Source organism: Pseudomonas sp. EL_65y_Pfl2_R96 (assembly GCF_963970905.1).
In the GTDB taxonomy this organism is placed as follows: Bacteria; Pseudomonadota; Gammaproteobacteria; order Pseudomonadales; family Pseudomonadaceae; genus Aquipseudomonas.
Genome location: NZ_CAXAQH010000018.1, coordinates 56,655 through 113,590, shown reverse-complemented (window position 1 = coordinate 113,590; position 56,936 = coordinate 56,655). Strand labels below are relative to the sequence as shown.

Below are 56,936 nucleotides of genomic sequence, written 5' to 3'. Positions count from 1 at the left end.
GACCGCCGTTCTTGAAGCTGCGGAAGTTGGCGTCGTTCATCAAGCGGATGTTGCACATTTGGGAGCACTGGATGACGACGATGTCGTCTTCGTTGAGGTGCTCGCGCTGGTGGATAAATTTCATGAGGCGCCTCCAGAAGGGCTTTTTCTACAAAATCAAAACGATAGCATGGGCGATTGGCGCAGTTTATCAGCCCGAACAGGTTATTATCTGGCTGTCGGGGTTCGCTTTGACAATTAAAAACAGTTATTCGGAATTCTATGAGCGATAAAAGCAATGAGCCTCGGAGAAAAACAGCAGTTGTGCTGTCGGAGGGTCTTTATCGGAGGTTTTGTATGAAGTGGGGTGTTCTGGTCGTGCCGTTGGCATTGGCAGTGGGTGGATGTGCGACGGTCTCGGACATCAATGAGTCGCTGCCTACCATGAGCGTGATTTCAGGCAAGAAGCCCCATGAGTACGCGAAGTGCCTGGAGGAGAAACTGGCCGATAGCCGTGGAGCCCTGCAAGTCGAGCCGCAGAAGGACGGCGTGCGGGTTATCGTGCCGCAGAAGTTTTCCTCGGGGCCGGCAGCGGTGTTTGACATCGAAGACCGCTCCGGCGGCAGCAGCATCAAGCTGCATGAACGCATCTCCAACGTGCCCTTGCGCCCATGGGATGTGCGCAATGCCGCCACCGCGTGCATATCCGGCTGATAAACTACCCCCGGTCAGCATCGATGCCGTCAAAGTCGCGCTTTGACGGCATTGTCATTTCTGGAGTCGAGCATGAAGCGAGAACAGGTGCGGGAGCGCCATGCAGAGGGTCATATCTCTGCCACCCATGTGATTCAGAACCCGGCGAATCCGGGAGAATGGATCGTGTTTTTCAAGAAAAGCGCCGGGCGCAGTTATTTCCTGGTGGATGACAACGATGAAGTCGAGTCCTTTAGCCGCCTCGACGAATTGATCGAGACCGTGCGCGGGCTCGGGATCAAGTTCGCTGAAATCCATATATAGGGCAGGGGGAAGCCCTAATGCCGGTAAGTCAAGATACGGAACCTGTGGGAACGAGCGCGAAGAATGTACCGCGGTTTTTCAGGTATTACGCGTCATCGTTCTTCGCGGGCAAGCCACGCTCCCACAGGATTTGCGTAGCTCAAGTTTCTTGATTTATCGGTATTGGGAACCCTACTTGCAGACCACCACCACGCTGCGGTTTTTGTAATTGCCGACGTCGACGCCCAGGGTCTTGTCGCTTTCCTTGGTCGACGGTGTGCCGTCGGTACCGACAATCCGATAGCCGGTGCCGGCGCAAGAGGCATCGGCTTTTTCGTAGCAGCTTGCCCAGTCGTTGGCCTCCCCGGAACAGTCGATGCTCAGGCCTTGTTCGCCATTTTTCAGGTAAGTCGTTTCGGACGTGGCGCAGCCGCTCAGGGCCAGTACCGCAATCAGTGGCAAAAATCTATTCATGTCGTGGTCGTCGTCAAGTGATGGGGGCTAAACGCTGTGACAGCGGCGGCCGCGAAAGATTATAGCTAATGGCCACTTCGCTGGCGGCAATCACAAAAAAGCCCTGCACAAAGGCAGGGCTGGGGTCATGTCCGGTTCAGCTCAAGACTTGTCCTTGCCGCGACGCTTCGGGGCTGGGTGTTCGAGCTCCAATACGGATGCTACTTCAATCGCCAACGCCTCGGTCGGGAAAGGCCCGGCAATATTCTCGCCGCTTGCACTGTCTACCCACCACTGGCCGTCTTTCGCCTGATTGATCAGGAACCCGTTGACACTTTTTGCTACCGACATCTATCTGCCTCGTTGGCTGGTTCAATCGGGCAATGATAGCGCCAAATGCCCGCAACGGGTGCCGAAGGGCGTAGGGTGGGGCAGATTGTGTTTCGGCTGATGGTCGTGCAAATCTGCCGATCTCTGCTATCTATAAGAGGTTATGCAGATTATCTGCGGAACTATCCATCAGAATATTTCTCTATGATGGCATCGGTTAGCCAGTGCGGGGCATTGTAAGGTGCACGCCGCCTGATTAGACTGCGCCGAAACTCGTACACACAGCCCTTTCAAGGACTTATATGATCAAGAAATGCTTGTTCCCAGCAGCCGGTTACGGTACTCGCTTCCTGCCAGCGACTAAAGCCATGCCCAAAGAAATGCTGCCGGTGGTAAACAAGCCACTGATCCAGTACGGCGTCGAAGAAGCACTGGACGCTGGGTTGACCGAAATCTCCATCGTTACCGGTCGCGGCAAGCGCGCCCTGGAAGACCACTTCGACATCAGCTACGAGCTGGAAAACCAGATCAAGGGCACCGACAAGGAAAAATACCTGGTCGGCATCCGTAAACTGCTCGACGAGTGCTCGTTCTCCTACACTCGCCAGACCGAAATGAAAGGCCTGGGCCACGCGATCCTGACCGGTCGTCCACTGATCGGCGACGAACCCTTCGCCGTGGTGCTGGCGGACGACTTGTGCGTCAACCTGGAAGGCGACGGCGTACTGACCCAGATGGTCAAGCTGTACAAGCAGTACCGCTGCACCATCGTGGCGATTCAGGAAGTTGACCCATCAGAAACCAACAAGTACGGCGTGATCGCCGGCGACCTGATTGGTGATGACCTGTACCGCGTACGCAACATGGTTGAGAAGCCTGCCCCTGAAGATGCGCCGTCGAACCTGGCAATCATTGGCCGTTACATCCTGACACCGGATATCTTCAAGCTGATCGAAGAAACCGAGCCAGGCAAAGGCGGCGAGATCCAGATTACTGACGCCCTGATGAAGCAAGCCAAAGACGGTTGCGTGATTGCCTACAAGTTCAAAGGCAAGCGTTTTGACTGCGGTGGCGCTGAAGGCTACATCGAGGCAACCAACTTCTGCTTCGAGAACTTCTACAAGACGGGTAAGGCTTACTGATAGCGCCTGAGCTGCTTGTACTGAAAAGCCACCTTCGGGTGGCTTTTTCATTTTCCGGTCCCATGTCGTTTGCGATACTTGCCCAAAGGACACCCGCAGGTATGCTGGTGACCTGCCGAGGAGATATAAATGGCCTACGATTTTGACTTGTATGTGATTGGCGCCGGTTCCGGCGGTGTTCGGGCTGCGCGGTTTGCGGCCGGTTTTGGCGCGAAAGTCGCTGTGGCCGAGAGCCGCTACCTGGGCGGTACGTGTGTAAACGTCGGCTGCGTGCCGAAAAAATTGCTGGTCTATGGCGCGCACTTCGCCGAAGACTTCGAGCAATCGCAAGGTTTTGGTTGGACCCCGGGTGAGGCGAAGTTCGACTGGGCGACGCTGATCGCCAACAAGGATCGCGAGATCAATCGCCTGAACGGAATCTATCGCAATTTGCTGGTTAACAGCGGCGTGACCTTGCATGAAGGCCACGCGAAAATCGTCGATCCGCATACCGTCGAGATCGATGGCGAACGCTACACCTCCAAAAACATTCTGATTGCTACCGGCGGCTGGCCGCAGATCCCGGAGATTCCGGGACACGAGCATGCGATCAGTTCCAATCAGGCGTTCTTCCTTAAAGAGCTGCCCAAGCGCGTTCTGGTGGTCGGTGGCGGTTACATTGCGGTGGAGTTTGCCGGGATTTTCCACGGGCTGGGGGCCAAAACCACACTGCTGTATCGCGGTGATCTGTTCCTGCGTGGCTTCGACGGTGCGGTGCGCAAACATTTGCAGGAAGAGTTGACCAAGCGCGGCATGGACCTGCAATTCAATGCTGATATCGAGCGCATCGACAAACAAGCCGATGGCAGCCTGAAGGCCACCCTCAAGGATGGTCGCGAGCTGGAAGCAGATTGTGTGTTCTACGCCACCGGTCGGCGTCCGATGCTCGACAATCTGGGGTTGGAAAACACCGGCGTCAAACTCGACAAGAAAGGTTTTGTCGAGGTCGATGAGCAGTATCAAACCGCAGAGCCATCGATCCTGGCCCTGGGCGATGTGATCGGTCGAGTGCAGCTGACGCCGGTCGCGCTAGCGGAGGGCATGGCTGTAGCCCGGCGCTTGTTCAAGCCCGAGCAATATCGCCTGGTGGATTACAAGATGATCCCGACCGCCGTGTTCAGCTTGCCGAACATCGGCACGGTCGGCCTGACTGAAGAGGAGGCGCGAGAAGCCGGACACGATGTGGTGATCTTCGAAAGCCGATTCCGGCCGATGAAGCTGACCCTGACCGAGTGCCAGGAACGTACCCTGATGAAGCTGGTGGTGGACGCCAAGACCGACAAGGTCTTGGGTTGCCACATGGTCGGCCCGGATGCCGGTGAGATCGTTCAGGGGCTGGCGATTGCCCTGAAGGCGGGCGCGACCAAGCGCGACTTCGACGAAACCATCGGCGTGCATCCGACGGCCGCTGAAGAGTTCGTCACCATGCGCACGCCAGTCGGGGGTTAATCGTCTTTTTGCGGCGTTGATGTGTCTGGCCCTGTCGCAACGACAGCGGCCAGGCGCACGCTTTCATCCAGGCTCGCCTGCAACTTGATCAGTTCAACTTCCAGCGCTTTGTTGATGTGCGACTGTTCGTCGATGTCCTGCTTGAGTGACTGGCTTTCCAGCAAGGCAATGCGCAAGCGTTCCTGGAGGAGGGTGCGTTCACTGTCGATACGGTTGACCTGTTCCAGCAGCTGATCCTGTCGGCTGTTGGTGTGCTTGAGTTGCTCTTGCGACAGGCTCAACTCCCGCAGCGTTCCGCGGTTTTCCGTCAGTAAGCGCTCGTTATCGCGATGCAGCTGGGTGATTTCATCCTGGCGAACCAGTGCGCTTTGCTGCGCTTGGCGCAACTCCATCTGAATCTGCTGTACCTGACCTTCGTGGCGGCGCTGCTCCTGCTCGCGCTGATCTTTGACGGCGTTGCGATAGTGTTCCAGCGCTTCGCGGGCGTGCAGATGCTTTTCTTCCAGCGAGCGGATCTGCTCGTCCTTGTCCTGCAAGCGTAATTCGAAATCCGCCAACGCCTGGTTCAGGCTGGCGTTGCGGGTTTGCTCGGTTTGCAGCATGGAGCGGGTGTCTTGCAACTCCGTCGATTCCTGGGTCAGCGCCAGGCTTTGAATTTCGTATTGCTGCTGCAATTGGGTGTTGGCCTCGCGAGCCTCGTGCAGCTGGGTTTCCAGTTCTTTTCGTTGTTGCTCGAACTGTGCGCGCGCCTGGTCGATGGGCTCTTGCGCCTGCTCTTTCAGGCGTTGCGCCAGCCGCGACACCAGGCCTGCCAGCTCATCGTCAATAGGCTCGGAAGGCGCTTGCGCGGGTTCGGCACCGTCATCGAGCTCCTTCATATAGCGATGGATCGTGGTTTTTGAGCCGGTATTGCCCATCTCGATCCGTACCGCGTCGATGCTCGGGTGTTCGCCCCGGGCAAGGATCGCCGAGCGTGCCGCCTGCACCAGTGCCTTGTTTACGCCGCCACGTGCCATGTGTTCTCCTACGATTTGATACTGTGGTACGTACCACTAATATGCGCAATGTACCACGGAACGAATAAACTTAAAATATCGTGATCCATCATGCGGGATATACTGGTATTACCCCGCGTGATAAACCTGACAGCGGGTTTTCAAACACTCACGCGGTACGTTTTCGAGAACTGAGGCCATGACCGAGCTGGATCGCTACCTGCAAGCCGCCACTCGCGACAACACCCGTCGCAGCTATCGCGCGGCCATCGAACACTTCGAAGTCAGTTGGGGCGGGTTCCTGCCGGCGACCGGCGATAGCGTGGCACGCTATCTCGTGGCTCACGCGGGCGTGCTGTCGATCAATACCTTGAAGTTGCGCTTGTCCGCGCTGGCGCAGTGGCACAACAGCCAGGGATTTGCCGACCCCACCAAGGCGCCTGTGGTGCGCAAAGTGTTCAAGGGTATTCGCGCACTGCACCCGGCCCAGGAAAAACAGGCCGAGCCGTTGCAGCTTCAGCATCTGGAGCAAGTGGTTGCCTGGCTGGAGCAGGAAGCGCAAACCGCCAAGGCGCAGGGCGATCAACCGGGTTTATTGAGGGCCAGGCGCGACACGGCGCTGATCTTGCTGGGCTTTTGGCGCGGTTTCCGTAGCGATGAGTTGTGCCGTGTGCAGATTGAACATGTGCAGGCCAGCACCGGTTCGGGCATCACCCTCTACCTGCCACGCAGCAAGAGCGACCGCGAGAACCTCGGCCAGACATACCAGACGCCGGCCTTGCAGCGCTTGTGTCCGGTGCAGGCCTATATCCAATGGATTACTGAAGCAGCGTTGGTCCGCGGGCCCGTGTTCCGGGCTATCGACCGCTGGGGCCATTTGAGCGAGGAGGGCTTGCACGCCAATAGCGTGATCCCGTTGTTGCGTCAGGCACTGGAGCGCGCCGGCATTGCGGCCGAACACTACACCAGTCACTCCTTGCGTCGTGGCTTTGCCACTTGGGCCCATCAGAGCGGTTGGGATTTGAAGTCGTTGATGAGTTACGTGGGCTGGAAGGATATGAAGTCCGCCATGCGCTATGTTGAAGCCAGCCCGTTTCTCGGGATGACCCGCATCGCTGAAAAGCCGTTGATGCCGTAGATCACATTTTCTTCTATTTATACGCTCTGCTAATAGTGAAAACCAATCAGTAGCATCATGTTTGCCAATGAGCCATCCGTCCGTCGAGTAGGTAAAGTTCACTCCATCAACTTCTTAACCCCTGACGGAGAGTCAACGATGCCTATCATCAACAGCCAAGTTAAACCGTTCAAAGCTACCGCCTACAAAAATGGCGACTTCGTACAAGTGTCGGACGCTGACCTGAAAGGCAAGTGGTCTGTCGTTTTCTTCTACCCGGCTGACTTCACCTTCGTTTGCCCGACCGAACTGGAAGACCTGGCTGACAACTACGCCGAGTTCCAAAAACTGGGCGTCGAAATCTACAGCGTTTCCACCGATACCCACTTTGCCCACGCTGCCTGGCACAACACTTCGCCAGCCATCGGCAAAATCCAGTACACCATGATCGGCGACCCGACTCATGTCATCTCCCGCAACTTCGACGTGCTGATCGAAGAAGCTGGTCTGGCTGACCGTGGCACCTTCGTGATCAACCCGGAAGGCCAGATCAAAATCGTTGAACTCAACGACGGCGGTGTAGGCCGCGACGCTTCCGAGCTGCTGCGCAAAATCAAGGCTGCCCAGTACGTTGCTGCTCACCCAGGCCAGGTTTGCCCAGCCAAGTGGAAAGAAGGCGAGGCCACTCTGGCTCCGTCCCTGGACCTGGTCGGCAAGATCTAAGTCTGTGACGCGCTTTACCAGGGCGGAACTCCGCACCTCTTAAGTAAGCTGCACCGCCCTCAAAAACGCCCGGGCGAGATTCGCTCGGGCGTTTTTTTATGTCTGATCAAAAGAATAGGAAATCGCCCGTATGTTGGACGCCAATCTTAAAGCCCAGTTGAAATCGTACCTGGAACGGGTCACCCAGCCGATCGAGATCGTCGCATCCCTCGACGACGGTGCGAAATCCCAGGAAATGCTCGCGTTACTCAAAGACGTTGCCAGTCTTTCCACCCAGATTACTTTGCTCGACAACGGCGACGATGCGCGTAAACCATCGTTCTCGATCAACCGCCCGGGTGCCGATATCAGCCTGCGTTTCGCCGGCATCCCGATGGGTCACGAATTCACGTCCTTGGTGCTGGCCCTGCTGCAAGTCGGCGGCCATCCATCGAAGGCCAGTATCGAAGTGATCGAACAGATCCGCTCGCTCAAAGGTGAGTTCAACTTCGAGACTTATTTCTCGCTGTCCTGCCAGAACTGCCCGGACGTGGTCCAGGCGTTGAACCTGATGGCCGTGCTGAATCCGAACATCCGTCACGTCGCCATCGACGGCGCGCTGTTCCAGGCTGAAGTCGACGAACGTCAGATCATGGCCGTGCCAAGCGTTTACCTGAACGGTGTGAACTTCGGTCAGGGTCGCATGGGCCTGGAAGAAATCCTCGCCAAGATCGACACCAGCGGCATCGAGCGTCAGGCCGAGAAAATCAGCGCCAAGGAAGCCTTTGACGTGCTGGTCGTCGGCGGTGGCCCGGCCGGTGCTTCGGCGGCGATCTACGCTGCTCGTAAAGGCATTCGCACCGGTGTGGCGGCGGAACGTTTTGGTGGTCAGGTGCTCGACACCATGGCCATCGAGAACTTCATCTCCGTGCAGGAAACCGAAGGGCCGAAACTGGCCGTGGCGCTGGAAGAGCACGTCAAGCAGTACGACGTGGACATCATGAACCTGCAACGCGCCGACAAGCTGGTGCCGGGCAAAAATGGCGAACTGCACGAAATCCATTTCGCCAGCGGCGCCTCCTTGAAAGCCAAGACCGTGATTTTGGCGACCGGTGCCCGGTGGCGTGAAATGAACGTTCCGGGTGAGCAGCAATACCGCAACAAGGGCGTGGCGTACTGCCCGCACTGTGACGGTCCGCTGTTCAAAGGCAAGCGTGTGGCGGTGATTGGTGGCGGTAACTCCGGCGTCGAAGCGGCCATCGACCTGGCCGGGATCGTGTCCCACGTGACCCTGTTGGAGTTCGACGTACAACTGCGCGCCGACGCGGTGTTGCAGCGCAAGTTGCACAGCCTGCCGAACGTTACGGTGATCACCAGTGCGCAAACCACTGAAGTGACAGGCGACGGCCAGAAGGTCAACGGCCTGCGTTACAAGGATCGTCAGTCGGACGAGTTGCGCACGGTCGAGCTGGAAGGGATCTTCGTGCAGATCGGTCTGTTGCCTAACACCGATTGGCTCAAAGGCACTATCGAGCTGTCGCCGCGCGGCGAGATCATCGTCGATGCCCGTGGTGAAACGTCGATGCCCGGCGTGTTCGCGGCGGGTGACGTGACCACCGTGCCATACAAGCAGATCGTGATTGCGGTGGGCGAGGGCGCCAAGGCCTCCCTGAGCGCATTCGATCACTTGATCCGCACTTCGGCACCGGCATGATCCGACGCTGAGAACACAAAACCCCATGAGCGATCATGGGGTTTTTTGTGCTTCACGCATTCCCAACGTGGGAGCGAGCCTGCTCGCGAATGCGGCGTGCCTGACGACTCAGATGTTTAATGTGAGTCCGCCATCGCGAGCAGGCTCGCTCCCGCAGGGATTTGTGGTGAGTTTTACAGTGGTGCAGGCTGAATGATCTCGACCCAGTAACCATCCGGGTCCTTGATAAAGGCCAGGCTCTTCATGCGGCCGTCGTTCAGGCGTTTCTGGAAGTCGCAGCCCAGCGCCTCGAAGCGTTCGCACGCGGCGCGAATATCCGGCACCGAAATGCAGATATGACCGAAACCGCGCGGGTCGGTATTGCCATTGTGGTAGGTGAAATCCGCGTCGTTCTCGGTGCCGTGATTGTGGGTCAGTTCGAGAATGCCGGGGATCGATGACATCCACTCGGTGCGAACTGCGGCATCGGCCGGGATCTGGTTTTTATCGACCAGCGCCAGGAAGTACAGGCTGAACTCGGCTTCCGGGAAATCGCGTTTTTCCACCAGCGAAAAACCCAGGACGCGAGTGTAGAAATCCAGGGATTGGGTGATGTCCTTGACCCGCAGCATGGTGTGGTTGAAGACGAACTTCTGGGTGGCGGTATCGGGTTGGGCGGTCACGCCGGGAAAGGTATTGAGTTCGTGCAGGCTCATGGGCCCTCCGGAAAATAAGTGGGGCTACGCAATGATACGCAAGGGCTCTGGCATCGCCAAACCAAAACCGCACGCTTGCCTGACAGCCGGGCGAGGCTCAGACTTTGCGCCTCAATTCGTGAGTGTTCATTGCAATGATCCGATTCTGTCAATCGATGTTCGTCCTGATGTGTCTGCTTTCAGGTGTTACCGCCGCTCATGCGGAGGCACCGGTCGTGACCTGGCCCAGCGGATGGACCGTCGAGGCCGTTCCGCAAGACGAGGCCAAGCCACAGGTTTCCCGGCAGCGCGCGGTAAAAAATGGTCAGGACGGTACACCGGTAATGGTGATGGAGTTGACCATGACTCAAGTGGAAAGCGGTCACCAGGTGAATCTGGAGGGTGTGTTGCTGGAAATGCGCAAGTCGGTGCAGAAGGATTTTTTCCAGGGGGGATATCAGAGCGTTTGCACCCAAATTCACCCGACTACCTTGAGCCGGCTATCGGCGCTGGAAACTACCTGCACGATTACGCAGAACGGTCGACATGTGCTGTCTCAAACATTGGTCGCTGCGGTGGACGCCGATAAGGCCTATGTTCTTTCCTACGCGGGGCAGGCTGAGGCTTATAAAGCAAGTCAGGACGACATAGAGGCTGCTCGAAACAGCTTGAAACTTTAGTTTGAGGTTTACGTATCCGCAGATTTCAGCACGCTCGGCACTTTTTAGATAGCCAAAGGGATTAAGCAAAAAGTTGGTCGGCATGTAACGAGTTGATCGACGACTATCGTTGCATTTAGACACCACCCATGAAAAAGCCCTGCATTGGCAGGGCTTTGTTATTGCCGTGAGTGCTTAAGCACGCAGCCAGGAATCAACGGTGGCTGCACCGTATTGTTCCTTCCAGGCTTTCAGGCCACGGTGGTTACCGCCCTTGGTTTCAATCAGTTCACCGGTGTGCGGGTTCTGATAAACCTTGACCACACGAGCGCGGCGGGTTTTAGGTGCTGCTGCCTGCTGCAGGCCGGATTTTGCCGGGTTCGGATCGAGGATGGCGATGATGTCACGCAGGCTCTTGCCGTAGGTTTTCATCAGCCCCTGGAGCTTTTCTTCGAATTCGATTTCTTTCTTGAGCCCGGCATCGTTCTTCAGCGATTCCAACTGCTTGAGCTGTTCTTGAAGGGCCTTTTCAGCTGCACGGAATTCAGCGAGTCTGGACAATATCTTTACTCCAATAGTGTGTTTGGCTGATACCAACCGCAAACAAAGCTATAAGCCAAGAGCCTTGAAGCGACTCGGTGATAATGGCTCACCTGCCTATTTTGCACAGGTATGAAAAATTGTAGTAGTTAATCGGCCAAGAGTAAATCCTGACTTTTTCTTCATGTAACAAGAGTAGTCTTTTGATTCAATTTGGTGCTCATCATCATGATCTCGGCGCTTAAAGTGGTTAGTTAATGATCACTTAATGCACTAATCAATTCTGCGCCGGGCATCGGCCGACCGAACAGATAACCTTGCAGGAAGTTCACTCCGTTGCCGTTTATGCCGCTCAGCGATCATTCAGGCTCGAAGCCAGTTTGATAAAGGCCAGCGTTGCAGGTGATGACTGACGCTGATCGAGGACCGCCAGGCCAACCTGGCGACTGATCGGTGGTGACAGCAGTTTTTTCACGTAGCGACTGTCGTTGTCGTCAGGCAATGAGCCTTCGGCGACGACGGTCAGGGCATCGCCACGGCCTACGGTGTCCAGCGTGCTGAGCAACTGCGAGCAACGATAGCGAATGTTCGGCGTCAACCGCGCCGCATTGAATAACCGCGACACCAGTTCCGAAGACCCGGCTTCGGTCAACACGAAAGGGTCGTGGCACAAGTCGCTCAGGCTCAAGCTGTCGCGACCGGCCAGCACATGACCGGCAGGCAGCAACGCGACCATCTGGTCCTCGATCAGTGTAACGGTGTCGAAACGCTCTTGGGGCAACACCACAAAGCCGATGTCGATACGCCGCTCTTCCAGCCACTGGATCACTTGGCGGTCCGGACCTTCGTCGATGTGAACCTCGATGCCAGGGTGGGCGGCGCGGTAATGCTGCAAGATTCTCGGCAGCAGTTTGATCGATGAGGTCGGGCCGAACGAGCCGATGCGCAGGGTGCCGCGCTTCATTCCACGGGCATCGGCCGCTTCCTGGCGCAAGGTGTTGGCCAGCCCGAGCATCGCCCGGGCGCGCAACAATAGCTGCTGGCCGATGTCACTCAGCTCGACCTGGGACTGATGCCGACGCAGCAGTTCGACGCCCAACTCCTGTTCCAGCGACTTGAGCGCGTGGGAGACCGCGGATTGAGAGATTCCCAAACGATGGGCCGCCGCCGTGAAGCCGCGCAGTTCGGCCACCAGCGAAAAAATCTCGAGTTGGGTCAGGGTCATGAGTATTTACTCATTTTACGATGATCAATCATTAGTCAAATGATACGCCATGTGCCCAATTTCTGGTGGTGGAGACTTATGACTACGTGTGAACAGACCCTTTCGAGTCCTTCGGATGTATCGGTTTATCTAAAGCTGGCGGCGGTCACCATGATCTGGGGCGGGACGTTCGTCGCCGGGCGGTTTCTGGCCGACAGCCTCAGTCCGTTGTTGGCGGCGAGCCTGCGGTTCTTGCTGGCGAGCATGGCGTTGCTGCTATTTGTGCTGTTGGCGCGGGTGCCTTTGGTGCGGCCCAGCCCTCGGCAATGGCTGCAATTGGCGCTGCTGGGTTTTTTCGGGATCTTTTTCTACAACCTGTGCTTCTTTTATGGGTTGCATTACATCAACGCGTCACGGGCGTCCTTGATCGTGGCGTTGAACCCGGCAGTGATCGGCCTGGCGTCGTGGTTGTTGTTCAAGGAGCGACTGAGCGGGGCGAAAGTGGCCGGGATCGCGATCTGCATTGCCGGTGCCAGCCTGGTGATTGTCAGCCGCAATCCGCAGCTCTTGGCCGGCAACGCCGATGCCTGGATCGGCGATCTGTTGATCTTCGGCTGTGTGCTCGGCTGGGGCATTTATTCGCTGTTCTCCAAAGAGCTGAACCAAACGCTGGGGCCGGTGCAGACGGTGACGTATTCGATTTTGCTGGGCACGCTGATGCTCTGGGTGACCAGTGCCGTGCGGGGTGAGCTGAGCATCGCGGCGCTCACCGAACTCGGCACGCAACAGTGGTTGAGCCTGATGTACCTGGGCGTGCTGGGTTCGGCGTTGGCCTACATTGGTTATTACGACGGTATCCGCAAAATCGGCGCGACGCGTTCGGGCGTGTTCATCGCCCTGAACCCGCTGACGGCCGTTCTCCTCGGCGCATTGTTGCTGGGTGAGCAACTGACTCTGGCGATGTACCTGGGGGGCGGGCTGATCCTGGCAGGGATTTTTCTGTGCAACAAACCGCTTGCGCAAGCCACGAAAAGGGGGATTTTATAAGAAGGCGGACAAACTGATTTACGCTGTGTAGAATCCAGTTACGCATATAAGAATAATCGTCTTCTGGCAGCAGAAGCCTCGCCCGCAAAAGCCTTGGGTCGACAATGAAGATATTTGGGTTTCAATTGATCTACGGTGACTTCCTCGCCCGCAGCGTACGGGGCATCTCCTGCGCGCCACCCGCCGGTCTCAGCATTGCTAGCAACTAACATTCGTTAATTGATAAAAATGATGAGGCGCCAAAATGGCAGATTTATACGAAAACCCAATGGGCCTGATGGGCTTTGAGTTCATCGAATTCGCATCGCCGACCCCGAACACCCTGGAGCCGATCTTCGAGATCATGGGCTTCACCAAGGTCGCGACCCACCGCTCCAAAGACGTGCACCTGTATCGCCAGGGCGCGATCAACCTGATCCTCAACAACGAACCCCACAGCGTGGCCTCGTACTTCGCGGCCGAGCACGGTCCGTCGGTGTGCGGCATGGCGTTCCGCGTCAAGGATTCGCAAAAGGCCTACAAGCGAGCCCTGGAACTCGGCGCCCAGCCGATCCACATCGAAACCGGCCCGATGGAGCTGCATCTGCCGGCGATCAAAGGCATCGGCGGCGCGCCGCTGTACCTGATCGACCGTTTTGGTGAAGGCAGTTCGATCTACGACATCGACTTCGTGTTCATCGAAGGCGTGGACCGCAACCCGATCGGGGCCGGTCTGAAGATCATCGATCACCTGACCCACAACGTGTATCGCGGTCGCATGGCCTACTGGGCCAACTTCTACGAGAAACTGTTCAACTTCCGTGAAATCCGCTACTTCGATATCAAAGGCGAATACACCGGCCTGACCTCCAAGGCCATGACCGCGCCGGATGGCATGATCCGTATCCCGCTGAACGAAGAATCGTCCAAGGGCGCCGGGCAGATCGAAGAGTTCCTGATGCAGTTCAACGGCGAGGGCATCCAGCACGTGGCGTTCCTCAGCGACGACCTGATCAAGACCTGGGATCACCTGAAAAGCATCGGCATGCGCTTCATGACACCGCCGCCAGACACCTACTACGAAATGCTCGAAGGCCGTTTACCGAACCACGGCGAGCCGGTCGATCAACTGCAAGCGCGGGGCATTTTGCTGGATGGCTCGTCCGAGGCGGGCGACAAGCGTCTGCTGCTACAGATTTTCTCGGAAACCCTGATGGGGCCGGTATTCTTTGAGTTCATCCAGCGTAAAGGCGACGATGGCTTTGGTGAGGGTAACTTCAAGGCACTGTTCGAATCCATCGAGCGTGACCAGGTTCGTCGGGGTGTGCTCTCCACTGACTAAGCTGGTTCAGCTGTAGAAAAGCCCGGTCAGCAGCAATGCTGACCGGGCTTTTTTGGGCTGACGCAAGCCCGCGCACAGGAGGCGTCATCGCTTGGCTTATCGTCGAAGACGCATCAAATGCTTGAACCCTTCAAACACCAACACCACCACCGCCAGCCAGATCGGAATGTAGGTCAGCCATTCGCCGGCCTTGATGCTTTCCCCCAACAGCAATGCAACGCCGAGCAACAGCACGGGTTCGACGTAACTCAACAGCCCGAACAGGCTGAACGGCAGCAGCCGGCTGGCTATGATGTAGACCACCAGTGCTGAAGCGCTGATCACGCCGAGCAGCGGAATCAGCAGCGACAGCCACGGATGTTGGTCGAAGACGCCGAAGCCTTGTTCACCTCCCAGCACGAACCAGAGCGCCACCGGCAGCATCAAGGTCATGTCCAGCCAGAGCCCGCCGAGGTTGTCTGTTGCAAGGTGCTTGCGCAGGATGAAATAGATCGGATAGCCGACCACCACCAGCAAAGTCGCCCAGGAAAAACCGCCGACCTGATACAACTCATTGAGCACGCCGAGACTGGCGAAGAACACGGCTATTGTCTGCAGGTAGGAAAGACGTTCGCCATAGGCGATTCGCCCGGTCAGGACCATGGACAGCGGCAACAGGAAATACCCGAGCGACACATCAAGGCTATAGCCGTTGAGCGGCGCCCACATGAATAGCCAGAGTTGCAGGCCCAGCAGCGTTGCAGAGCCGATCAGGCCGATGATCAATTTCGGCGTGTTGATCAGCCGGCCAAGCAGCTCCACCACACGCTTCCATTCGCCGGACACCACCATGAACACGGTCATGCACGGCGCGGTCAGCAGCATCCGCCAACCGAAGATCTCCACGCCGCTCAAGGGTGAAAGCAGCGAAGTGTAGTAATACATGACGGCAAACAGCATCGAGGCTGTGACCGATAGAGCGATGCCTTTAGACAAACTGCCCTCGCGAGGTTGAACGTGAAACGGGTGCGGAGGATACGTGGTTTTCGAAGCGAATATTGTCCGAACGATCAACACCCAACGAGTGTGGCAGAAGCACAGGCAAGTGGTGGATGCAAAACCGCCATCGCGGGCAAGCCCGCTCCCACAGTTGATCGTGATTGACTGTAGATCTGGCGGGCCACACAAAACCCTGTGGGAGCGGGCTTGCCCGCGATTAATCTCAAGCCGTACGCGGTTTACGACCTGACACAAAGTGGCTGACGTCATTGAACCCCGGCGTCGACGAATGCCCCGGTGTCACCAACGAATCAATAAACGCCTCGTCCTCAGCCGTGATCTTCACTGCCTGCGCCTTGGTGTAGGCGTCCCACTGTTGTTCGGTGCGCGGGCCGACGATGGCCGAGGTGACGGCGCTGTTGTTCAGCACCCAGGCAATGGCGAACTCGACGATGCCCACGCCACGACCCTGGGTGTACTCCTGGATCTGTTGGGCAATGCGCAAGGACTCGACCCGCCATTCGGTTTCCAGAATGCGTTTGTCCTGGCGACCGGCGCGGCTGTTGGCGTCCGGTGTCACATCCGGCGCGTACTTGCCGCTGAGCACACCGCGCGCCAGCGGACTGTAAGGCACCACGCCCAGGCCATAGCTTTGCGCGGCGGTGAGCTGCTCGGTTTCCGCCTGACGGTTGACGATGTTGTACAGCGGCTGGCTGATGACAGGCCTGTCGACACCGAGTTTGTCGGCGATGCGGATGACTTCGGCGATACGCCAGCCACGGTAATTCGACAAACCCCAGTAGCGGATCTTGCCCTGGCGGATCAAATCGCCGATGGCAGACACCGTGACGTCCAGCGGCGTGTCGTGGTCTTCGCGGTGCAGGTAATAGATGTCCAGATAATCGGTGCCCAACCGCGTCAGGCTGGCGTCGATGCCGTTGAACAGGTGCTTGCGGCTCAGGCCGCTACGGTTCGGCACGCCGTCCACCGGGCCGTAGCCGACCTTGGTGGCGAGTACCCATTCGTGGCGGCGGCTGGCGATCGCTTCACCGACGATCTCTTCGGAGCGGCCGTTGGTGTAGACGTCCGCGGTGTCGATGAAGTTGATGCCCTGGTCCCAGGCCTTGTCGATGATTCGCAGGGAGTCTTCGGTGCTGGTCTGTTCGCCGAACATCATGGTGCCCAATGTGAGGGTCGACACCTGTAAACCCGAATGACCCAGCGTGCGATAGCTCATGAGGAAATCCTTTTACCGGTCAGAAAGGCCTAATCAAATACCAGAACCGTGGCCGGGAGCAATCTGAATTATCGGCTCCTACACTGGATAAGTGGCAATAAACAGCAATGTTTAAAAGGCATCGATGGATGCTCTCAGAGGCTACACATTCTTGCGCCGTTGCCTACGACTGCGCCAGAATCCGCCGGCTAGTGCGCCTTGAGCCCGGGCTATATCGTTTCCTTGTCGCTGAAAAACAGCGATCGGGTTTGGTAGCCCGGGTCTCTATTTTCAAAGCACGACCTTTCGCCGAGATTTTTCGTCTCGTCTTTATGGTGGTCATGCGCAGGGCGCCTTCGGGCGCGCCGTTTTCCTGGAGCCCGGTCTACCAACCTGCGTCTGGCCACCACCCTTCGTTTGGTAGCGAGAGTGATGGCTCCTTTTAAGTGCTTTAGGAGTTTCATCTATGTTCAAACCAACGCCAAATCCTCCGGAAACAGACGACGTTTCCCCCTACGAATCCCTCGATTCCAAAAAACTCCACGAAGCCGCCGACCGCGCCCTCGACCACTACCTCAAACCCCCAACTCCCAAAGACACCCAGCGCAAACCCAGCACCATTTACCATGTGGGTGCGAAGGTCGATAACGAAACCCTGCTGGTCAACGCCTGCGAATCCCTGGCGTCAGCGAGCGTGATGCTCAGTGAGTTCGCCGGATTGATGGACATGCCACATCGCAACATGATGCTGGGGATTCAGCAGGTGGTGATGCTTGGTGAGTTGGCGGTCAACCGGGTGCTGGATAACCTCGATCCTCAGAACTGAGCGATCCACTGTGGCGAGGGTGCTTGCTCCCGCTCGGCTGCGCAGCAGTCGTAAAACCAGCGAATGCGGTTTATCTGATGCATCTGGGTTGAATGGTTTTGGGGTCGCTTCGCAACCCAGCGGGAGCAAGCTCCCTCGCCACAAAAGCATTTGCATATGCCCGAAATGAGAAACGGCCCGAAAGGGCCGTTTTTGTTTTTGCTGAACCTTAAACCCGCAACGTCCGCGTCATCCGCAACGCCAGCAAACTCCCGCAAACAATCACACCCGCCAGCAGATACAACGCCGCATCGGTCGAACCGGTGCTGTCCTTGACCCAACCCACCAGATACGGGCTAAGGAAACCTGCCATCTGCCCCATGGAGTTAATCAACGCCAACCCACCGGCAGCCGCACCGGCGCTGAGCAGCGCCGTCGGCACCGGCCAGAACATCGGCAAACCGGTGAGGGCGCCCATGGTGGCGAGTGTCAGCCCGAGGATGGCGATGGCCGGGTTGGCGGCGAAGTTCACCGCGATCAGCAGACCGACTGCGCCCATCAGCATCGGCACCACCAAATGCCAGCGACGCTCTTTGCGCAGGTCCGCCGAGCGGCCCACCATCAACATGAACACCGCCGCCAGCAAATACGGAATCGCGCTGAGCCAACCAATCACTAGGTTATCGCTGAAACCCAGGTTCTTGATGATCGACGGCAACCAGAAGTTGATCGCATAGACACCGCTCTGGATGCAGAAATAAATCAGGCCGAAGGCCCAGATCGCCGGGTTCTTGAACACCGCGCGCAGGGAGTCGGTGGTGGTTTTCGGTTTGCTGGCCAGGTCTTCTGCGTGATCGGCCTCAAGCACCGAACGCTCGTAAGGGGTCAGCCACTTGGCGTTGGCGTAACTGTCGCTGAGCAGGAAGTAGGCGAGGGCGCCGAGAATAACCGTTGGAATGCCTTGCAGCAGGAACATCCACTGCCAGCCGGCCAAACCTGCCTGGCCGGCGCCGAAGTGGTTGAGGATCCAGCCGGAAAACGGGCTGCCGAGCAGGCCGGACACCGGGATCGCCGACATGAACAGCGCCATGATGCGGCCACGGCGGAACGTCGGGAACCACTGCGAAAGGTAGAGCACCACGCCGGGGAAGAACCCGGCTTCGGCGGCACCGGTGAAAAGGCGCAGGGTGTAGAACTCGGTGGGTGTGGTGACGAACAGCAGGCAAGTAGAGAGCATGCCCCAAGTGATCATCATCAGCGCGATCCAGCGTCGCGGGCCGAATCGGGTCAGGGCCAGGTTGCTCGGTACGCCGCACAGTACGTAGCCGATGAAGAAGATTCCGGCGCCTAGGCCGTACACGGTTTCGCTGAATTTCAGCGCGTCGAGCATCTGCAGTTTGGCAAGCCCGACGTTCACCCGGTCGAGGTAGTTGAACAGGTAGCAGATGAAGATGAAGGGAATCAAACGCAGGGTAATGCGTTTGTAGACGGCGTTCTTGTCGTCAGCGTTGGCCAGGGTAGCTGTGGCGCTCTGTGACATGGCGGGCTCTCTCTTTATTATGATTTTTTGCGATGCGAGGGTAACGTTGATCGCCCAGTGAGTCTCGGCCACCCCTTGGGTGGTTGTCTTTGTGCCTGAGCACAGGGTTTGCGACCAAGGCCTGTGCGGGTGAACAACCCGCTCCATCACGTTTTCAAGGACCCGCGCTATGTTCGAACTCGATCACGACCTGGCCCAGGACATCGTCGACCGGGCGATGGCCATCCTGCCGTACAACGTCAATGTCATGGACAGTCAGGGGTTGATTCTCGGCAGCGGCGAGCCGGAGCGTATCAACACCCGCCATGAAGGCGCGCAACTGGTGCTGGCCAACGGGCGCGTGGTGGAGATCGACGCGCAAACCGCGATTCACCTCAAAGGCGTGCAGCCGGGGATCAACCTGCCGCTGTTACTCGATCAGCGTTTGATTGGTGTGCTGGGTCTCACCGGCGAACCCGAGCAATTGCGCACCTACGCCGAACTGGTGCGCATGACTGCCGAGATGTTGGTGGGCCAACGCAATCAACAGGCCGAGCAGCAATGGCGGCGCCAGCGTTGCGACGATCTGCTGGCGCTGCTGCTCAGCGAAGCGGGGGATTCGCCGCGGTTGCTGGACGAAGCGCAGCAACTGGGGCTCAAACCGCAGTTGACGCGGGTGCCCTACCTGTTCGAGTTGGGCCTGGAACACGGCCCGGGCCAGACCGTCGAAGCGCTCAGCGCCTGGTTGATGTCGCGCTACCCGGACAGTTGGTGCGTGAGCTCGGCCAAATCTTCGTTGCTCTGGTGCCGTCCGGCCACGCCTGCGGTCGAGAACGAGCGGCTGCTGGAGAAACTCGATGGCCTGGGCTGGAACATCTTACGCATCGCCGTGGGCGGGCAGGCTGATGGATTGTCGGGGTTGCGCCGCTGCTATCGGCGGGTCGGTGATTTGCTGGCCTACGGGCGTGATGTGTTGCCGCACTCGCGTTTGCTGACCCTGAACCGTTATCGGTTGCCAGTGATGCTCTGGCGGCACCGCAACGACGATGCGCTGGATGAACTGCTGCGGCCGCTGCGCAAAGTCATCGCCAAGGATGGTAACGGCCAACTGCTGGCGACCCTGCGCAGTTGGTGCGAGCACGACGGTCAGAGCCAGGCCTGTGCCGATGCCCTGGGCATCCACCGCAACAGCTTGCGTTATCGCATGGAGCGGATTGCCGAGCTCAGCGGCGTTGATCCGCTGAAGCTGGACGGGATGCTCGCGCTGTACCTCGGCGTCCAGCTCCTGCCCCAGGCAGACGCCAACCCATGAATCACACAATTCCCTGTGGGAGCGGCGGTGCGGCGATCCGACTTGCCCGCGAAGAAGCCATCACGTCCAACATGCATGGTGACTGACACACCGTCATCGCGGGCAAGTCGGATCGCCGCACCGCCGCTCCCACAATGATTTGTGGTGGTGCACAGATTTGTGAACGACGCTGCATCCGCAGGGTTTTGTGGAAATGAACAATAATCCTCATGGCCGCTTGTGCAACGGACCGGCGTTATTGTTCATGGCGGCTGGCAGCATGGATGCATTGGAACTGGAGAACTCGCATGAAAATCGTCATCGCCCCCGATTCGTTCAAGGACAGCCTGAGTGCCCAAGGTGTGGCCGAGGCCATTGCGTTGGGATTGGCGCAAGTCTGGCCGGACGCGCAATTGCTCAAGTGCCCGATGGCTGACGGTGGGGAAGGCACGGTCGAGTCGATTCTGGCCGCGTGCGACGGAGAACTGCGCCGCACCCGTGTTCGCGGGCCATTGGGTGCAACGGTCGATGCCGCTTGGGGCTGGTTGCCACACAGCCACACCGCGATCATCGAAATGGCCGAGGCCAGTGGTCTGCAATTGGTCCCGCCTAACCTGCGCGATGCGTGCACCAGCAGTACCTTCGGCACCGGTGAATTGATCCGCGCCGCGCTGGATGCAGGGGCGCAACGGGTGATTCTGGCGATTGGTGGCAGCGCCACCAACGATGGCGGCGCCGGGGCAATGCAGGCCCTGGGTGTGAAACTGCTGGACGCTCAAGGCCAAGCCCTGGCGCCGGGCGGTCTGGCCCTGGCGCAACTGGCCCGTCTCGATCCGAGCGACATCGACCCGCGTCTGGCCAAGGTGCGCTTCGACATCGCCGCCGACGTCGATAATCCGTTGTGCGGCCCTCACGGCGCGTCCGCGATTTTCGGCCCGCAGAAAGGTGCGTCGCCCGAGCAAGTCCTGCAACTGGACCACGCTCTCGGGCATTTTGCCGAGCTCTGCGCGCAAGCCCTGGGCAACGACGTGCGCGATGAACCGGGCAGCGGCGCGGCGGGTGGCTTGGGGTTTGCGGCGAAGGCGTTTCTCGACGCGCAATTCCAGGCCGGTGTGGAAGTGGTCGCCGAACTGGTGGGGTTGGCCGAAGCGGTCAAAGGCGCCGACCTGGTGATCACCGGCGAAGGTCGTTTCGATGCCCAAACGTTGCGCGGCAAAACGCCGTTTGGCGTGGCGCGCATTGCACGCCAGCACGGTGTGCCCGTCATTGTCATCGCCGGCACCTTGGGCGAGGGCTATCAGGCCCTGTACGAGCATGGCATCGATGCGGCCTTTGCATTGGCGAGCGGGCCGATGACATTGGAGCAGGCCTGCGCCGAGGCACCGCGTTTGTTGCGTGATCGCGCCAGTGACATCGCACGGGTTTGGCGGGTGGCTACCCGAAGCAATTGAACACCGCAGCCCTTGTGGGAGCGAGCAGGCTCGCTCCCACAAGGGCTGCATCTCGCGTGGCATGTGTTTCACCGCTGAAACACTTCTGTTCCCCATGGAAAATATTTCTCCAGCCCTCTGCAAAAAACCTCAACTGCGGCCGATACAACGAATAGGCGTACACACACCTATTACAACAGTGGCGCCAAACTGAAAGGCACGCGCCATCGCCCGCCCGACAGTGATCACGGCAAGGATGCTCGCCGCTTCAATTACCGAGATCATCCTATGTCACTGCGTAATCTGAACATCGCGCCTCGAGCTTTCCTGGGTTTCGCCTTCATTGCCTTGCTCGTTATCGTGCTGGGTGTGTTTGCGGTGAGCCGCATGTCGATCATCCGACAGGCCTCCGTGGACATGCAAAGCAATCAGCTACCCAGCGTCGGCTTCCTGGGCACCATGACCGAAAACGTGCTGCGTCTGCGCATTCTCTCATTCCGGGTTCTGGTGAACCGTGAGCCCGTGAGCCTGCAAGAAGCCGAAACCCGAATCGGGGTGCTGGTGGACAAGGTCAAGCAAGCACAGGCCGGTTATGCGGCATTGCCGGCCGACGGTGAGGAAGCGGCGTTATTCAAGACGTTTTCGGTCACGCTGGACAAATACCTGCAAGCCGTGCGCGAGATGACGGATCTTTCGCGGCAAAACAAACTGGAGGAAATGCGCAACCTGATCAATACCCGGGTCAAGGAAGGCACCGATCAGATGGGCGAGCAGTTGAACAAGCTGATCGCCATCAACAAGGCTGACGCGACGGCGGCCGACGTCGAGGCCAACGAGCAGTATGCCTTTGCCACCAACGGCATCATCGTGGTCTCGGTGGTTGCGGCCTTGATGACCGTGCTACTGGCCTGGCTGTTGACCCGCAGCATCCTCACGCCGCTGAACCGTGCAGTGCTCGCAGCCGAAACCATTGCCGGCGGCAACCTGAGCAAAGTCATTGAGGTCGACGGCAACGACGAACCGGCCCGTTTACTCGGCGCCTTGTCCGCCATGCAGACCAACCTGCGCAAAACCATTGAGCAGATCGCCGGCTCCGCGACGCAACTGGGTGCGGCCGCTGAAGAACTCAGCACCGTGACGCAAGAAGCGTCCCGTGGCCTGCAACAGCAAAACAACGAAATCGAACAGGCGGCCACCGCCGTCAACGAAATGACTGCCGCGGTGGAAGAAGTGGCGCGCAATGCGGTGTCGACTTCGGAAGCCTCGAACCAGTCGACCCAGGCGGCACACGAAGGTCGTAACCGGGTGGTGGAAACCGTCGACGCCATTCAGACCATGACCCACGACGTGCGAAACACTGCGCTGATGATCGAGGGCCTGGCCGCTCAGGGGCGCGACATCGGCAAAGTGCTGGACGTGATCCGCGCCATTGCCGAGCAGACCAACCTGCTGGCCCTCAATGCCGCGATTGAGGCCGCCCGTGCCGGGGAGGCTGGGCGTGGCTTTGCGGTGGTGGCGGACGAAGTCCGGGCGCTGGCCCATCGCACCGCGCAATCGACCCAGGAAATCGAGAAAATGGTGGCCGGCATTCAGAACGGTACCGGTGAGGCGGTTTCGTCGATGCAACAAAGCAATCAGCGCACCCAAAGCACCCTGGAAATGGCCCGCGCCGCAGGTGTCGCGCTGGAGCAGATCACTCAATCGATTCAGCTGATCAACGAACGCAACCTGGTGATCGCCAGCGCTTCGGAGGAACAGGCTCAGGTGTCCCGTGAAGTCGACCGCAACCTGGTGAACATCCGTGACCTGGCCACCCAGTCGGCCGCCGGTGCCGATCAGACCAGCGCCGCCACCCACGAACTGTCGCGGCTGGCGGTAGATTTGAACGCAATGGTGGCGCGTTTCGTGATTTGAGATAGGGTTGAGACTGGACCTCGCGCGTTAGGAGAAGTACATGCGCTATTCAGCCTTGACCCAACGAATCTCCGGTGACGGAGCGGCAGCCTGGAAGATTCATGATCGAGCGCTGGAGCTGCGAGAGCAGGGCGTCGACGTGCTGCTGCTGTCGATCGGCGATCCGGATTTCGACACCCCGCTGCCAATCATTCACGCCGCCATCGACAGCCTGCTGGCCGGCGACACCCATTATTCGGATGTACGCGGCTCCCACACACTGCGCAGCAGCATCGCCCGCCGTCATCAGCAGCGCAGCGGCCAGGAGGTGGACGCCGACCATGTGATCGTGCTGCCCGGTGCGCAGTGCGCGGTGTATTCGGTTGCGCAGTGCCTGCTCGATCCGGGTGATGAAGTGATCGTCGCCGAGCCGATGTACGTCACTTATGAAGGGGTGTTCGGCGCCTGCGGGGCTCGCGTGGTGCCGGTGGCCGTGCGTCCGGAGAATGGCTTTCGGGTCGAACCGGCGGATGTCGCGGCACTGATCAGCCCTAAAACCCGGGCTATTCTGCTCAACAGTCCGAACAATCCTTCCGGTGCCAGCCTGTCGTTGAAGAGTTGGCAGGCGTTGGCTGCGTTGTGCATGCAGCATGATCTCTGGCTGATCAGCGATGAGGTCTACAGCGATTTGTTATTTGAAGGCGAACACATCAGCCCGGCCAGCCTGCCCGGCATGGCCGAGCGCACGGCGACCGTCAACAGTCTGTCCAAATCCCATGCCATGACCGGCTGGCGAGTGGGTTGGATGATCGGCCCCAAGCCGCTGGCCGACCACGTGATGCATCTGTCGTTGTGCATGCTGTTCGGGATTCCGGATTTCGTCCAGAACGCCGCGCAGGTGGCGCTCGATAAAGACTTGCCTGAAGTGGCGCTGATGCGTGAGGAATATCGCCAGCGTCGCGATCTGGTGTGCGCGAGCTTGAGCGGTTGCCCGGGCATTCGGCCGATCAAGCCCGATGGCGGGATGTTCGTGATGGTCGATGTGCGCCAGACCGGCCTTGGTGCCCAAGGTTTCGCCGAGCGCTTGCTGGAAGGTTATGGTGTGTCGGTGCTGGCCGGTGAAGCCTTCGGGCCAAGTGCGGCGGGGCATATTCGCATTGGGCTGGTGGTGGATCAGGTGAAGCTGGCGGATGCGTGTCAGCGGATTGCCTTGTGTGCGGTGGATTTATTGCAAGTGCGGCGGGCTTGAGGGATTTGTGTTGTTTGGGCTGGCCTCTTCGCGAGCAGGCTCGCTCCCACAGGAGATCTGCCTTGGGCACAAATTCGGTGTGCGCCGCAGATCCAATGTGGGAGCGAGCCTGCTCGCGATGGCTATCTGAAAAACACCAAATCCCTTAACCCTTCCACGCTCGCCCATTCACCAGATTCATCGGCCGCTCCCCAGCCAACGCCGCCAACAGATTATCCACCGCACACCGGGCCATGGCCTCCCGTGTCTCATGGGTCGCCGAACCGATATGTGGCGTCGCCACCACGTTGCTTAACTGCAACAGCGGCGAGTCATGGTTCAGCGGCTCACGCTCGAACACATCCAGCCCGGCAGCGCGAATCCGGTTCTGCTGCAATGCCTCGATCAGCGCCGCTTCGTCCACCACCTTGCCCCGGGAAATGTTGATGAAGATGCTCTGCGGGCGCATCAAGGCGAACTCCCTGGCGCCGATCAGCTTTTCGGTTTCGGCGGTCAGCGGCAAGGTCAGGCAAATGAAATCGGCCTGCTGCAACAACTCGGTCAGGCTGCGGTATTGCGCATTGAAGCGCTGTTCCACCGCCGGTTTCGGCGAATGGCTGTGATACAGAACCGGCATGCCAAAACCGAAGTGCCCGCGTTGCGCCAACGCCTCGCCAATCCGCCCCATGCCGATGATGCCCAGCGTTTTGCCGTGCACATCGCTGCCGAAATGCGCTGGGCCGATGTTGTGGTTCCACTGGCCGGCGCGAACCATGTTCGCCAGTTCCACCACGCGCCGGGCGCTGGCCAGGATCAGCGCGAAGCCGGTGTCGGCGGTGGTCTCGGTCAACACGTCGGGGGTGTTGCTGAGCAAAATCCGCCGTTCGGTCAGGTAGTCGATGTCGTAGTTGTCGACGCCGACGGACACGCTGGCAATGGCTTCCAGGTTCGGCGCCAGATCCAGTAACCCGGCATCCAGTTTCAGGCTGGCGCCGAGCAACCCTTGGGCGCGGGGCAGGGCCTGGCGCAGCTTGGCCAGGCCCTCGGCGTCGAGGCTGTCGATCAACGTCACCTCGGTCTGCTCATGCAGGCGAGCCATCAGCAGTGGCGAGAGTTTCTTGTACAGCACCACCTGTTTTTTCATCGTCGTCATATCAACATCCATTCAGGAATGAGCCGCCATCGGCCGGGCCGTCGCAGCCTTGGCTACGACCCGGTCACTGGCGCCGGGCTTGAGGAAAATCGTCAGCACCACCGACAGCAGCAACGCGCCGCTCATCAGCAGATAAGACGCACCGGGCGATCCGGTTGAGCTGTTCAGGTAACCGACCAGATAAGAGCCGCCAAACGAACCGAGTGCGCCCATGCTGTTGATCAACGCCATGGCGCCACCGGCCACGTTGGCCGGGAGGATTTCCGGGACGATGGCGAAGAACGGGCCGTACGGGGCATACATGCAGGCGCCGGCAATCACCAGCAGGGTGTAGGACCACCAGAAATGTTCCGCGCCCAGGGCGTAGGAGCCGTAGAACGCAATCGAGGCGATCAGCAGCGGTGGCCAGACAAAGCGTTTGCGCTTTTGCAGTTTGTCCGAGCCCCAGGACACCAGCAGCATGCCGATCACCGCCGCCAGGTACGGCAACGCCGACAGCCAGCCGGCCTCGATCATGTCCATTTGCGCGCCGGCCTTGAGGATCGACGGTAGCCACAGCACGAAACCGTAGACGCCGATGCTCCAGCAGAAGAACTGCAAGGCGAGGATGATCACCTTCGGCGAACGGAAGGCTTCAGCGTAGTTTTTTACCGCTTTGATGCCGACTTGCTCGGCGGCCAGGGCGCTTTCCAGGTCCTGCTTCTCCTGGTCGTCGAGCCACTTGGCCTGAGCCGGACGGTCATCGGCCAGACGCCACCAGATAAACGCCCACAACACTGCCGGCAAGCCTTCGATGATGAACATCCAGCGCCAGTTGAAATGCTGGATCAGGTATCCCGACACCACCGACATCCAGAGCATGGTCACCGGGTTGCCGAGGATCAGGAAGGTGTTGGCGCGCGAGCGTTCGGCACGGGTGAACCAGTGGCACAGGTACACCAGCATCGCCGGCATCACCGCGGCTTCGACCACCCCGAGCATGAAGCGAATCACGATCAGCCAGTAGGCGTTGGAGACGATCCCGGTCAAGGTCGCCAGGCCACCCCAGAGGATCAGGCTGACGAAAATCAGCTTCTTCACGCTGTGTTTCTGGGCGTAGATCGCGCCCGGGATCTGGAAGAACAAATAGCCAAGGAAGAACAGCGCGCCGAGCAGGGAGGACAGGCCTGGGGTGATCATCAGGTCCTTGGCCATGCCGGAGGCGGCGGCGAACCCGTAGTTGGCGCGGTCCAGATACGCCAGGCTGTAGGTGATGAACACGATGGGCATGATGTACCACCAGCGGCGGGTGGCCAGTGTTGCGGTTTTCATAGTGGTGCTCCTGAGCTTGTTGTTTTTGTCGCAGCAGGTAACGGTTTTAAATCTTCAGTGACTATGCGGGCCTCATCGCGGGCAAGCCCGCTCCCACAGGACTTGCGCGCATCCCTGTGGGAGCGGGCTTGCCCGCGATGGCGGCCTCGAATTCAACGGATAACTCCCTTCGATCGGGCAACCCCTCCATATCCCCACGGCTCTGCACCGCGCGGCTGCCGATCCAGTTGGCACGCTGCACGGCGTGGGCAACGCTGTAGTTTTCCAGCAGGGCACTGATCAGGCCGACGGCAAATCCGTCACCGGCACCGACCGTATCGACCACTGTTTTCACGGGTACGCCTGCAACGAAACCTTCATCGTGATGCGTGCGGTAATACGCGCCGTGCGGGCCAAGCTTGATCGCTACGGCTTCAACGCCCTGGTCGAGGTAAAACGCCGCGATGTCGGCGGGGTCTTCGAAACCGGTGAGCAAACGCCCTTCACTCAAACCCGGCAGCACCCAATGGGCGAGGGCGGCGAGGCGGTTGACCTCGGTGATCATCTGTTGCTCGCTGGCCCACAGACTCGGACGCAGGTTGGGGTCGAACGACACGCTGCGCCCGGCATCGCGCAGGCGGGTCATCAGTTCGAAGGCCATGTCCCGGGCCGATGCAGACAGCGCCGGGGGAATGCCCGTGGCGTGCAAGTGCCGGGCCTTGAGCAGCTCCGGTGCAATCGACCGCACCGACAAATGACTGGCCGCCGAGCCGCGCCGGAAGTATTCGACAACCGGATCGCTGCCATCATCGGCGCGGGATTTGAGCTGGAACCCGGTAGGGTGTGCCGGGTCGATGTCGACATGGCTGCAATCAAGGCCTTCTTTTTTCAGCGTATCGACGACGAACTTGCCGAGAGAGTCCGCGCCAACCCGGCTCAGCCAGGCGACGTTAAACCCCAACCGCGACAAGCCAATGGCGACGTTGCTGTCGGCCCCGGCAATGCGTTTTTGGAACTGGCCGACGTCGGCCAGTTCACCGTGCTGCTCGGCGACGAACATCGCCATGGTTTCGCCGAACGACAGGATATCGATCTCAGACATGCGCAGGCTCCAGGCAGGATTGACCGAGGCGGGCGAGGGTGGCGACATGCTCGGTGGTCAGTTGCACCAGGTCGTCACCTTGCAGTGGATATTCCGCCGCACGCATCACGCCCTGGGGCATGTGTTGCAACAGTTGTCCCCACAGATGCAGGTCGCTGGCGGCCGGTGGCACCGCCACCCGTTTGCCGTCGGCCCGGCGCGCCACCGCTTTGCAGTGCACATAACCGACGTGCCGACCGAGCAACCGCGCGGCGCTGGCGGCCGACTGGTCCTGCCATTGCCAATTGCCGATATCGAAGGTCATTTTGATCGGCAGGTTGTGTTGCTCGACGTCGGCGAAGAAGCGCTGGAAGGGTTCGATTCGGCCACCGTGCAAGGTCTGGTCGTTTTCCACCAGCAACTGTACCGGGCTCTGTTTCAGCTGAAGGGCCAGCGTCTGTAGATCGTTGTTGTCGGTGAAATAACCCAGGGAGACTTTCAGCCATCGGGCGCCGAATGACTCGGCGCGCTTCAGGGTCCAGAGCAGTTCAGTGTTGGGTGTCGAGTGCCCGGCCAGCCACAACTCCAATGGTGAGGAATACACGCTTTCGAGGCCCTTGGATTGGCTGGCATTTGCCAATTGTGCAGGGTCTTCGAGGGTCAGCAGCTCTTCGCGCCATTCAATGTGTGTGGCGCCGGCAGTGGCCAGCATCTGGACGAAACTGCCTTGGCCGCGTTGGCGAACAAGGTCTGCGCCGTAGCTGGACAGGCTGATGGAAACGGGTGGTTTGTTCATCGTTATGCACCTCTGAAACCGGTTTCATTTTTAGTCAAAAAAATTTGGTTTGCGTTATGTGGTGATTTTCAGGGCCCCATCGCGGGCAAGCCCGCTCCCACAGGTTATGTGAACGCCACAGATCCTCTGTGGGAGCGGGCTTGCCCGCGAAGAGGCCCGAACATTCACCGAAGATTCCCCAGGGTCGACCCCCGAACAATCAACCGCGCCGGAAAATCCAAAGTCCGCGCCGGCCCGTCATCACCTCGCAAGCGCCTGAGCAAACACTCAAACGCACTCGCGCCAATCTCCGCCGTCGGCTGGGCGAGGGCGGTAATCCCGCTGCCCACCAGCGGGTACCAATCCAGATTATCCAGGGCAATCAGCCCGACATCCTTGAACAGATTGCACTTCAACTCACGCAACGAATGGGTGCTGGCCAGCGCAGCGATACCGTTGGCGCAGAACAGCGCTTTCGGGCCAGGGCCAGAGGTTTGCAGAAAAGTTTTCAAGTAGCCGGTCAGGTCGCTGCCCGTTTCGACCACCGCGCCTGAGAGCGCCGGGCGCTGCGCAATCTGAGCCTTGAAACTGCTGACCCGCTCGATCCGCGAACTGGTGCCGTCATAAGGCTCGGTCACCAACAGCACATCGCGATAACCGCGTTCCTCAAGGTGGGCAATGGCGATCTCGACGGCAGCCGGATTATCCAGCCCCACCAGGTCGCTATCGAGCTGCTCGACCTTGCGATCCACCAGCACCATGGGCATTTCGCGATGCAGTTCGCGCAGCTCATCCCGATGGTGGCCGAGGGTGTTCACGATCAAGCCTTCGATGTTGTACGAGCGCAGCAACGCCAGGTGTTGGCGCTCCTGCTCGTCATCGCGATCGGTGTTGCACACCACCAGGCTGTAGCCGTGCTGACGGCAGGCGGTTTCCACCCCGTGCATCACGGCAATCGAATAAGGGTTACGGATATCGGCCACCAGCATGCCGATCAGGCGGGTACGCCCGCGTTTCAGGCCGCGGGCCATCTGGTTCGGGCGGTAGCCCAGTTCGGCAATCGCCTGTTCGATGCGCAAGGCAATGGCATCGGAGAGCAGGGCGCGGTCATCGCCGATGAAGCGCGAGACGCTGGCCTTGGAGACCCCGGCGTGTTCGGCGACGTCGAGCATGGTCACGCGGCTGCGTTGGGCGGCGGAGAAATCGTTCACGGTGGGTGTCGACCTTGTTATTGGAACTGAGTTTGTCTGGTTCTGAAACCGGTTTCAGATAACAACAGATGACTGCGAATCGTCAAGACATGGAACCCGACACAATGATTGGAACCGGGTAAAACAGACAAACGGTAGTTCTACCTGTCAGAACTGACAGTTGGAAACATTAACTAACAAGCGTCTAATTTCCCCGCCAAGCAACAAAAAACAACGAAGCCAATACCCGAGCAATCCACATCAATCGGTGAGAAAACTATGACCCCGATGCCGTTGAAACAATACCGCGACATTGCCAACGGTCCACTGGCGAAGCCGCTTTCCGTGGAGGGCGTTGACGATACCGACCAGGAAGGACATATCTCTCGCGAGATTCTGCGTAACGGTACTCGTATCGTCATTCCTTACTGGAGCGAGCCAGAAGACGACGATGAACTCTGGGTGATGTTGCGTCAGAACGGTGTGGTAAACAGGCTCTACACAGTCTTTTATCCAAAACCACTGAGCGCTTCTTTTTTATATTTCGATTTGACGTCACAACACTTGGCAACCGATGGCATTGCGTGGGTGTATTACAAAGTCTGGAAAGGTTCGGGTGGTAATGATGACCCCTCGCCCGAAAGACAACTCACTATAGATCACACACCGCTTTTAACTTTGGAAGAGCCGATGTTCCCTCACGCCACACCTTGGGGGTATCTGAATAACAACACGAAGCCGCCATTGACAAGTGGCGCCACAGTTGCAATGCCCGCTTCTACTAATGTCGCCTTGCCCGGGGATTTGGCTAAGGTTTATTGGCAGGGGTATCCGAGTCTGAATGGCAGTGGTGTACCGGTGCCGGAAACTTATGGCGTGTGGGATCGGCTGTTGTCCGAGCAGGATATAAAAAACGGATATGCGTTAGTTGTACCGTTTGAGCCGCACATAAGAACGCTATTTGATAATGACTCGGCAGTTGTTACATGTCAGTTGTTCAGGGCGAAACGACTTATTGCAGAGTCAAAAAAAGGCTTGGTGAAAGTTGACAGGGTAATACCTGGTGAAAGTGGCCCGTCCGGGCTTAATGAAGGAGATAGGGAAATGACAGCACAAGAGAAGTTACCACGGAAAGTAAGGGCCAACCCTCCGAGGATCGGTGAGGAATGGATTGGTATACAGGCGACATCCGTTAGCGTCGACAAGCTGGCTGATGAGTCTATAGCGATCAGTGTTCTGGATTCGGGAGAGATGACTTTCAAGTTGGCTCGTTTCACCGAGGAGGATGATCTCGATGAAGTGGATGTTTACTTTGCAAAAACAGGCGACGCCATGGCGCTGCTGAAAGGTTTCATTCCGCTTGGGCCGATCGCTGGCCGTGATCCGGTTGCGATGGAGATTAAGGTTCCGACAGATGAATTCAAAGAGCTATCCCAGCCGGCTACCCCCACGGGCTATCAGGTGCAGTTGGTCGTTTACAAAGGTAGTGCCGGTAACGACGACCCTTCGAACATTGTAACGTTCAACATCGACCGTACTGCGCCGTTTGAGGTCAAGTATCCGACACGCAAAAAGAATCCACCGACGCCTGCTCCCACCTTTGTCAATGCCCCGGTGGATGCTCAAAGGCTTGTCAACGAAAACTGGATAAAAGATCCTGCGAACGCGGATTTAAAATTCACTGTGTTTGTCGGTTATCCATTGCGTCGTCTTGATGATGAACTTCGTGTTTTTCTGACGTCGGGCAGTGTGAAGCTAGAGGTGTTCAACGGTACCGTTAACGCTGCTGGCGAATTCACGGTACCCAACACTGTATTGCGCGATCTCCCGAATGGGCGGGTCACGATCTCTTATAATTGGACAGACCTGCCTGGGAACTTTAGTGAAAATTCCGTTCCAGCTGCCGTATTAACTCTCGGGCTGGCGTTGGATCCTAAACTGAACAAAGGACCTTTGGTTCCGAAAACCGATCCGAATCGAACCACGCCGATCTATCTGGACGACATGGTGGCCAACGATGTGTTTGCGATTGTCGAGCGCGCGTCCATCGATAATGCGGAGCCGGGCGATCAGATTACTGTCTATGCCGAGGATCCGAATGATGTGACGAATTTCGTGGACTTTGGTACTCAACCACTTGCAAGTGTGGATTTGAGTTTTCAGCTCACTTACAAAGATAAACTTGAAAAAATCTTTGATTCGTCGACCGAGACCAAAGAAATCAAACTCTGGTTCGAACTCACCCGGGGAGAGGAAATGTTTTCTTCGCCAGATACCTACATCTGGCTGGCATTTGATCACGCAGGGGGAGTCAATCCGGCTTTACCTGACTTGACGAACCCCGACGCCGTGTTGCCCGTCGTCACCGGAGCTTCCAAAACGCCAAACGAACTACTCCCCGGCGATCGTGACCAATCGGGCGAATTCAAAGTAACTCTAAAACTTACGGATCCAGCTATTACGTCAGCGGAAACAGCCAAGTGCTATTTGAATAATCAATTTGTGGGTGAATTTTCACCTTTTGTTGACGCGGTAGAGTTCAGTGTTCCCATCAGCGCTGACATTATATCCAAACTGCCCACTCCCATGGTTCCAGCCTACTGGACGATTCAGAAAACGGGCGTTGACAAGAACGTAATCAAGTCCTTGCCCGAGACCGTGAAGGTCAATGGCAAGAAAATTGATTTGTTGCCGCCGACCATCAGGATCCGCAACCCTGCGGTCAAGAATCAAATCGATTGTTATGCAATGAACAATGCCACTACCAACTGGCGACTTGCGGTGACCATCCCCAAGGATCCGGTCAATCTGCCGCAAGGGAAAATCATTATGGTGCATTTTGCAGCCTACAGTGATGCTGCTGGTAATAATTTGATTTCCGGCACAGAGGATTCCCAACCTTATACCATCCAGGCCGCCGGGACTGTTGACGTTGCAAGTGTTGCCAGTGCAGCCGTATTCAAGGCAGCTCAGCCGCGTCTGGGAACAAGGGCATTTGGCAAGTATTGGTACACGGCCGATATCGGCGGTTTGCAAACTTCGGTGCCGATCATCAAGCCGCTGGACACGATTACTTCCAGTGGTGAGTACTGTGACCGGTTGGCTGCTCCTCCAGCCACGCCTTGATAATTAGATATTGAAAGAGGTCTATCGCGAGGGAGATTAATCTCTCTCGCGATATCGATATTTTTCTGTGAAGTAGCAAGCCATAAATCCCATCGATTTGCAGATAATTCCTACTGGGCCGAGGAATATTCCTACATCTAACTTTCAGATTGCTGATTAGTCTGTCAGACGTTTTTTGGGGCGATTTTTCGTTACGTCAGAAAAATCGCTTTCGGATTTGTTTGCAGTGCGGAGTTCTCATGCCCCTACCATCAAGTTTCAAACATTGCAAAACTACAGGATGCTTGTTTACCGCAATTGTCCTCGGCACACCCGCGGCTCACGCCAGAACACTTCTTCCTGGTGAAAGCGCGACTATTACCAATCCACCTGCGCCAGAGGCATGGGTGGTATCCCAAGGTGGGACACTAACGATCAACGGTGCCAGCGCTCTGTCGATCAGTTCGCAAAATGCCACTGTCATTTTCGACGGTGGTCAAAGTGCGCGGATCGAGGGCCGTGAGGGTTCCAGGCTCGCACTGACAGGTGCGACAGTGAACAGCGCATCGGGCAGAGGAGCCATTGCGCTTAGTGACAGCTCTGCCACTATCGATAACAGCACCATCACCAGTACCAACAGTTTTGGACTTCTTCTGGGACGTAACATCAATACTCCGACATCGTCCAGCGCGACGGTTACGGGCAATAGTGTAATCACCGGCGCTGCTGGGGGCGCGAATGCCGTGGGTTTTGCGGTGTTGAACCTCGAAAACTCAACTGTTCGTGGCACCCGTGCAACCAGCTACGGCGTCCAACTGGGCGGCGCAACACTCTCTGCGACGGGCAGCACCATTTCTGGCGGGCTGGATGGCCTGCAAATCATCACTGACAATACCGGTGTCAACGCCAGCACCGTCACGCTGAACAGTACCCGCGTGACGGGGGAGACTGGCTCGGCGATCGTATTGGGTTCATCCGGCAGTGCCGGAACCGTCGCGAATATCGAAGTGCTCGGCGGTAGCGAGTTGATTGCCGGCAACGGTACGTTGTTACAGGCGAGCAACCGCTCCACGGCCAACCTTAAAGTAGATGCCAGTGCGTTGAGCGGCAACGTCGTTGCCGATACCGGCAGCACGGTTGCGCTGCTGATGCAAAATGGGGCTTCCCTTGACGGTAATTTGCAGAACGTCACTCAGACCAGGCTCGATACACGCAGCACCTTGAACGGCAACGTGCAAGCGGTAGCTGGCACTGGAGCCACGGTCAGCCTCGACAATGGATCGGTGATCCACGGCAACCTCGACAACGTCTTCAGCTTGTCGTTGAACAACGGTAGCACCTTGACCGGCGACGTACTCACAGACGCCAATGGCAGCGTAGTGCTGGACAATGCCTCGGTGCTGACGGGGCAAATCAACAACTCCACCCACTTGAATATCAACAACGCCGCACAATGGGTGTTGACCGGCGAGAGCACTGTGCAACGTCTGGCGCTGAATAACGGCGTGGTGCGCATGGGCACGAACGAGCAGTTCCAGCAACTGAACGTAGGCGACCTTTCCGGCAGCGGCACCTTTGTGATGGGCACCGATTTGGGCAACGGCAACACCGACTTCCTGAACGTGACGGGCAACGCGAGCGGGCAACATCGATTGCAGATTTCTGCGACTGGCACCACCCCGGCCACTGCCGAACCAGTGAGAATCGGCAATATCGCCGCCGGCGATGCGAGTTTTTCGCTGGGCACGCGTGAAACCGTGGACGCGGGTACATTTGTATACCGGCTGGCAAAGGACGGTCAGGGGCTGTACCTGAGTCCGGACAAGGAAACGGTGAGCACTTCAAGTAATACGGCACTGGCTCTGGCGGGCAGTGCGCGCAGTGTGTCGAATGCCGAAATGGCCATGCTCAATGATCAGATCAGTGATCGAGGGCTCAGCGCCCGGCCTGATGCATCGCTTCGCGCGGCCAGCGACAGCAACACCACTGCGCTGAGCAACAGTGTCTGGGTTCGTACTTACGGCAATCAAACCAATGTCGATAACGCCTATGGCGATGGCTATACCCAAAACCAGACCGGTATTACCGGCGGTGCCGATACATTGGTCGAGCTTGGCGGTCGCTCGTGGGTGTTGGGCGGGTTTGTCGGGAGCAGTCGTACCTACATGGATCTCAAATACGGATCCAGCGCCACCGTCGACAGCCTGAATGCCGGTGTTTACGGCAGTACCTTCGATGTTGAAAGTGGTGTGTTCGTCAACGTCATGGCCAAGATCAACCAGTTCGACAACAAGGCAAAAGTCACCATGAGTGACGGCACGCGGGCCAAGGGCGACTACAAGGCTTTGGGCGCCAGCGGTTCGGTGGCCGTGGGCAAGCATATTCGCCTGGAGGACAACTACTTTGTCGAGCCGCAAGTCCAGGTTGCTGCCGGTGCCACTCAAAGCGACAGCTACCGACTCGACAATGGCCTGCAAGTCAAAGCCGATACCATGCGTTCATTGCAGGGCAAGGTGGGTGTCAGAGGCGGGCGTGTCATAACCCTCGACAATGGCAGCCTGCTGGAACCCAGTCTGTCGTCGGCGGTTAATCATGAGTTTGTGAACACCAATGAGGTGAAAATCAATGACGACCGCTTTGATGATCACCGCGCCAGTAGTTCGATCGAGTATGGAGCGGGTTTGAAATGGACACCGGCTCAACGCAACTGGCAAGTATCCGGCCAGGTCGGTGGCAGTAAAGGCACCACTGTCAGCCAGGAGTGGAGCGGTAGTTTGAGAGTGAGCTATTTCTTCTGATGAACGTTGTTTCTATGAAATGACCTAAAAAAATGCCCCCGACAATAGTGGGGCATTTTTTTTGCTTTCTGATTGAGTCGAGATCACGCCAGTGGCAGCCATCAGCCAAACAGGCCCGCCGCGATATTGATCGAAAACCCGAGAATCGCCGTGTTGAACAGGAAACCGATCAACGACTGCGCCAGCACGATTTTGCGCAAGTCGCGGGTGGCCACACCTACGTCCGCCGTTTGCACGGCCACGCCGATGGTGAACGAGAAGTACAAAAAATCCCAATAATCGGGCTTCAACTGCCCCTCGGCAAACCGCAGTGCAGGCTCCTTGCCTTCCCAGGTGTAGAACAGCCGCGCGTAATGCAGGCTGAAAATCACCCCGATCAGCAACCATGAGCCGATCACCGTCAACCCGGTGAAGCCGTAGTGCAACAGCCGGTGATAAGTGTCCAGATCCTTGCTGTCCGCCAGTTGGAGGGTGATGGCGGCGAGGCTGGCCAGTGCAGCCATGCTCACGGTGAACAGCACCAGCCCGGCGTTCTCGTCCTCGACTTCGGCAATGCGTTTCACGTCATCGGCTTTGGAGCGCATCGTCAGCCAGACGATCAGCACCAGATACGTCCAGACCCCGGCGTTCCAGCCGATGAGGATTTTGCCGAGGATCGAATTGGCTGGCGCCAGAATGCCCACCGCGATACCGAACGTGGCAGCGGCGGACAGGCGAGGGTGGGTGCGGGCGAGTAGGGGCATGGAGGCTCGATGCGTCTGGGCTTTGCAAACACCATAGCCCAGCGCAGTCTGTTGTGACCACAAAGCTGAATCCAATGAGATCGAATGTGGGAGTGGGCTTGCTCGCGAAAGGGCCGTCACATTCAACATTGACATTGACTGACACGCCGCCCTCGCGAGCAAGACCGTTCCCACAGTTGATGAGTGTTTGGTCAGGTGTTTTTATGGCGTTTGCGCACCAGCTTCATTACCACCACAAAAAACACCGGCACAAACACCACCGCCAGGGTTGCGGTGATCATCCCGCCGATCACCCCGGTGCCGATGGCTTGCTGGCTCGCCGAACTGGCCCCGGTGGCAATGGCCAGCGGCACCACGCCAAGGATGAACGCCAGCGACGTCATGACAATCGGCCGCAACCGCAGGCGCGCAGCTTGCAGGGTGGCGTCGATCAGGTCGTGGCCTTCGTCGTACAGGCTTTTGGCGAACTCGATGATCAGGATCGCGTTCTTCGCCGACAGGCCGATGATGGTGATCAGCCCGACCTTGAAGAACACATCGTTGGGCATCCCGCGCAGGGTCACGGCCAACACGGCACCGAGTACCCCCAGCGGCACCACCAGCAGCACCGACGTCGGAATCGACCAACTCTCGTACAGCGCCGCCAGGCACAGGAACACGATCAGCAGCGACAGCCCGAGCAGAACCGGTGCCTGGCTGCCGGACAAGCGCTCCTGCAACGACAACCCGGTCCATTCCTGACCCAACCCCGCCGGGCCTTGCGCCACCAGCCGTTCGATTTCCGCCATGGCTTCGCCGGTGCTGTAACCGGGTGCCGGTTCACCGGAAATGCTGATGGCCGGGTAGCCGTTGTAACGGGTCAACTGCGCCGGGCCCTGGGTCCAGTTGGGCCGGACGAAGGCCGACAACGGCACCATTTTCTCAGCGTTATTGCGCACATGAATCTTCAGTAGATCGGTCACCTGACTGCGTTGATCGCCTTCGGCCTGGACCACCACCCGTTGCATCCGCCCCTGGTTGGGGAAGTCGTTGATGTAGGCCGAACCCACGGCGGTGGACAGCACGTTGCCGATGTCGGCAAAGGAAATGCCCAACGCGTTGGCTTGCTTGCGGTCGACTTCCAGTTGCACCTGTGGCGCTTCGGCCAGGGCGCTTTCGCGCACGTTCATCAAGATCGGGCTCTTCTCGGCGGCGGCCAACAACTGGCTGCGCGCCTGCATCAGCGTGGCATGGCCGAGGCCACCACGGTCTTGCAAGCGGAACTCGAAACCGCTGGACGTGCCGAGGCCATCGACCGGCGGCGGCAACACTGCAAAGGCCACGGCGTCCTTGATCTGGCTTAGAGCCATGTTGGCCCGGTCGGCAATCGAACTCGCCGAGTCGTCGCTGCCCCGATCCGACCAATCCTTGAGCGTGGTGAACGCCAACGCGGCGTTCTGCCCGCTGCCGGAGAAGCTGAAACCGAGAATCACCGTGCTGTCGCCGACGCCCGGCTCGGTGGCGTTGTGGGCTTCGATCTGCTCCACCACATTAATTGTGCGGTTCTTGCTCGCGCCCGGTGGCAGTTGAATGTCGGTGATGGTGTAACCCTGGTCTTCCACCGGCAGGAACGAAGAGGGCAGGCGACTGAAACACAAGCCCAGACCGACCAGCAGCACGCCGTAGATCAACAGGTAACGACCGGTACGCTTCAACGCATAGGCGACCCAGCCCTGATAACGCTCGGTCAGTTGTTCAAAACGCCGGTTGAACCAGCCGAAGAAGCCGCCCTTGGCGTGATGCTCGCCCTTGGCAATCGGTTTGAGCAGCGTTGCGCACAGTGCCGGGGTCAAGGTCAGGGCGAGGAACGCCGAGAACAGGATCGACGTGGCCATCGACAGCGAGAACTGTTGGTAAATCACCCCGACCGAGCCCTGCATGAACGCCATCGGAATGAACACCGCCACCAGCACCAGGGTGATGCCGATGATCGCGCCGGTGATCTGCTTCATCGCCTTGCGCGTCGCGTCCTTGGGCGACAGGCCTTCGGTGGCCATGATCCGTTCGACGTTCTCCACCACCACAATCGCGTCATCCACCAGAATGCCGATGGCCAGCACCATGCCGAACATGGTCAGCACGTTGATCGAGAAGCCCAGCGCGAGCATGGTCGCGAAAGTCCCCATGAGCGCCACCGGCACCACCAGCGTCGGAATCAGCGTGTAGCGGATGTTTTGCAGGAACAGGAACATCACCGCAAACACCAGCACCATTGCCTCGCCGAGGGTATAGACCACTTTGGTGATCGAGACTTTGACGAAGGGCGAGGTGTCATACGGGATCTTGTATTCGACGCCGGCCGGGAAGTAGTGCGCCAGCTCATCCATCTTCGCCCGCACCAGCGTCGCGGTGCTCAGGGCATTGGCGCCCGGCGACAGTTGCACGCTGACGGCGGTGGACGGTTTGCCGTTCAGCCGCGTGGAGAACTGGTATTCCTGACTGCCGATCTCGACCCGCGCCACATCGCCGATGCGCACGGTGGAGCCGTCAGGATTGGCCTTGAGCACGATGTCGGCGAACTCTTCAGGTGTCGACAACTGGCCTTTGACCAGAATGGTCGCGGTGATTTCCTGCGTGGTGCGGGTCGGCAAGTCGCCGATGCTGCCGGCGGAAACCTGAGCATTTTGCGCAACGATGGCGGCGTTGACGTCAGCCGGGGTCAGGTTGAAGCCGATCAGCTTCTGCGGGTCGATCCAGATCCGCATCGCCCGTTCGGCACCGTACAACTGGGCCTTGCCAACGCCGTCCAGACGCTTGATCTCGTTCATCACGTTGCGCGCCAGATAATCGCTGAGCGCTACATCGTCGAGCTTGCCGTCGCTGGAAGTGAGGGTGATCAGCAACAGGAAACCGGCGGAGACTTTCTCCACCTGCAAGCCCTGCTGGGTGACGGCTTGCGGCAAACGTGACTCGACCGCTTTGAGGCGGTTTTGCACATCGACCTGCGCCATCTCCGGATTGGTTCCCGGCTGGAACGTCGCGGTGATGGTGGCGCTGCCGAGGCTGCTCTGGGATTCGAAATACAGCAGGTGGTCGGCGCCGTTGAGTTCTTCCTCGATCAGGCTGACCACGCTTTCGTCCACGGTCTGCGCCGAAGCGCCCGGGTACGTGGCGGAAATTTCGACTTTCGGCGGTGCCACATCGGGGTACTGCGCCACCGGCAACTGCGTAATGGACAACGCACCCGCCAGCAGGATGAACAGGGCGACCACCCAGGCGAATACCGGGCGGTCGATAAAGAACTGCGGCATAAAAAGCGTCCTGCTTACTGACCAGAAACCTGGGCAAGTGGAAGAGGGGTGTCGTCGATCTGGACTTTTTCACCGGGGCGCGCATGTTGCAGGCCTTCAGTGACGATGCGGTCGCCGGGTTTGAGACCGCCGGTGACGATCCAGCGATCGTTCTGCACCGCGCCCAGTTCTACCGGTTGCTGGGCGATCCGCTGTTCGGCGTCGAGCAACAGCACTTGGGCAACGCCGGCGCTGTCACGCTGGATGGCCCGTTGCGGCACGCTGATGCCTTGCTGATTGAATGCTTGCTCCAGACGCACGCGAACGAAGCTGCCTGGCAGCAGGTCGAGGTCGGGGTTGGGGAATTCGCTGCGCAGAATGATCTGACCGGTGCCCGGGTCGACAGTGATGTCGGTGAACAACAACTTGCCCGGCAATGGATAGAGGCTGCCGTCGTCCTGGATCAGCGTGGCTTTGGCCTGACCTTGGCCCACTTCCTTTAACTGGCCGGAGCGGAACGCGCGGCGCAGGTCGTTGAGTTCACGGGTCGATTGCGTGAGGTCGGCGTGGATCGGGTTCAATTGTTGAATCAGTGCCAGTGGTGTGGTTTCGTTCTGCCCGACCAGCGCGCCTTCGGTCACCAGCGCTCGGCCGATGCGCCCGGAAATCGGCGCCGTGACGGTGGCGTAACCCAGGTTCAGCTTCGCCCGTTCCACGGCGGCTTTGTTGGCGGCGACATCGGCGGAGGTCTGGCGGGCATTGGCTCGGGCGTTGTCGTAGTCCTGAGCGCTGATGGCGTTGCCTTCGATCAACTGGGCGTAGCGCTGCTCTTGCAATCTGGCCTGGAACGCATTGGCCTCGGCCTTGCGCAGCGCGGCTTCGGCGCTGTCCAGGTCGGCCTTGAACGGTGCCGGGTCGATACGGAATAGAACGTCGCCTTTTTTTACGTCGCTGCCTTCGCGAAAGGAACGTTGCAACACCACGCCGGCGACACGGGCGCGGATTTCGGCGATGCGCGGGGCGGCAATTCGACCGCTCAATTCGCTGCTGATCGACAAGGGGCTGGCTTCGATGGTTTCGATGCGCACTGTGGCAAGCGGGGCCTGTTCTTCGGCGATCGAGGGCTGGTCACAAGCGCTCAGCGTCAGCGCCAGTGCAATCAGGCTGAGCCGGGCAAGCAGATTCTTTGACATGGAAATACCCCAATAATGACCGCTCTTATCCTACGGGGGGCCGGCGAGGGTAGCGGTGAAGCTTTGTAGGCGCTGTGTGAAATTGTGTAAGGGTTTTGCTCATGGGCGTGTGAGGGCGTATATCCTTGGCGGCTTGATTCCTTTGCGCCTGGTAAATCGCTATCGCGAGCAGGCTCGCTCCCACAGTGGTCTGGTAGTGTTCACAGAATTTGTGTCCACATGAAATCCCTTGTGGGAGCGAGCCTGCTCGCGATGACGATCTATCCGGCGCCACCGTCTGGAAACACCCATGCCCAACATTCTCCTGGTCGAAGACGACACCGCGCTTTCCGAACTGATTTCCAGCTACCTGGAACGCAATGGCTATTCGGTCAACGTGATCAGCCGTGGCGATCACGTGCGCGAACGGGCGCGGATCAATCCGCCGGACCTGGTGATCCTCGATCTGATGCTGCCGGGGCTCGACGGCTTGCAAGTCTGCCGCTTGTTGCGGGCCGATTCGGCGACCTTGCCGATCCTGATGCTCACCGCCCGCGACGATAGCCACGATCAGGTGCTAGGCCTGGAAATGGGCGCTGACGACTATGTCACCAAACCCTGCGAACCACGGGTGTTGCTGGCCCGGGTGCGGACCTTGCTGCGCCGCAGCAGCCTCAGTGAACCGCTGACCGCCAACGACCGCATCCTTATGGGCAACCTGTGCATCGACTTGTCCGAGCGCACCGTGACCTGGCGCGAACAGCCGGTGGAACTGTCCAGCGGTGAATACAACCTGCTGGTGGTGCTGGCCCGGCATGCCGGCGAAGTGCTGAGCCGCGACCAGATTCTGCAACGCCTGCGCGGTATTGAATTCAACGGCACCGACCGCTCGGTGGACGTAGCCATCTCCAAGCTGCGACGCAAGTTCGACGACCACGCCGGCGAGGCGCGCAAGATCAAGACCGTGTGGGGCAAGGGCTATCTGTTCAGCCGCTCCGAGTGGGAATGCTGAAGCCATGTTCAGAATCCTGTTTCGTCTCTATCTGGTGACCATCGTCTCGTTCAGCGCGGCGATCTACCTGGTGCCGGACCTGGTGATCCAGGTTTTCCATGAGCGTTTTGTCACCTACAACCTCGATTACTCCCGAGGTTTGCAAACGCTGATCGTCAAGCAGTTTCGCGCGGTGCCTGTCGAACAGTGGCCAGCGCTGACGGCGGAGATGGACAAGGAGTTCCAGCCGCTGCACATCGTGCTGGCCCGCAACGACGACGCCGAATTCACTCCGGACGAACGTGAACGCTTGCAGCGCGGTGAGAATATTGTGCGCATCGGCGACTGGGGCTGGCGCACCCTGGCTGTGGCGCCATTGAACGAGCGGATGGTGGTGGAAATGGTCGTACCGCCGGACCCGACGGACGTCAGTTGGTTGTACTGGAGCATCAACGTGCTGATCGGCGCGACCATGCTGGCCTGTCTGTTGCTGTGGCTGCGCCCGCACTGGCGCGACCTGGAGCGCCTCAAAGGCACCGCCGAACGCTTCGGCAAGGGCCACTTGAGTGAGCGCACGCAGATTTCCCCGAGTTCCAACATCGGCAGCCTGGCCAACGTCTTCGACACCATGGCCGGCGATATCGAAAACCTGCTCAACCAGCAGCGCGATCTGCTCAATGCGGTGTCCCACGAACTGCGCACGCCGTTGACGCGGCTGGATTTCGGCCTGGCCCTGGCGCTGTCCGACGACTTGCCAGCCACCAGCCGCGAACGTCTGCAAGGTCTGGTCGCACACATTCGCGAACTGGATGAGTTGGTGCTGGAACTGCTGTCTTACAGCCGATTGCAAAACCCGGCGAGCTTGCCGGAGCAGGTCGAGGTGTCGCTGGATGAATTCATCGACAGCATTCTGGGCAGCGTCGATGAAGAGCTCGACTCACCGCAAATCGTCATCGATGTGCTGCTTCATGGCCAGCTCGAACGCTTCTCGCTGGACCCGCGATTGACCGCCCGGGCGATCCAGAACCTGCTGCGCAACGCCATGCGCTATTGCGAAAAACGGATTCAGATCGGTGTGCAGGTGTGCCCCAAGGGGTGTGAGATCTGGGTGGACGACGACGGCATCGGCATTCCGGAAGAAGAGCGCGAGCGGATTTTCGAGCCGTTCTATCGGCTGGATCGCAGTCGGGATCGAGCCACTGGCGGGTTTGGGCTGGGTTTGGCGATCAGCCGCCGGGCGCTGGAAGCGCAGGGTGGAACGCTCACCGCGCAAGCGTCGCCCCAGGGTGGGGCGCGGTTCCGACTTTGGTTGCCGACATCGGTTTAACGCCTGTCCTGGAGTCACTCCTTTGCGGGTTTTACTCGATCCAAATGTAGGAGCGGTGTAAGTCGCCATGCAGGGGGGGGCAACGGGGGCAAGCCCCCTCGCCACAAGGCATCACCAGCCACAGTTTTTTGAGTGTTCAGTCGAGTAATTCGGCTGACTCAATCAACCCGACCCCCGCCACCTGCATCCGCTCAATCGCCGCCGCCAGCGAGCCTTCCAGATCAATCGCCCGACAAGCATCCAGCACCACAAACGCATTGAACCCCGCCGCCCGCGCATCCAGCGCGGAGAACATCACGCAGAAATCCAGTGCCAGCCCGACCATGTAAACCGTGTCGATGCCGCGCTCTTTCAGATACCCGGCCAGGCCGGTGGTCGTGGTTCGATCCGCCTCCAGAAACGCCGAATAGCTGTCGATGTCCGGGTTGCAACCCTTGCGGATGATCAATTGGGCGTGGGGCAGGTCCAGTTCCACATGGAATTCGGCGCCGGGCGTGGCTCGCACGCAATGCTCAGGCCAGAGTGTCTGCTCGCCGTAAGGCAACTGAATCACATCGTAAGGCTTGCGCCCCGGATGGCTGGACGCGAACGAGGCATGGCCCGGTGGGTGCCAGTCCTGGGCAATGATGACCTGCTTGAATTGACGGCCGAGACGGTTGATCAGGGGCACAATCAGGTCACCTTCCGGCACCGGTAGTTGACCGCCGGGAATGAAGTCGTTCTGGACGTCGATGACCAGCAAGGCCGCGCGTGAAGAAATTGGCATGGGTAGGTTCCTCCTTGGAAAGTCAGGCGCAAGCGTAGTGACAATTTCGCTCATGCGCTAAGCCGGCTTCGCAATAATTTCGGTGGTGCGGCCAATCGCGAGCAGGCTCGCTCCCACAGGGGATGTGTGAACGCCGCAGATCCAATGTGGGAGCGAGCCTGCTCGCGATAGGGCCGGCACGGACACCATGGAACTCAGACCAGTCCCGCATTTGGCCGAACCGCTGCCTTACTGCCTGCACGGATGCCTTGTTATAGTTCGGGCCTCATTCTCTGCCGGGTAAAGGATCACTGCCATGTCTCAATACACCGCCTTCAGCGTCGAACTGGCCGATAACATCGCCCATGTGCAGATCAACCGTCCGGAAAAAATCAATTCGATGAACGCCGCGTTCTGGAACGAGATCATCGAGATTTTCCAGTGGGTCGACGATACCGACGAAGTCCGGGTGGTGGTGCTCAGTGGCGCCGGCAAGCATTTTTCTTCCGGCATCGACCTGATGATGCTGGCCGGTGTGGCCAACGAACTGGGCAAGGACGTGGGCCGCAACGCGCGCCTGCTGCGTCGCAAGATCCTCGCGCTGCAAGCGTCCTTCAATGCCGTCGACAACTGTCGCAAACCGGTGCTGGCGGCGATCCAGGGGTATTGCCTGGGCGGCGCCATCGACCTGATTTCGGCGTGCGACATGCGTTACGCGGCCCAGGACGCACAATTTTCCATCAAGGAAATCGATATCGGCATGGCGGCCGATGTGGGCACTTTGCAACGCTTGCCGCGGATCATCGGTGACGGCATGCTGCGTGAACTGGCTTACACTGGTCGCACCTTTGGCGCCGATGAAGCGCGCAGCATCGGTCTGGTCAATCGCGTCTACAGCGACACCGCCAGCCTGCTTGAAGGCGTGATGGGCATTGCCCGTGAAATCGCCGGCAAGTCGCCGATTGCCATCACCGGCACCAAAGAGATGATCAGCTACATGCGCGACCATCGCATCGACGACGGCCTTGAATATGTCGCCACCTGGAACGCCGCCATGCTGCAATCCTCCGATCTGCGCGTGGCCATGGCCGCCCATATGAGCAAACGGAAACCCGAATTTCTGGATTGATTAACCATGACTTTACGCTGGACCACCGCAGTACTGGACACCGATCAACCCGGCGGCTGGGCCGTGGCGCGCAGCCCCGAAGGTTTTTTGTTCGATGACAATGGCGCGCTGTTTCCACGGGAATGGCTCAAGCGTCAGGACTTGTCGGTTCTTGCCGAGCACGGCATCGGGCACCTCGATGGTGAACCGGTCTACCTGCTGGAGCTGCGCAGTCACAGCGAAGTGCCGGGCTGCAACTGGAAAGGCCTGCGGGCGTTCATGCTCGAGGGCGATCACACCGTCTACAAGATGCTCGGCTATGCCGCGCAAATCGGTACCTGGGCCCGCGAGCATCGCTTTTGCGGCAACTGCGGGCTTGCGATGATCCAGGTGCCGCGTGAACGGGCGATGTACTGCGAGCCGTGCGATTTACGCCACTATCCACGGATTTCACCGAGCATGATTGTGCTGGTGACCCGTGGCGACGAGGTTCTGCTGGCCCGTTCGCCACGCTTTGTCACCGGGGTCTACAGCACGTTGGCGGGGTTTGCCGAGCCGGGTGAGTCGGCAGAAGACTGCCTGATTCGCGAGGTTCGCGAAGAGGTGCAGATCGAGGTCAAGAACGTCCAGTACATGGGCAGTCAGTGCTGGCCGTTCCCGCATTCGATGATGCTCGGTTTTCATGCCGAGTACGCCGGGGGCGAGATTGTCTGTCAGGAAGACGAGATCGAAGACGCCCAGTGGTTCAACGTACGCGAACTGCCGCCGTTGCCGGCATCACGCTCGATTGCCCGTTACCTGATCGACGTTTACGTGGCGCGGCGCTTAGGTCACGCTGAACCAGTGCTGCCAGGCTAAGCGCACGGTCAGGCCGAGCACCACGGTGATGAACACCGGGCGAATGAATTTCGCACCGCCGCTGATGGCGGTGCGCGCGCCGAAGAAGGCGCCGACCATCACCGACAGGCCCATGCTCAGGCCGATAATCCAGTCCACCTGGCCTGACAAGATGAACACCGACAGCGCCGCGATGTTGCTGACGAAGTTCATGCTGCGCGCCACGCCGCTGGCCTTGACCAGGTCGATGGGGTAGAGCAACAAGCTGCTGACGGTCCAGAACGCCCCCGTTCCCGGGCCGGCCACGCCGTCATAGAAGCCGAGGCTGAAGCCTTGGCTCGATTGCCACTTTTTCTTGATGGGTGCGTCGCTGTCCAGCGGCGCTTTCGGCGTGCCACCGAACAGCAGGTACAGGCCGCAGGCGAAAACGATCACCGGCAGCATCTTGTTCAGCCATTGCGCCGGCAAGTAATGAGCGACGATGGCACCGGTGAGTGCACCGATTAGCGTGCCGACGATGGCGTGCATCCATTGCCGTGGATGAAACAGTTTGCGCCGGTAGAAGGTGAAGCTGGCCGTGGCCGAGCCAAAGGTCGAACTGAGTTTGTTGGTGCCCAGCACCAGGTGCGGCGGCAGGCCGGCAGTCAGCAGCGCCGGGGTGGTCAACAGACCGCCACCGCCAGCGATGGCGTCGATGAAACCGGCAATGAAAGCGACGAGAGCCAGAACGGCCAGGGTAGTGAGGTCAACACTGAGTTCGAAGGGCATGGAATGGGCTTATTCGGCAGGTCGCAGAAGAGGGCTGCGGGGAAGGGGCGGTATCTTACCCATATCCAACTTCTGCGGCGACCGGTCTGCCATCATCGCGAGCAGGCTCGCTCCCACAGGGGATCTCTTACATAGCACAGATCAATGTGGGAGCGAGCCTGCTCGCGATGGCTTACTGGTAGGCGCTACATCACTTTCGGTCGAGCCCATTACCGATCTGCCACACAAACGGCGGTTCAGTCCCGTTAATCGCCCAGTCCCCGACAATCCGCGCCTTGTAGATCAGCGGATTGTGCGACGACACGGTTCGCGCATTGCGCCAATGCCGATCCAGCGATTTGCCTTCGCGCACATCCGAAGCCCCGAGTGCATTGAACAGCGCCGTGGTCGCCCGCTGGATCAATTCCGCGACCACCACCTGAGCCCTGGCCGATTCGATTTCCGCCGCCACATTCGCCGCCCGTTCCTGCGCTTCATCCCCCGAGAACCGCGCCAGATAAGCCCGCTGCGCCGGTTGCGCAGCTTTCAGGGCACTGGCTTCGGCGGCATATACCCACGCCGCCACTTCACCGACAACCTGCTGCACTTGTGAATCCTCGCTGACCCGCTGTGCATTGCCATGGCTGTAGATGCGCTTGCGCTCGCGCACCTGATAAGCCACATCACGTAACGCGGCGCGGCCAATCCCGGCCAGGGTCGCCAGCAGCACCAATTGATAAAACGCCGTCTGGTATTTGAAGCGGGTGGCGAAGTCGATGATGTTCTCGGCGTCCACCTCGGCCTCGATAAACCGCGAGGTGCCGCTGCCAGTGGTGCGTTGGCCGAAGCCGTCCCAGTCATCGCTCTGCACAATCCCCGGCTGGCGTGTGCGGACGGCGGCAATCACATCGCCGCCGGTATCGCTGCGCTGGGCATAGACGTCGATCCAGTCGGAGAAAAGGCTGCCAGTGCTGTAGAACTTTTCACCGTTGAGCCGCCACTGATCGCCGTGGGGCGAGACTTTGGTGATCACATCGCCGATCGCCACGGTGCCGATCTCGGTCCAGGCATTGCCGACGATGTCACCGTCGACAAAGCGTTTGAACCACAGATCCCGGCCCGGCCCCGGCGGTGAGTTCAAGCGGTCCTCGACAAAGGCGAAATGCCCGCGCAGGGCCTGGGGCACGTTGGAATCGGCTTCGGCCAGTTCGATCAGCAGCTCGAACAATTGCGGCAGGGACGCGCCGCCACCGCCGTACTCAATCGGCACCCGCACGGCGCCGAAGCCAGCTTCCTTGAGCCATTGAATCGGCTCATAAGGCAGGCTGCGGGTCTGTTCGCGCTCAACGGCACCGGCGGCAATGTGCTGGAAGATCGGCCGGAATCGCGCGGCCAGCGCTTCGTAGTCAGTGCCAATGGACAGCGGGTTGATTATTTGGTGTTCGGTCATGGGACAGCTCCTTGGAACGGCAGTGAGTGTCATAGGGGATTGCACGGTCCATGCCGACATTCATAGTCCTGTCATTGCGGGTTGGTATGTGGGTTATCCCCACTGCAACTGTTGCCGTACCAACAGTGCATCAGCAAATTGCTTCAGCTACAACCGAATTCCTGTGGGAGCGAGCCTGCTCGCGAAGGGGCCATCAGACTCAGCATGGATGTTGGCTGAGACAGCGCTTTCGCGAGCAGGCTCGCATTTCACTTGGCTTAAGGCGGTCGTGTCACAGCGCTGGCACGGTTGCTGCTCTGGCTAAAGACTTCCCTGAAAACCCGAGGACATGTCAATGAGTCAGCAAGCCGTCAAATTTGCCTACTGGGTGCCGAACGTCAGCGGCGGGCTGGTGGTCAGCAAGATCGAGCAGCGCACCCACTGGGGCATCGACTACAACCGCAAACTGGCGCAACTGGCCGAAGAGGCCGGGTTCGAATATGCCCTGACCCAGATTCGTTTCACTGCCGGTTATGGCGCCGAGTTTCAACACGAATCCGTTGCCTTCAGCCATGCGCTACTGGCCGCGACCAACAAACTGAAAGTCATCGCGGCGATCCTGCCGGGGCCATGGCAGCCGGCGCTGGCGGCCAAGCAACTGGCGACCATCGATCAACTCACCAACGGCCGGGTGGCGGTGAACATTGTCAGCGGCTGGTTCAAGGGCGAGTTTCAAGCCATCGGTGAACACTGGCTGGAGCACGACGAACGTTATCGCCGCTCCGAAGAATTTATTCGCGCGCTCAAGGGTATCTGGACCCAGGACAATTTCACCTTTCGCGGCGACTTCTATCGCTTCGACAACTACAGCCTCAAACCCAAGCCGCTGGGCCAGCCGGAAGTCTTTCAGGGCGGCAGTTCCCGGGCGGCACGGGACATGGCGGCGCGGGTTTCGGACTGGTACTTCACCAACGGCAACACCCCCGAGGGCATCAAGGCCCAGGTCGACGACATTCGCACGAAAGCATCCGCGAATAATCACGCGGTGAAGGTCGGGGTGAATGCTTTCGTCATCGCTCGCGACACCGAAGAAGAAGCACGGGCGGTGCTGGCGCAGATCATCGACCAGGCCGACCCGGAAGCGGTGAATGCCTTTGGCGATGCGGCGAAGCAGGCGGGAAGGGCGTCGCCCGAGGGCGAGGGCAACTGGGCCAAATCGACCTTTGAGGATCTGGTGCAGTACAACGATGGCTTCAAGACCAACCTGATCGGCACACCACAACAGATTGCCGAGCGGATCGTCGCGTTGAAAGCGGTGGGCGTGGATTTGGTGCTGGCGGGGTTTCTGCACTTTCAGGAAGAGGTGGAATACTTCGGGAAGCGGGTGTTGCCACTGGTGCGAGAGCTGGAGGCCAAAGTGGCTATCAAGCATCAGACCGCGGTCGCCTAAACACCATAAGACCTGTGGGAGCCGGGCTTGCCCGCGATGACGGTTTCACATTCAACAAATAAGTCGTCTGTGACATCGCCATCGCGGGCAAGCCCGCTCCCACATGGATCTCGGTGAGGTTACAGGCCCAGGTCGGACAAGCCCGGGTGATCATCCGGCCGACGACCCAGCGGCCAGTGGAACTTGCGGTCGCTTTCCTTGATCGGCATGTCGTTGATGCAGGCATAACGGTTGTACATCAAGCCGTTCTCGTCGAACTCCCAGTTCTCGTTGCCGTAGGAACGGAACCAGTTGCCCGAGTCGTCGTGCCATTCGTAGGCATAACGCACGGCGATCCGGTTGTCGCCATGGGCCCAGAGTTCCTTGATCAGCCGGTAGTCCAGTTCCTTGGCCCATTTGCGGGTCAGGAAAGCTTTGGCTTCTTCGCGGTTGTGGGCGAATTCGGCGCGGTTACGCCACTGGGTGTCCAGGGTGTAGGCCAGGGACACCCGTTCCGGGTTGCGGGAGTTCCAGCCGTCTTCGGCCAGGCGAACTTTCTCGATAGCGGATTCACGGGTAAACGGCGGCAATGGCGGACGAACTTCGGCAGTAGACATATAAAGTCTCCCTATCAAATTAACGTTCAAACACGTTGTCGGGCTTATCAGAAGTGTTACAGGTCCAATAACTTTCGCGCCATGCATTGCGCATTATCGGCGGCACTGTGATCACCCATCACAAGCGCTACGGTAATGGCACCGTCGATCAGGATCAGCAGCTGCTTGGCCAGCGTCTGCGGGTCTGTGGCGCCATGTTCGGTACAGAGCTCGCGCACGTAGTCGAGCAGCTTCTGTTTGTGGTCTTTGGCGACCAGGCGAACCGGGTCTTGCGGGTCGCCGGTTTCGCCGCTGGTGTTGATGAATGCGCAGCCACGAAAGCCCTCTGAGGCGAACCAGGCCTTGAGCACGGTAAACAGGTTGAGGAGCCGCTCGGCCGGGGTTTGCGCCTTGCCGACTTCGCTCCGATACCAGTGCATCCAGCGCACATCACGGCGTTGCAGGGCCGCGACGACAAGCTCCTCCTTGTTGGCGAAGTAGCGGTAAATACTTTTTCTGGAGACGCCGGCGGTTTTCACCAGAAGATCCATGCCGGTGGCAGCGATGCCACTTTTGTAGATCAACTTTTCGGTGACATCCAGAATGATGTCGCGTGTGTCGTTGCTAGTGATTTCGTTCATGCGGCCAACAGTAGAATGATCGTTCTTCTTGGTCAAGAAATTATTTGTGGTGACTGTGAAGTTGCCGTCGCGAGCAGGCTCGTTCCCACATTTGAAATGCATTCCCCTGTGGGAGCGAGCCTGCTCGCGAAGGGGGCTTTACAGACACTAACAAGACCCAAGGCAATCCATGGTGTAAGCTCTCGGGTTCTTCGGATTCGACCTTTTGCGAGCCCTATGCCGTCGCTTTTCAAACGCTCTCTGCTGCCTAAACTGCGCAGTTTTCCGCTGACCGCCGATGCCGTCACCATCCTCTCTGGCGCTGCCGAGTTCCGGCGTTGCCTGCTGGAACAAATCGCTCAGGCAACCCGGCGTATCTACATCGTCGCGCTGTACCTGCAACAGGATGAGGCCGGCCAGGAAATCCTCGATGCCCTGCACGCCGCCAAACTGGCGCGTCCGGAACTGGACGTGGTGGTGGTTGTGGACTGGCTGCGCGCCCAGCGCGGCTTGATCGGCGCCGGCAAGCAGCCGGGCAACTCGGCCTGGTATCAGGAAACCACCCGCACCCACGACAGCGTTGTGCCGGTGTACGGCGTGCCGGTGCAGACCCGCGAGCTGTTCGGTGTGCTGCATTTGAAGGGCTTCGTGATCGACGATTGCGTGATTTACAGCGGCGCGAGCCTGAACAACGTTTACCTGCACAAATTCGACAAGTACCGCTTCGACCGCTATCACCTGTTGCAGAACCAGGCGCTGGCCGATTCCATGCAGCACCTGATTCAGCACGGTCTGATCACTTCCAAAGCGGTACATCGCCTCGACCTGCCGAACCTGCCGACCACCCGCAGCCTGCGCCACGACATCGGCGACCTGCGCAGCCGTCTCAAGCACGCGGCGTATGACACCACGGCGGGCAGCACGGCGAAGGGCGGTTTATCGGTCAGTCCGTTGCTCGGGGTGGGCAAGAACAACCCGTTGAGCCGGGTGATCTGCGAGCTGATCGCCAGTGCGCAGCATCAGCTGACCATCTGCACGCCGTACTTCAACCTGCCGCTGGCGGTGACCCGGGAAATCAATCGGGCCCTGGCGCGGGGCGTGAAGATCGACATCGTCGTCGGTGACAAGACCGCCAACGATTTCTACATTCCGCCCAGCGAGCCGTTCAAGGTGATCGCGGCGCTGCCATACCTGTACGAGATCAGCCTGCGACGCTTCGCCAAACGTCATCAGCGCAGCATCGACAGCGGCAAGCTGAACCTGCATTTATGGAAGGATGGCGACAACACCTATCACCTCAAGGGCATGTGGATCGATCAGCGCTACACCTTGCTGACCGGCAACAACCTCAATCCGCGGGCGTTCCGTCTCGATCTGGAAAACGCGTTGCTGATTGATGATCCGCAGGGCGAGTTGCTGGAGCCGCGTGGCAAAGAGCTGGCGGAGATCTTCCAGCACACCCAGCGCATTGAGCGGTATCAGGATCTGGAGACGCTGCCGGATTATCCGGCGGGGGTGGCCAAGTTCCTCAAGCGCGTGAGTCGGGTGCGGATCGAACGGTTGTTGTATCGGATTTTGTAAGGGGTAACACGGCGGGGCGGGTGTGTTGCCGGTGAGTACGCCTTCGCGAGCAGGCTCGCTCCCACATTGGAACTGTGATCGACATAAATCTTCGCGGGCAAGCCCGCCCCCACAGGATTTAGGCTGCCCACAGGGATCTGCGCCGGGCTGGTGGCTGCGCTAATATGCCCACCACTTAAACAAGAACAAGGCTCGCCACGGTCAATGTCGGAAAAAGACACCATCTCCATTCAACTGGTGCGTGAGGCGCTGTTGCAAAGTTGCGCCCCGGGCGCTGCCACCGAAGAGGTGTTGAACAAGGTCGACATCGATCCGGCGTTGCTGGAAACCAACGACGCCCGTGTTCCAGCCACCGCCTATGCGCGCCTGTGGCGATTGCTGGCGCAGCGCCGGGACGATGAGTTTTTTGGCATGGACCCGCGCAAGCTCAAGTCCGGCAGCCTGGCGTTTCTGTGTCGCTGCTCCATGGTCCAGCCGAGCCTGGCCGCCGGGCTGACCTCGGGGCTGAGCTTTCTGTCGTTGATGCTCGAACGCCTGCCCGCGCAACTGGTTCGGCAGCAAAGCCTGGCGGAAATCGTCCTGTTGGAGGACGACGAAGACCCGCGCCGCGCCTTCACTTATTTCACTTACTGGATGATCGTCCACGGCGTGGCCTGCTGGCTGGCGGGGCGGCGGATTCCGATCCTGGCCATCGAGTTGCGCTGCCCGGCGCCGGATTTTTGCGATGACTATCGGGTGATGTTCTCCGAGAACCTGCGATTCGACCGGCCGCGCACGCGGATGATTTTCTCGGCCGACTGCCTGGATTTGCCAATCAAGCGCAGCGCCGAAGAGCTCAAGCGCTTCCTCGCCCATGCGCCGGCCAATATCCTCGTCAAGTATCGTGATCCGGAGAGCCTGGCCAGCCGGATCAAGCACGATCTGCGGCAACTGCCCGCCGAGCACTGGCCGGAAACCGAGGCGCTGGCGCAGCAACTGTGCATGTCGGCCTCGACCCTGCGTCGACGCCTGGCCGAAGAAGGGCAGACGTATCAGGGGCTCAAGGACAGCGTGCGCAAGGAACTGGCCATCGTCTGGCTGGCCGAGCCGGCCATCAGCTTTGCTGAAATCGCTACACGTTTGGGGTTTGCCGATGCCAGCTCGTTCTACAAGGCGTTTCGCAAGTGGTCGGGGTCTAATCCGGGACATTATCGGAGTTTGATTCTTAACGAACCCAGTTGATCCGGATTCTGTGGTGCCTGGTCTGGTGCCTTCGCGGGCAAGCCAGCTCCCACAGTGATATGCGGTGACCATAAATGTCGTACACGCCGTAAAACCTGTGGGAGCGGGCTTGCCCGCGATGGCGGTCATCCGGGCGCCGCATCCTTCAGCCCTTGGCCAAACCAGTCACACAACTTGATAGCTTTGACCATTGTCCCGTTCCCCGCGCAGAGCGAGTATTTCCCAGTTATTTACGGTTCCCCAACCTAATAAAAATACACAGGGACTCTGGCAATGCGCGATTATTTGTCTGCCACGTCACAGTTCAATTATCAGCACGCCGTCGATGCCGCGCTCACGGGGTCGTTGAGCGCGCTCAACGCCTGCGTCGAATGTTGCGACCGGCATGCCTTGCCGGGGCGCATCGCGCTGTTCTGGGAAGGCCGCGACGGCGCCAGCGCGACCTACACCTTCAGCGACTTGCAGGACAAAGCCGCGCGCTTCGCCAATTTCCTGTTGGCCCAGGGCGTGAAGAAGGGCGATAAAGTCGCCGGCCTCCTGCCACGCAATATCGAATTGCTGATCACCGTGTTCGCCACCTGGCGCATCGGCGCGGTCTATCAGCCGCTGTTTACAGCCTTCGGCCCGAAAGCCATCGAACATCGCCTCAACAGTTCCGGCGCCGCAGTCGTAGTAACCGACGCGGTCAATCGCCCGAAACTCGCTGAAGTAGCTGACTGCCCGACCATCGTCACCGTTGGCGGCCCGAAAGGCCAAGGTATTGTTCGGGGTGATTTCAGTTTCTGGGCCGAACTGGCCAATTATTCTTCCGAGTGCGAACCGGTATTGCTGACCGGTGAAGACCCGTTTCTGCTGATGTTTACCTCGGGCACCACCGGCCCGTCGAAAGCGCTGTCGGTGCCGCTCAAGGCCATTGTCGCGTTCCAGAGTTACACCCGCGACGCGGTGGATTTGCGCCCTGAAGACGCGTTCTGGAACGTCGCCGATCCGGGCTGGGCCTATGGCATTTATTTCGGCGTCACCGGCCCGATGTCGATGGGGCATCCAATCACCTTTTACGATGGCCCGTTCACCCTCGAAAGCACTTGCCGGGTGATCAACAAATACGGGATCACCAACCTCACCGGTTCACCGACCGCCTACCGTTTGCTGATTGCCGGTGGCGACGATTTCGCCCGTTCGATCAAGGGCAAGTTGCGCATCGTCAGCAGTGCCGGCGAGCCGCTGAACCCGGAAGTGATTCGCTGGTTCGCCGATAACCTCGGCGTGGTGATTCATGACCATTACGGCCAGACCGAACTGGGCATGGTCCTGTGCAATCACCACGGTCTCGACCATCCGGTGCACGTCGGCGCCGCCGGTTTTGCCTCGCCGGGCCACCGCATCGTGGTGCTCGACGAGGAATACAAAGAACTGGGCGTCGGCCAGCCGGGCATTCTGGCCATCGACCGTACCCAATCGCCGATGTGCTGGTTCAGCGGTTACGAAGGTGCGCCGACCAAGGCCTTCGTCGGCAACTATTACCTGAGCGGCGACACCGTGGAATGGAACCCGGACGGCAGCATCAGCTTCGTCGGCCGCAGCGACGACGTGATCACCACCTCTGGCTACCGCGTCGGCCCGTTCGACGTGGAAAGCGCACTGATCGAACACCCGGCGGTGGTCGAAGCCGCGGTAATCGGCAAACCCGACCCGGAGCGCACCGAGCTGGTGAAAGCCTTTGTCGTGCTCAGCCCGCAATACCGCGCTGAGCCTGCGTTGGCCGAAGAGCTGCGCCAACACGTGCGCAAGCGTCTGGCGGCGCACGCTTACCCCCGCGAAATCGAATTTGTCAGCGAATTGCCGAAAACCCCAAGCGGCAAATTGCAGCGCTTTATCTTGCGCAACCAGGAAATCGCCAAGGCTCAAGAGGCCAGCGCGAAGAACGTTTCAGCTTGAATCCAAGGAAACAATGATGCAGATCGAAAACAAGATTTTTCTCGTCACCGGCGGTGCATCCGGCCTCGGTGCCGCCACTGCGGAAATGCTGGTGGCGGCTGGCGCCAAGGTGATGCTGGTGGACATGAACGCCGAAGCCGTCGCGGCCCAGGCTGCACGTCTCGGCGCGCAAAGCGTGGTGGCGGATATCAGCAACGAAGCAGCAGCCGAAGCGGCGGTGCAGGCGACGGTCAAAGCGTTTGGCGGCCTCAATGGTCTGGTCAATTGCGCCGGCATCGTCCGTGGCGAGAAGATCCTCGGCAAGAACGGCCCCCATGGGTTGGCCAGTTTCAGCCAGGTGATCAACGTCAACCTGATCGGCAGTTTCAACATGCTGCGCCTGGCGGCGGCGGCGATTGCCGAAACCGAAGCCGATGAAGACGGCGAGCGCGGCGTGATCATCAACACCGCGTCGGTCGCGGCCTTCGACGGCCAGATCGGCCAGGCCGCGTACTCGGCCTCGAAAGGCGCGATTGCCAGCCTGACCTTGCCCGCCGCCCGTGAACTGGCACGCTTCGGCATTCGCGTGATGACCATCGCACCGGGCATTTTCGAAACCCCGATGATGGCCGGCATGACACCGCAAGTGCGCGAGTCTTTGGCCGCTGGCGTGCCGTTTCCACAGCGATTGGGCAAGCCGAGCGAGTACGCCGCGCTGGCCAGGCATATCATAGAAAACAGCATGCTCAACGGCGAGGTGATCCGTCTCGACGGTGCCTTGCGCATGGCCGCCAAATAAGGAGTATTTGTCATGACACTGTCCAACGATCCGATTGTTATTGTCAGCGCCGTCCGCACCCCGATGGGCGGTTTCCAGGGCGAACTGAAAAGCCTGACCGCGCCGCAACTGGGCGCCGCCGCGATTCGTGCTGCCGTCGAGCGCGCCGGTATCGCCCCTGAGTCCGTAGAAGAAGTGTTGTTCGGCTGCGTGCTCTCCGCCGGCCTCGGTCAGGCCCCGGCGCGGCAAGCGGCACTGGGCGCCGGGCTGGATAAATCGACCCGTTGCACGACGCTGAACAAAATGTGCGGCT

At 59.1% G+C, this 56,936-nt stretch carries 50 protein-coding genes and 1 pseudogene (2 of these 51 cut by a window edge); 28 read left to right on the top strand and 23 right to left on the bottom strand.

Annotation, left to right across the window (positions count from 1 at the left end; genetic code table 11):
- Positions 1-124: the start of a DUF1883 domain-containing protein gene (locus AACY49_RS18775; RefSeq protein WP_007900033.1), read on the bottom strand. The gene continues 179 nt to the left of window position 1, outside the view; the window shows 124 of its 303 coding nt (coding positions 1-124); the start codon lies at positions 122-124; its stop codon lies off the left edge, out of view.
- 212 nt (positions 125-336) lie between these two features.
- Between AACY49_RS18775 and AACY49_RS18770 the strand changes: the two genes are divergently transcribed.
- Together AACY49_RS18770 and AACY49_RS18765 are read left to right on the top strand one after the other, a co-directional pair.
- The gene (locus AACY49_RS18770) at positions 337-693 is read left to right on the top strand and encodes a hypothetical protein (RefSeq protein WP_258700485.1); all 357 of its coding nucleotides are present in this window, start codon (positions 337-339) and stop codon (positions 691-693) included.
- A 72-nt stretch (positions 694-765) separates the two neighbouring features.
- Positions 766-996, top strand: coding sequence for a hypothetical protein (locus AACY49_RS18765; RefSeq protein ID WP_258700486.1), 231 nt, complete (start codon positions 766-768; stop codon positions 994-996).
- A gap of 171 nt (positions 997-1,167) precedes the next feature.
- Here the strand turns inward: AACY49_RS18765 and AACY49_RS18760 are convergent, their stop codons facing one another.
- Both AACY49_RS18760 and AACY49_RS18755 read right to left on the bottom strand, forming a co-directional pair.
- Positions 1,168-1,449, bottom strand: coding sequence for a hypothetical protein (locus tag AACY49_RS18760; protein ID WP_320394421.1), 282 nt, complete (start codon positions 1,447-1,449; stop codon positions 1,168-1,170).
- Positions 1,450-1,590: 141 nt separating this feature from the next.
- A complete protein-coding gene (locus AACY49_RS18755; protein ID WP_033055162.1) occupies positions 1,591-1,779 on the bottom strand; it encodes a hypothetical protein in 189 nt (62 codons plus the stop codon).
- Between the two features lie 281 nt (positions 1,780-2,060).
- On the opposite strand from AACY49_RS18755, the gene galU reads away from it, so the two are divergent.
- Positions 2,061-2,900, top strand: coding sequence for a UTP--glucose-1-phosphate uridylyltransferase GalU (gene galU, locus AACY49_RS18750; protein WP_258700488.1), 840 nt, complete (start codon positions 2,061-2,063; stop codon positions 2,898-2,900).
- A 129-nt stretch (positions 2,901-3,029) separates the two neighbouring features.
- Positions 3,030-4,388, top strand: a complete 1,359-nt coding sequence (gene gorA, locus AACY49_RS18745; RefSeq protein ID WP_339525645.1) for a glutathione-disulfide reductase — start codon at positions 3,030-3,032, stop codon at positions 4,386-4,388.
- Here the strand turns inward: gorA and AACY49_RS18740 are convergent.
- On the bottom strand, positions 4,385-5,404 hold the full coding sequence (locus tag AACY49_RS18740; RefSeq protein ID WP_339525643.1) for a DNA-binding protein: 1,020 nt from the start codon (positions 5,402-5,404) through the stop codon (positions 4,385-4,387). The two genes, gorA and AACY49_RS18740, sit on opposite strands and share 4 nt — an antisense overlap.
- Positions 5,405-5,582: 178 nt before the next feature.
- Between AACY49_RS18740 and AACY49_RS18735 the strand changes: the two genes are divergently transcribed.
- The 3 genes from AACY49_RS18735 (at position 5,583) to ahpF (ending at position 8,916) form a co-directional block, all read left to right on the top strand.
- Positions 5,583-6,521 (top strand): site-specific integrase, encoded by a 939-nt coding sequence (locus tag AACY49_RS18735; protein ID WP_320394424.1) that lies wholly within the window; start codon positions 5,583-5,585, stop codon positions 6,519-6,521.
- Positions 6,522-6,659: 138 nt separating this feature from the next.
- Positions 6,660-7,223: an alkyl hydroperoxide reductase subunit C gene (gene ahpC / locus AACY49_RS18730; RefSeq protein WP_095079203.1), complete on the top strand. Its 564-nt coding sequence runs from the start codon at positions 6,660-6,662 to the stop codon at positions 7,221-7,223.
- Positions 7,224-7,353: 130 nt separating this feature from the next.
- Entirely contained in the window at positions 7,354-8,916 is a 1,563-nt protein-coding gene (gene ahpF, locus AACY49_RS18725) for an alkyl hydroperoxide reductase subunit F (RefSeq protein ID WP_258700492.1), read from the top strand.
- A 173-nt stretch (positions 8,917-9,089) separates the two neighbouring features.
- Here ahpF and gloA read toward each other — a convergent pair whose 3' ends face one another.
- A complete protein-coding gene (gene gloA / locus AACY49_RS18720; protein ID WP_258700493.1) occupies positions 9,090-9,611 on the bottom strand; it encodes a lactoylglutathione lyase in 522 nt (173 codons plus the stop codon).
- Between the two features lie 134 nt (positions 9,612-9,745).
- Here gloA and AACY49_RS18715 point away from each other — a divergent pair, with 134 nt between their 5' ends.
- A complete protein-coding gene (locus AACY49_RS18715; protein WP_339525640.1) occupies positions 9,746-10,270 on the top strand; it encodes a DUF4946 domain-containing protein in 525 nt (174 codons plus the stop codon).
- Positions 10,271-10,444: 174 nt separating this feature from the next.
- On the opposite strand, the gene AACY49_RS18710 is transcribed toward AACY49_RS18715, so the two are convergent.
- On the bottom strand, positions 10,445-10,810 hold the full coding sequence (locus AACY49_RS18710) for a histone-like nucleoid-structuring protein, MvaT/MvaU family (RefSeq protein WP_258700495.1): 366 nt from the start codon (positions 10,808-10,810) through the stop codon (positions 10,445-10,447).
- Between the two features lie 331 nt (positions 10,811-11,141).
- Positions 11,142-12,014, bottom strand: a complete 873-nt coding sequence (locus AACY49_RS18705) for a LysR family transcriptional regulator (protein WP_339525637.1) — start codon at positions 12,012-12,014, stop codon at positions 11,142-11,144.
- A gap of 78 nt (positions 12,015-12,092) precedes the next feature.
- Between AACY49_RS18705 and AACY49_RS18700 the strand changes: the two genes are divergently transcribed.
- Positions 12,093-13,040, top strand: coding sequence for a DMT family transporter (locus AACY49_RS18700; protein WP_258700497.1), 948 nt, complete (start codon positions 12,093-12,095; stop codon positions 13,038-13,040).
- Positions 13,041-13,284: 244 nt separating this feature from the next.
- Positions 13,285-14,361, top strand: a complete 1,077-nt coding sequence (hppD, locus tag AACY49_RS18695; RefSeq protein ID WP_258700498.1) for a 4-hydroxyphenylpyruvate dioxygenase — start codon at positions 13,285-13,287, stop codon at positions 14,359-14,361.
- 96 nt (positions 14,362-14,457) lie between these two features.
- Here the strand turns inward: hppD and rarD are convergent, their stop codons facing one another.
- Positions 14,458-15,336: an EamA family transporter RarD gene (gene rarD, locus AACY49_RS18690; protein ID WP_258700499.1), complete on the bottom strand. Its 879-nt coding sequence runs from the start codon at positions 15,334-15,336 to the stop codon at positions 14,458-14,460.
- A gap of 226 nt (positions 15,337-15,562) precedes the next feature.
- Entirely contained in the window at positions 15,563-16,576 is a 1,014-nt protein-coding gene (locus AACY49_RS18685) for an aldo/keto reductase (RefSeq protein WP_258700500.1), read from the bottom strand.
- Positions 16,577-17,021: 445 nt separating this feature from the next.
- On the opposite strand from AACY49_RS18685, the gene AACY49_RS18680 reads away from it, so the two are divergent.
- A complete protein-coding gene (locus tag AACY49_RS18680; RefSeq protein ID WP_339525633.1) occupies positions 17,022-17,381 on the top strand; it encodes a DUF6124 family protein in 360 nt (119 codons plus the stop codon).
- A gap of 208 nt (positions 17,382-17,589) precedes the next feature.
- Here AACY49_RS18680 and AACY49_RS18675 read toward each other — a convergent pair whose 3' ends face one another.
- Positions 17,590-18,900, bottom strand: coding sequence for an MFS transporter (locus tag AACY49_RS18675; RefSeq protein WP_339525631.1), 1,311 nt, complete (start codon positions 18,898-18,900; stop codon positions 17,590-17,592).
- A gap of 169 nt (positions 18,901-19,069) precedes the next feature.
- Here AACY49_RS18675 and AACY49_RS18670 point away from each other — a divergent pair, with 169 nt between their 5' ends.
- From AACY49_RS18670 to AACY49_RS18655, 5 genes and pseudogenes are all read left to right on the top strand, one after another.
- On the top strand, positions 19,070-20,191 hold the full coding sequence (locus tag AACY49_RS18670) for a sugar diacid recognition domain-containing protein (protein ID WP_339525629.1): 1,122 nt from the start codon (positions 19,070-19,072) through the stop codon (positions 20,189-20,191).
- A 287-nt stretch (positions 20,192-20,478) separates the two neighbouring features.
- Positions 20,479-21,621, top strand: a complete 1,143-nt coding sequence (locus AACY49_RS18665; protein ID WP_339525627.1) for a glycerate kinase — start codon at positions 20,479-20,481, stop codon at positions 21,619-21,621.
- 267 nt (positions 21,622-21,888) lie between these two features.
- Positions 21,889-22,656, top strand: a pseudogene (locus tag AACY49_RS31910) (MCP four helix bundle domain-containing protein); the annotation flags it as partial.
- Positions 22,651-23,514, top strand: coding sequence for a methyl-accepting chemotaxis protein (locus AACY49_RS31905; protein WP_408980629.1), 864 nt, complete (start codon positions 22,651-22,653; stop codon positions 23,512-23,514). The pseudogene AACY49_RS31910 and the gene AACY49_RS31905, both read left to right, overlap by 6 nt.
- A gap of 40 nt (positions 23,515-23,554) precedes the next feature.
- A complete protein-coding gene (locus tag AACY49_RS18655) occupies positions 23,555-24,742 on the top strand; it encodes a pyridoxal phosphate-dependent aminotransferase (RefSeq protein ID WP_258700506.1) in 1,188 nt (395 codons plus the stop codon).
- Between the two features lie 145 nt (positions 24,743-24,887).
- Here the strand turns inward: AACY49_RS18655 and AACY49_RS18650 are convergent, their stop codons facing one another.
- The 5 genes from AACY49_RS18650 to AACY49_RS18630 form a co-directional block, all read right to left on the bottom strand.
- On the bottom strand, positions 24,888-25,865 hold the full coding sequence (locus AACY49_RS18650) for a 2-hydroxyacid dehydrogenase (RefSeq protein ID WP_339525676.1): 978 nt from the start codon (positions 25,863-25,865) through the stop codon (positions 24,888-24,890).
- Between the two features lie 21 nt (positions 25,866-25,886).
- On the bottom strand, positions 25,887-27,185 hold the full coding sequence (locus AACY49_RS18645) for an MFS transporter (RefSeq protein ID WP_339525622.1): 1,299 nt from the start codon (positions 27,183-27,185) through the stop codon (positions 25,887-25,889).
- Positions 27,186-27,246: 61 nt separating this feature from the next.
- Positions 27,247-28,266 (bottom strand): sugar kinase, encoded by a 1,020-nt coding sequence (locus tag AACY49_RS18640; RefSeq protein WP_339525620.1) that lies wholly within the window; start codon positions 28,264-28,266, stop codon positions 27,247-27,249.
- Entirely contained in the window at positions 28,259-29,041 is a 783-nt protein-coding gene (locus AACY49_RS18635; protein WP_339525618.1) for a sugar phosphate isomerase/epimerase family protein, read from the bottom strand. Before AACY49_RS18635 ends, AACY49_RS18640 begins: the two co-directional genes overlap by 8 nt.
- Positions 29,042-29,205: 164 nt before the next feature.
- Positions 29,206-30,231: a LacI family DNA-binding transcriptional regulator gene (locus AACY49_RS18630; RefSeq protein ID WP_309475878.1), complete on the bottom strand. Its 1,026-nt coding sequence runs from the start codon at positions 30,229-30,231 to the stop codon at positions 29,206-29,208.
- Positions 30,232-30,489: 258 nt separating this feature from the next.
- On the opposite strand from AACY49_RS18630, the gene AACY49_RS18625 reads away from it, so the two are divergent.
- Together AACY49_RS18625 and AACY49_RS18620 are read left to right on the top strand one after the other, a co-directional pair.
- Positions 30,490-33,336, top strand: coding sequence for a hypothetical protein (locus AACY49_RS18625; RefSeq protein ID WP_339525616.1), 2,847 nt, complete (start codon positions 30,490-30,492; stop codon positions 33,334-33,336).
- A 239-nt stretch (positions 33,337-33,575) separates the two neighbouring features.
- Positions 33,576-36,113: an autotransporter outer membrane beta-barrel domain-containing protein gene (locus AACY49_RS18620; protein WP_339525674.1), complete on the top strand. Its 2,538-nt coding sequence runs from the start codon at positions 33,576-33,578 to the stop codon at positions 36,111-36,113.
- Between the two features lie 101 nt (positions 36,114-36,214).
- Here AACY49_RS18620 and AACY49_RS18615 read toward each other — a convergent pair whose 3' ends face one another.
- The 3 genes from AACY49_RS18615 to AACY49_RS18605 all read right to left on the bottom strand — a co-directional run bounded on the left by AACY49_RS18615 (position 36,215) and on the right by AACY49_RS18605 (position 41,318).
- Positions 36,215-36,856 (bottom strand): DUF1345 domain-containing protein, encoded by a 642-nt coding sequence (locus tag AACY49_RS18615; protein ID WP_339525614.1) that lies wholly within the window; start codon positions 36,854-36,856, stop codon positions 36,215-36,217.
- Positions 36,857-37,047: 191 nt separating this feature from the next.
- On the bottom strand, positions 37,048-40,146 hold the full coding sequence (locus AACY49_RS18610) for an efflux RND transporter permease subunit (protein ID WP_339525612.1): 3,099 nt from the start codon (positions 40,144-40,146) through the stop codon (positions 37,048-37,050).
- A 14-nt stretch (positions 40,147-40,160) separates the two neighbouring features.
- Complete coding sequence (locus AACY49_RS18605) at positions 40,161-41,318, bottom strand: efflux RND transporter periplasmic adaptor subunit (RefSeq protein ID WP_339525610.1); 1,158 nt, start codon at positions 41,316-41,318, stop codon at positions 40,161-40,163.
- A 289-nt stretch (positions 41,319-41,607) separates the two neighbouring features.
- Between AACY49_RS18605 and AACY49_RS18600 the strand changes: the two genes are divergently transcribed.
- Entirely contained in the window at positions 41,608-42,309 is a 702-nt protein-coding gene (locus tag AACY49_RS18600; RefSeq protein WP_320394444.1) for a response regulator transcription factor, read from the top strand.
- Between the two features lie 4 nt (positions 42,310-42,313).
- Positions 42,314-43,615: an ATP-binding protein gene (locus AACY49_RS18595; protein WP_258700517.1), complete on the top strand. Its 1,302-nt coding sequence runs from the start codon at positions 42,314-42,316 to the stop codon at positions 43,613-43,615.
- A gap of 136 nt (positions 43,616-43,751) precedes the next feature.
- Here AACY49_RS18595 and pncA read toward each other — a convergent pair whose 3' ends face one another.
- On the bottom strand, positions 43,752-44,381 hold the full coding sequence (pncA, locus tag AACY49_RS18590) for a bifunctional nicotinamidase/pyrazinamidase (protein WP_339525607.1): 630 nt from the start codon (positions 44,379-44,381) through the stop codon (positions 43,752-43,754).
- Positions 44,382-44,676: 295 nt separating this feature from the next.
- Between pncA and AACY49_RS18585 the strand changes: the two genes are divergently transcribed.
- Together AACY49_RS18585 and nudC are read left to right on the top strand one after the other, a co-directional pair.
- Positions 44,677-45,489, top strand: coding sequence for a crotonase/enoyl-CoA hydratase family protein (locus AACY49_RS18585; protein WP_258700519.1), 813 nt, complete (start codon positions 44,677-44,679; stop codon positions 45,487-45,489).
- A gap of 6 nt (positions 45,490-45,495) precedes the next feature.
- Entirely contained in the window at positions 45,496-46,326 is an 831-nt protein-coding gene (gene nudC, locus AACY49_RS18580; protein ID WP_258700520.1) for an NAD(+) diphosphatase, read from the top strand.
- On the opposite strand, the gene AACY49_RS18575 is transcribed toward nudC, so the two are convergent.
- Together AACY49_RS18575 and AACY49_RS18570 are read right to left on the bottom strand one after the other, a co-directional pair.
- Complete coding sequence (locus AACY49_RS18575; RefSeq protein WP_339525604.1) at positions 46,294-47,073, bottom strand: TSUP family transporter; 780 nt, start codon at positions 47,071-47,073, stop codon at positions 46,294-46,296. The two genes, nudC and AACY49_RS18575, sit on opposite strands and share 33 nt — an antisense overlap.
- A 190-nt stretch (positions 47,074-47,263) precedes the next feature.
- Positions 47,264-48,502, bottom strand: coding sequence for an acyl-CoA dehydrogenase family protein (locus AACY49_RS18570; protein ID WP_339525602.1), 1,239 nt, complete (start codon positions 48,500-48,502; stop codon positions 47,264-47,266).
- Positions 48,503-48,830: 328 nt separating this feature from the next.
- On the opposite strand from AACY49_RS18570, the gene sfnG reads away from it, so the two are divergent.
- Positions 48,831-49,931, top strand: a complete 1,101-nt coding sequence (gene sfnG / locus AACY49_RS18565) for a dimethylsulfone monooxygenase SfnG (protein ID WP_258700523.1) — start codon at positions 48,831-48,833, stop codon at positions 49,929-49,931.
- A gap of 119 nt (positions 49,932-50,050) precedes the next feature.
- Here sfnG and AACY49_RS18560 read toward each other — a convergent pair whose 3' ends face one another.
- Complete coding sequence (locus AACY49_RS18560) at positions 50,051-50,527, bottom strand: nuclear transport factor 2 family protein (protein WP_339525596.1); 477 nt, start codon at positions 50,525-50,527, stop codon at positions 50,051-50,053.
- Positions 50,528-50,583: 56 nt separating this feature from the next.
- On the bottom strand, positions 50,584-51,147 hold the full coding sequence (locus AACY49_RS18555) for a TetR/AcrR family transcriptional regulator (protein ID WP_258700525.1): 564 nt from the start codon (positions 51,145-51,147) through the stop codon (positions 50,584-50,586).
- Positions 51,148-51,363: 216 nt separating this feature from the next.
- Between AACY49_RS18555 and pssA the strand changes: the two genes are divergently transcribed.
- From pssA to AACY49_RS18530, 5 genes are all read left to right on the top strand, one after another.
- Positions 51,364-52,707, top strand: coding sequence for a CDP-diacylglycerol--serine O-phosphatidyltransferase (pssA, locus tag AACY49_RS18550; protein WP_339525594.1), 1,344 nt, complete (start codon positions 51,364-51,366; stop codon positions 52,705-52,707).
- A gap of 204 nt (positions 52,708-52,911) precedes the next feature.
- Positions 52,912-53,928 (top strand): AraC family transcriptional regulator, encoded by a 1,017-nt coding sequence (locus AACY49_RS18545; RefSeq protein ID WP_258700527.1) that lies wholly within the window; start codon positions 52,912-52,914, stop codon positions 53,926-53,928.
- A 273-nt stretch (positions 53,929-54,201) separates the two neighbouring features.
- Positions 54,202-55,866, top strand: a complete 1,665-nt coding sequence (locus tag AACY49_RS18540) for an AMP-binding protein (protein ID WP_339525592.1) — start codon at positions 54,202-54,204, stop codon at positions 55,864-55,866.
- A 16-nt stretch (positions 55,867-55,882) separates the two neighbouring features.
- The gene (locus AACY49_RS18535; protein WP_339525590.1) at positions 55,883-56,644 is read left to right on the top strand and encodes an SDR family NAD(P)-dependent oxidoreductase; all 762 of its coding nucleotides are present in this window, start codon (positions 55,883-55,885) and stop codon (positions 56,642-56,644) included.
- 12 nt (positions 56,645-56,656) lie between these two features.
- Positions 56,657-56,936, top strand: partial view of an acetyl-CoA C-acyltransferase gene (locus AACY49_RS18530; protein WP_339525588.1) — the 5' end (the start) only. The gene runs 920 nt beyond the window's last position; 280 of the gene's 1,200 nt are visible here — the first part of the coding sequence; the start codon lies at positions 56,657-56,659; its stop codon lies beyond the right edge, outside the window.

What these genes read in the sequence shown, in the direction of transcription:
- AACY49_RS18770 (WP_258700485.1), top strand. Translation starts at nt 337, where the DNA reads ATGAAGTGGGGTGTTCTGGTCGTGCCGTTGGCATTGGCAGTGGGTGGA.
- AACY49_RS18765 (WP_258700486.1), top strand. Translation starts at nt 766, where the DNA reads ATGAAGCGAGAACAGGTGCGGGAGCGCCATGCAGAGGGTCATATCTCT.
- AACY49_RS18760 (WP_320394421.1), bottom strand. Translation starts at nt 1,449, where the DNA reads ATGAATAGATTTTTGCCACTGATTGCGGTACTGGCCCTGAGCGGCTGC.
- AACY49_RS18755 (WP_033055162.1), bottom strand. Translation starts at nt 1,779, where the DNA reads ATGTCGGTAGCAAAAAGTGTCAACGGGTTCCTGATCAATCAGGCGAAA.
- galU (WP_258700488.1), top strand. Translation starts at nt 2,061, where the DNA reads ATGATCAAGAAATGCTTGTTCCCAGCAGCCGGTTACGGTACTCGCTTC.
- gorA (WP_339525645.1), top strand. Translation starts at nt 3,030, where the DNA reads ATGGCCTACGATTTTGACTTGTATGTGATTGGCGCCGGTTCCGGCGGT.
- AACY49_RS18740 (WP_339525643.1), bottom strand. Translation starts at nt 5,404, where the DNA reads ATGGCACGTGGCGGCGTAAACAAGGCACTGGTGCAGGCGGCACGCTCG.
- AACY49_RS18735 (WP_320394424.1), top strand. Translation starts at nt 5,583, where the DNA reads ATGACCGAGCTGGATCGCTACCTGCAAGCCGCCACTCGCGACAACACC.
- ahpC (WP_095079203.1), top strand. Translation starts at nt 6,660, where the DNA reads ATGCCTATCATCAACAGCCAAGTTAAACCGTTCAAAGCTACCGCCTAC.
- ahpF (WP_258700492.1), top strand. Translation starts at nt 7,354, where the DNA reads ATGTTGGACGCCAATCTTAAAGCCCAGTTGAAATCGTACCTGGAACGG.
- gloA (WP_258700493.1), bottom strand. Translation starts at nt 9,611, where the DNA reads ATGAGCCTGCACGAACTCAATACCTTTCCCGGCGTGACCGCCCAACCC.
- AACY49_RS18715 (WP_339525640.1), top strand. Translation starts at nt 9,746, where the DNA reads ATGATCCGATTCTGTCAATCGATGTTCGTCCTGATGTGTCTGCTTTCA.
- AACY49_RS18705 (WP_339525637.1), bottom strand. Translation starts at nt 12,014, where the DNA reads ATGACCCTGACCCAACTCGAGATTTTTTCGCTGGTGGCCGAACTGCGC.
- AACY49_RS18700 (WP_258700497.1), top strand. Translation starts at nt 12,093, where the DNA reads ATGACTACGTGTGAACAGACCCTTTCGAGTCCTTCGGATGTATCGGTT.
- hppD (WP_258700498.1), top strand. Translation starts at nt 13,285, where the DNA reads ATGGCAGATTTATACGAAAACCCAATGGGCCTGATGGGCTTTGAGTTC.
- AACY49_RS18685 (WP_258700500.1), bottom strand. Translation starts at nt 16,576, where the DNA reads ATGAGCTATCGCACGCTGGGTCATTCGGGTTTACAGGTGTCGACCCTC.
- AACY49_RS18680 (WP_339525633.1), top strand. Translation starts at nt 17,022, where the DNA reads ATGTTCAAACCAACGCCAAATCCTCCGGAAACAGACGACGTTTCCCCC.
- AACY49_RS18675 (WP_339525631.1), bottom strand. Translation starts at nt 18,900, where the DNA reads ATGTCACAGAGCGCCACAGCTACCCTGGCCAACGCTGACGACAAGAAC.
- AACY49_RS18670 (WP_339525629.1), top strand. Translation starts at nt 19,070, where the DNA reads ATGTTCGAACTCGATCACGACCTGGCCCAGGACATCGTCGACCGGGCG.
- AACY49_RS18665 (WP_339525627.1), top strand. Translation starts at nt 20,479, where the DNA reads ATGAAAATCGTCATCGCCCCCGATTCGTTCAAGGACAGCCTGAGTGCC.
- AACY49_RS31905 (WP_408980629.1), top strand. Translation starts at nt 22,651, where the DNA reads ATGCAGACCAACCTGCGCAAAACCATTGAGCAGATCGCCGGCTCCGCG.
- AACY49_RS18655 (WP_258700506.1), top strand. Translation starts at nt 23,555, where the DNA reads ATGCGCTATTCAGCCTTGACCCAACGAATCTCCGGTGACGGAGCGGCA.
- AACY49_RS18650 (WP_339525676.1), bottom strand. Translation starts at nt 25,865, where the DNA reads ATGAAAAAACAGGTGGTGCTGTACAAGAAACTCTCGCCACTGCTGATG.
- AACY49_RS18645 (WP_339525622.1), bottom strand. Translation starts at nt 27,185, where the DNA reads ATGAAAACCGCAACACTGGCCACCCGCCGCTGGTGGTACATCATGCCC.
- AACY49_RS18640 (WP_339525620.1), bottom strand. Translation starts at nt 28,266, where the DNA reads ATGTCTGAGATCGATATCCTGTCGTTCGGCGAAACCATGGCGATGTTC.
- AACY49_RS18635 (WP_339525618.1), bottom strand. Translation starts at nt 29,041, where the DNA reads ATGAACAAACCACCCGTTTCCATCAGCCTGTCCAGCTACGGCGCAGAC.
- AACY49_RS18625 (WP_339525616.1), top strand. Translation starts at nt 30,490, where the DNA reads ATGACCCCGATGCCGTTGAAACAATACCGCGACATTGCCAACGGTCCA.
- AACY49_RS18620 (WP_339525674.1), top strand. Translation starts at nt 33,576, where the DNA reads ATGCCCCTACCATCAAGTTTCAAACATTGCAAAACTACAGGATGCTTG.
- AACY49_RS18615 (WP_339525614.1), bottom strand. Translation starts at nt 36,856, where the DNA reads ATGCCCCTACTCGCCCGCACCCACCCTCGCCTGTCCGCCGCTGCCACG.
- AACY49_RS18610 (WP_339525612.1), bottom strand. Translation starts at nt 40,146, where the DNA reads ATGCCGCAGTTCTTTATCGACCGCCCGGTATTCGCCTGGGTGGTCGCC.
- AACY49_RS18605 (WP_339525610.1), bottom strand. Translation starts at nt 41,318, where the DNA reads ATGTCAAAGAATCTGCTTGCCCGGCTCAGCCTGATTGCACTGGCGCTG.
- AACY49_RS18600 (WP_320394444.1), top strand. Translation starts at nt 41,608, where the DNA reads ATGCCCAACATTCTCCTGGTCGAAGACGACACCGCGCTTTCCGAACTG.
- AACY49_RS18595 (WP_258700517.1), top strand. Translation starts at nt 42,314, where the DNA reads ATGTTCAGAATCCTGTTTCGTCTCTATCTGGTGACCATCGTCTCGTTC.
- pncA (WP_339525607.1), bottom strand. Translation starts at nt 44,381, where the DNA reads ATGCCAATTTCTTCACGCGCGGCCTTGCTGGTCATCGACGTCCAGAAC.
- AACY49_RS18585 (WP_258700519.1), top strand. Translation starts at nt 44,677, where the DNA reads ATGTCTCAATACACCGCCTTCAGCGTCGAACTGGCCGATAACATCGCC.
- nudC (WP_258700520.1), top strand. Translation starts at nt 45,496, where the DNA reads ATGACTTTACGCTGGACCACCGCAGTACTGGACACCGATCAACCCGGC.
- AACY49_RS18575 (WP_339525604.1), bottom strand. Translation starts at nt 47,073, where the DNA reads ATGCCCTTCGAACTCAGTGTTGACCTCACTACCCTGGCCGTTCTGGCT.
- AACY49_RS18570 (WP_339525602.1), bottom strand. Translation starts at nt 48,502, where the DNA reads ATGACCGAACACCAAATAATCAACCCGCTGTCCATTGGCACTGACTAC.
- sfnG (WP_258700523.1), top strand. Translation starts at nt 48,831, where the DNA reads ATGTCAATGAGTCAGCAAGCCGTCAAATTTGCCTACTGGGTGCCGAAC.
- AACY49_RS18560 (WP_339525596.1), bottom strand. Translation starts at nt 50,527, where the DNA reads ATGTCTACTGCCGAAGTTCGTCCGCCATTGCCGCCGTTTACCCGTGAA.
- AACY49_RS18555 (WP_258700525.1), bottom strand. Translation starts at nt 51,147, where the DNA reads ATGAACGAAATCACTAGCAACGACACACGCGACATCATTCTGGATGTC.
- pssA (WP_339525594.1), top strand. Translation starts at nt 51,364, where the DNA reads ATGCCGTCGCTTTTCAAACGCTCTCTGCTGCCTAAACTGCGCAGTTTT.
- AACY49_RS18545 (WP_258700527.1), top strand. Translation starts at nt 52,912, where the DNA reads ATGTCGGAAAAAGACACCATCTCCATTCAACTGGTGCGTGAGGCGCTG.
- AACY49_RS18540 (WP_339525592.1), top strand. Translation starts at nt 54,202, where the DNA reads ATGCGCGATTATTTGTCTGCCACGTCACAGTTCAATTATCAGCACGCC.
- AACY49_RS18535 (WP_339525590.1), top strand. Translation starts at nt 55,883, where the DNA reads ATGCAGATCGAAAACAAGATTTTTCTCGTCACCGGCGGTGCATCCGGC.